Source organism: Paenibacillus konkukensis (assembly GCF_023523925.1).
GTDB classification, from domain to species: Bacteria; Bacillota; Bacilli; order Paenibacillales; family NBRC-103111; genus Paenibacillus_S; species Paenibacillus_S doosanensis.
Genome location: NZ_CP027059.1, coordinates 1,903,162 through 1,960,832 on the forward strand (window position 1 = coordinate 1,903,162; position 57,671 = coordinate 1,960,832).

Consider the following 57,671-nt stretch of genomic DNA (forward strand, 5'->3'; position numbering starts at 1 on the left):
CAATCCTCATAGTCGTCCAGGTCGCCGTCCTTGCTATGATCTTTGAAGGCAAGGCCGTCCCGGTATAGGATGCGTACCCCGGAGGCTTCGCTATAGGCGAGCAAAGGCCCCCTTCGTTTTGCACATAACGGATAGCTTCGTCGTTCTGGTTAGAACTCATCGTAATCCCCCTTCTGAACTCATCGGTCACAGGCTCCGCATCTTATGCCCGCCTAATCCCGTGAGGAATGTCCCTTCCTATTGTAGCGGGAACGCGCCCGCCGTTTCTAACGGAAAACAGACTCGTTATTGTCATTATTCGGACATTGTCGTTTCCGCAGGCTGTCCGCGTTTATCGGGGAAGCTCCGCCCGGAACTCCTGGGGCGTCATCCCGAACTTGTTTTTAAACGTTTTGGAGAAATACGAGAAGCTGGAATAGCCAACGGAGGCGGCTACGATCCCGATAGAAGCTCCGGTATGCTCCAGCATCGATTTGGCTTCCTTCATACGCTCGCTCACGACATAATCCGAAAGCGCAACGCCGGTCTGCTTTTTGAACAATTTGGCCAAGTAGTCCGGATTCAGATACACGTGATTGGCAATATCTTTACGCGTCAAGGGCTGGTCCAGATTCGCGGCGATGAAGACCTGCACCTTATCCACGATGCTCTCGCTTTCTTCCCGCTCATGCAGATTAGCCATAGCAATTTCGATGACATGCCCCGCCCATTCGTTCAGCTCGACGAAGGAACGCGTTACGACGAGCGCCTGCTCGGGCGACAAGAGGTCGGAGAATATGTCATGAGCCTTCAACCCTTTGGCATGAAGCACATAGTAGATCATTTGAATAAAGTCGTGATAAAAATAATGAAGAATGCGCGCGCTTCCCTTCTCCCTCGCTTTAATCCGGTTCAGATACGATTGTACCTCGCTCAGCAGCCGCTCCCGCTCCCCCTGCTTCAGCAGCTCGGTCCACTCGCTCACAAGCGGGTTATCCGTCAGCTTCGCGTCGCGCTCCGTTTCCTCCTGCGCAGGCTGCTCCTCCATAAAATAGGCTTGATTTACGTGAATGACGTTATTTTTATGAAATCCGCCCAAGCTTTCGACAAGCTCGCTTATTTGATGAAGATAGGCAGGTCTGCCGATATAGCAGGACAATTCGCAGTACATGCTCTGGTTGCAAAATTGAATGAACGCCCGGCACTTATCTCTCCAGTCGAGCTTCTCCCGCTCCTCCTCTCCGTCATCCAGGCAAGGCAGAAGCGCGATCATCGAACCGGCATGCCACGGAATGACTTGGCCCATGTCCTGATTCGGAATCAGACTATGGGCCGCGGCATTGCGCAGCGCATACTCCATAATTTTCTCGTCGCGCGGAGCGAGCTTTCTTCTCCATCGCTGCACGCTGATCAGAATCGGCGCGAATCGCGTCTGCCCGGTGTACGGAATGTTGCGCAATGCCAACGCTTTATCGATCTCCTGCGGATCGGAAGACAGCGTCCGGTTGAGCAGATCGAGCCAGAACCTTTCGATAATGAGCGGCTGATGCTGCTGCCATAAAGTGAAGTAGTGGGCGTAGCTTCGTTTGAATTCCGCCTCCTGCCGCCGTTTTTCCACCTTATCCAGCACTTTGCCGATAACTTCCTCCAGCTCGCTGTAGCGTACGGGCTTCAGCAAGTAATCGTGACTGCCAAGCTGAATGGCCTGCTTGGCATACGCGAAATCCCCATGGCAGGTCAGGAAGATGCACTCTTTCTCCGGATAATGCTCCCTGACCCACATCAGCAGCTCAAGTCCGCTGCCTTCGGGCATCTCGATATCGCAGATCAGAAAATCGACCGGGTAGCTGCTTATCAGCTCCTTGGCTTGACGTATATTGGAAGCGAGATGGACATGCCCGACCCGCAGGCCGTTCCAATCCACCCCCGACTGCAGCCCGTCCAGAGCGTAACGCTCATCGTCCACCAGCAGCGCTTGATACATCGTATTCCTCCTCCCTTGCCTTTCTATAAGTTATCGGCAGCCGAATTTGCACAATCGCCCCGCAATCGATCCCGTTCGAGAAATAGACGCCGGCGTCGTCTTCCTCGTACAGCAGGCGCACTCTGCGCTGAATGTTCCAAATGCCGATATGGTTCCCCAGCTCGTCGCCGATGTCGATGCCCTCGGACAGCTTGTCCAGCACATCCTCGTCGAAGCCTTTGCCCGTATCGCGAATATCGATCCACATCCAGAGCGGATCTTCCCAGTCGACATACGCCTTAACCGATATATGCAGCGGATTGTCCATTGAAACGGCATGCTTGATGGCATTCTCGACAAAGGTCTGGCAGACGAGCGGCGGTACCAGAACATCCATGCAAGGATCTTCGACCGTGATCGACGCCGTGAGCTTGTCGGGGAAGCGCAGCTCCTGGATTCGGACGTAATTGCGCGTATGCCCTATCTCGTCCTGCAGCGGCACCAAAGACATATTGCTGCGGAACATATACCGGAAATGCTGCACCAGACTGAGCGACATATCTTGAATGAGCTGGAAATTTTTTACCTGAGCCAGATGATAGACGATATTTAGCGAATTGAGAAAAAAATGCGGATTGATTTGCAGCTGAAGATGCTTAAGCTCCGTCTTCTGATTGTTCAACTGCTCCTCGTAAACGTTAATTTTTAATTCCTTAATTTGCGTCGCCATCGCATTGAACGTTTCATTGATGATCGCAAATTCGTCCGAAGAAGCTTTCGGATCGATCCGCACTTCCCAGTCGCCGGATTTAATTTTGCGCATGGCCGAAACGAGCCGCTTCATCGGAACGAGCACCGCCCGCCGCAAAAAGAAATAGACGATCGGCAGCACAATGAAGGTCGCCACAACGATCATGATCACAATCCGGCGCAGCGGCGGAATGTTCTCCATTATTTGCTTGTCGTGGATCAGGGCGACCACGCGAAAGGCCCCTTTGTTCGAGCTCTTGCTGACGACCATATAGGAGCTTCCTCTCCCCTCCATCCGATAAGAACCGGCAGGAGCGTAAAGCTTGATCCCCTCCCGGTCCAGCAGCGGATCGTCAGCAACAGGCTCGTCCTGTTCGTTGACGAGAACGAACCGGCCTCCCGTCCCCAAATCGGCCGATCCGAACGGCGCCATCATTTGATCCGTGCTCATCACCGCGCCGAGCAGCACGTTGCCGTACCGGATGATCCGGTACAAGGAGGGGGGCTGATCGCCCTCCTGACGGAGAAACCAGAGATTGCGGTCGGTATACCCGTCGAAATCTTCCGTAAACAGAAGGGACAGCGCGTTCTTCAGCCGTTCCTGCTCCGGATAGGTCATCGTTTGGCTCTGCGCGGCGATCAGATCCTCGTTCGTCTGCGAATAAACGAAGAACATCTCGATCTTATCGTAATACACGGCGTCATTCCCCAGCTTGTTGTGAACGCGGATTCGCGCCAGATTGTATGCCTCGGCATCATTGGCCTCCGGCACGTCCAGCGCCAGCAGGTCGGATTCCTTGGCGATCAAGTTATACAAATATTTGTCGATATCCTCCAGCTCCCGATCCAGCGTCCCCATATACATGCTCAGGACGTTCTCGTTGGAATGGGCGACCTGATTGCGAATCACCTCCGTGGCGTAAAAGTTGTAATAAATCAGCATCAAGCTTAATGGGAGAATAAGCAGCAGAAAGACAAATAAAATCTTGTTGCGCAGCGATTGGAACAGCTTTTGCCTCCATTCCGTCATGTACCGCCTCATGCACCCCCGCTCCTTTCGGCGCCAATCGGCTTATCAACGGACAAGCACGCTGAATTTTTTTCTATCTTATCACGATGAAGCGCTTTCAACAATTGTCTTTCCCAAATCTTCGATAAAGCCGGGTGCGAAAGGACGGTGAAAAGTAATTGATTAGGCTTAAATTAAAGGACTTATACGCAAAACTGGAAAGACGCAAAAAGAAATCGCGGAAGATATGAAAATAAGGGAAGCGACGTTAAGCGGCTTATCCAATAATCTTCGGACGTCAATTGACATACTGCAAAGGCATCCAAGCTACTTTCCAGATGCCTTCACGGTTCTGAATGAGTTGAAACGCTTTCTCCTCCTTCGGATTTCCGATGCCGTCAGTCATCCATATCACAGCGCTCTTCTCGTCGATTTCTTCTACCAACTCATGAGTTTGCTTCAGCTCAGTCCACATTTTTCGGGAACGCTCTATCGTGACCTTATCATTTGAAATATCATTTATATATGATTGGTAACTCGGTATATCGTAATCAGGGTCTTTGATAAAAAGCGCGTAGCTCACTTCGTAGTCGCCCGCTTCCGATGCCTTTACATAAAACTTGAATACGTCAAGCGGTGAAAGCTTCCGAAGCAATTCCTCGTCTTTTTTCTCAGCAAATTGTTCATACCGTTTCTCCATCTCATTTGAGAGCGTCCATTGCGCGGTTTCGTTCGGCCTTACTTGGTCTGTTTGTTGTAGAATCATGGTCCCCTCCGAATCCGCTTCCCATACCGCTTCATAATCTCCATACCATCGCAGGTCTGTTTCCTGTCCGTAACAACTTGGCGACCCCAATGGAGATACAGTTGCTTTTGTTGCAGGCCGGACTAACAACCGTCCTTCCTTTTGCATTCCAACTGCCCGGATTGAATTGTCTGCAGTCCCTTGAGTTTCCAAGTTTTCAGCACTTGCGTTCACTAGTTGTTTGTGCTGATTGGATGATTCTATAGCCTTTTCCTGTGGGTTTACCGAATTACATGAGGACAAAATAAAAATAGCCGATATGAAGCATAGAACGGCAACGGCAACATTGTTTCGCATAAGCTCCCCCCCTCAAATTTTCACTTTACGATTATGACGACACCAATACAATGAAAGTTGCGCAACACCCAGCTTTCACTTGTTCCAGCCGGGTATAATCCGCCACGCTTATGACGCGTTCCCCACGTGGCTGTACGTGTGGAACCGCCTCGACAGCGCGAAATATTGAAGAAGGCGGGTTAATCGATAGAAGCAATTAAAATAATTGGCATTTGCTTTCTGCATGAAACTGCGAATTTTGGATTGACGTTATTTCCCCAATTAATGACAAACGGCGCCTTTTGGCGCCGCCGCTATTTTCCCATGTCGCCGGGAACCCGCGTCATTACTGGTTTTTCCGAACCGCGATTATGTTACATAACAGACTCGCGTTCGTTATTCCGGCTTCTGCCGTTTATGCTTCGTCAGAGGAAGAGCCCTCGTCTAACGGCTCCATGCCGAGCCCGTCCCATTCGGAATAAAATTGCTCCAGGAACGCCTCCATATACTTATGCCGTGCGACAGCCATCCGCTTGCCCGTCTCCGTGTTCATCAAGCCGGACAGCTTCAGCAGCTTCTCGTAGAAATGATTGATTGCGGGAGATGAACCCTTGCGGTATTCCTCATGCGTCATGGTTTCCCGGTATGGCTGCATGGGGTCGTAGATGACGCTCCCTTTCCAGCCTGCATAGGCAAACGTACGGGCGATCCCGATCGCCCCGAGCGCATCGATCCGGTCCGCATCCTGGACGACCTGCGCTTCCTTCGTCCGAACCGGAGGATTATGGCCTCCTTTATAAGACATCGTTCCAATAATTTCCATAACATGAGCCGCATCGGACTCATCTACCTCATACTCGGCCAGCCTCTCCCGCACCTTGGCCATACCTGCTTCGGCGGTAGGATTCAGCTTCTCGTCGGCAATATCGTGCAGCAGCGCGGCCAGCTCGCAGACGAACGCGTCGGCTTGTTCCTGCCGGGCGATATACCGGGCTATCCGCGTCACGCGGACGATATGCCACCAGTCGTGTCCGCTCGAATCGGACTCCAGCTCGCGCCGCACATCCTCGGCGGCCTTCAGCAATATTCGTTCCTTGGTCATAACAGTCGATTCCTCCTTCGTTCCCGGCTACTATCCGAACCCGAGTATACCTGCTTCCGCCTGCCGCTTCAACCTAAAACGGGAGCTTTTCGGTACAGCCATACAAGCAAACGGTTGGCCGCATTCATATTCTACAAAACATGCGTACCGCAAACAATAAGCCGGTAACAGGGTAATGAAAGGAGTGAGGAACAATGGCTACAGGCGTCGTGGACGTATACGAATCGGAAGACTTGAAAGACAATCAGATCGTTCTGGTCGCTTGCGGGGCCGGTCTGTCGGGCGAACTGAGGACCATCCCGAACGGGGCCGGATTGACTTTGAAAAAAGCGGCCATTGAAAGCAAAATCGTCGTCCGGCATGAGAGCGGCAGCGAGTGCCCGTTTAGCTATATGGAGATCGGCCCGGCTCTGGCCAAAACCTTCGGCCTGAAGAACGGCCAGCGCGTCAGTCTGGACTTCTCCCCCGGAACCGGAGCGCTCCTGCTGTATCCGCAAACCGTCAGCAGCTCCTCCGGCCTGCTGCTTGCCGAGCTGCGCAAGGGCAGAGAAGGCGCCATCGTCATCGGCTATGCGCTGCTCAGCTGGCTGGGGATTCCGGAGAAAGCGGCCGGCACGGCCATCACGTTAACCAGAGGCGCCGCAAGCAAGAAATTGCGCCTGATCATACCGGCTAACGAATTGGACGAAACGTTCCGCTTAACGCCCGCAACGATGCGCAGCTTCGGCCTTGCGCCGCGGAGAAAGTGGCGGCTTTCATATAACCGGACGACCAGAACGCTGCAACTTTCTGCTGCAGCAGCCTTGCCGAAACGAGTGAAGAAGGTAAAGAAAATTTAATATCCATATTTTTCTATAACTGTATCTCAAATCGCTGATAACCATGTATAGTTAAACTGGGTTTATTTTTCATGCGTAGGAGGTATGGTTGTTGAACTGGCTTGTCTTGCTGCATGTATTATCCGCTATTATCGGCATCGGACCGACTTACTTCAGCCATGTGCTGTACCGCCGCAGACAGTCGGTTGCAGAGCTGAAGCAGTCGATCCGGCTGAATAAAATGCTGGATTTTTTTCCGGTTGCCGGAGGAAGCGTCGCGATCGTCACCGGCATTGCGCTCGTAGCGCTGTCGAAGCTGCATTTTCTTGATCTTTGGATCGCCGGTTCGCTAGTTATTTATATCCTCATTCAATATATTATCGTCGCCCAAGTCATTCCCGAGCGAAGGAGGCTGCGGGAAGCTCTCGCCGATCCCGCCTTAAGGGATCGGGATATGCTGTCCGCCGAGCTGCAGCAGCAGGTCGCTTCCATTAATAAGCGGCTGTATGCGGCGACGCTGCTCGGCCTTCTGCTGTTCGCCGCGATGATCGTCAAACCGGAGCTTCCTTAACCTGCCTTATTCCGGAAAAAGAAATAACAGCCTGCCTTCCGCCGAGACGGAACACGCAGGCTGTTTGTTTATATGCGGGCCAGCAAAAGCGCCAGCAGCGCGGTGCGCAGCGGAATCTCCGCCACGTTCACATATTCCCCGGGCGCATGAGCGAAATCGCCGCTCGCCCCGAGTCCGTCGAGCGTCGGCACGCCGCAGGCGGCGGTAAAATTGCCGTCGCTGACGCCGCCGGTCGCGGCCTCGCCGAGCTCGAAGCCGAGCTCCTCGCGGGCAATGACTCGGGCAAGCTCGAACAGCCGGCCGCTCTCGGCGGTGCGCTCCATCGGCGGCCGCATCATCCGGCCGCTCACCGCCACCTGCGCGAGCGGGTGGTGCGGCTTCAGCCCGAGCAGCGCCGCATGCACGCGCTCGGCCTCGGCCGTCGTCGGCACGCGAACGTCGATTTCGGCCTCGGCGAAATCGGCGACGACGTTCGTGCCGATCCCCCCGCGGACGATGCCGACGTTCACGTTCGTGCCGACGGAGGCGTCGGACATTGCATGCAGGCGCTGAATCTGCAGCGCCAGCTCATGGATCGCGGAGACGCCGCGATCCGGCGCAACCCCGGCGTGCGCGGATACCCCGCGCACTTCCAGCCTGTACCGCCCGCTCCCTTTGCGGGCGGTCTTGAGCGCGCCCATCGGAGCCATGGGCGGCTCCAATACGAGCGCCGCGTCCGCTCCGCGCGCGAGCTCTTCGATCAGCCCGCGCGAAGCCGGGCTGCCGATCTCCTCGTCGCTGTTGAGGAACAACAGCGCGCGAGTATCCGCAGGCCACGCTCCGCTGTCCTGCAGCGCCTTCATGGCGTACAAGGCCTGCAGCACGCCGGCCTTCATGTCGTACACCCCGGGGCCGTACGCCCGCCCTTCGCGGATGGCGAACGGCCGCCGGGCGGCCTCTCCTTCCGGCCATACCGTATCGTAATGGCCGACCAGCAAAATACGGCGCGATCCCGTTCCCGCTTCGATCAGAAGCCGGTCGCCCGCCTCCGGATGGGGCAGCCGGGTCGCCTTCGCCGTGAGCAGCCGCTCCGCCGTCGCGGCGAACCATTCGGCCATCCGGTCGTTATGGGCTTTGCTCTTCGAGGGCGAGTCCATGTTGACGCATGCTTCGAGCAGCGCGAGCAGCTCCGGCATATAGCTTTCTATTCTGGCAAGTAATGACATCGCTCTCCTTAACCTTTCCTGACAATGGTTCTGAGAGGACACCTGACGGTATCCCGGTTATAAGTACAATTTATAGTTTGTTCCGCGTTCGCCGTGCCGGGGACTCAAACCGCCTTAATGGGCTTGAGAGTTCGAGCCGAACAGCCGGTCCAGGCCGTAGACGAATTCGAGAATCAGAATAAAGACGAGACTGAGCAAAATGACCACCGAGGAGATCGAAGCGACCAGCGGATCGAGCGTCTCCTGCATATAGCTGAAGATGGCCAGCGGCAGCGTCGTCGTCTGCGGCGACACCAGAAATAACGAAACCGTCACGTTATCGAACGAGGTCAGAAACGAGAAAATAAATCCGGAGATCAGCGCCGGCTTCAGCAGCGGCAGCGTAATATCCCGGAACACCTGCCCCGGCTTCGCCCCGAGAATATAAGCCGCCCGCTCCAGCGTATAATCGTAGGAGCTGAGCCCGGTCAGCGTCAGCCTGACGACGAACGGCACCGAGATCAGAATATGCGTGGCGAGCAGCCCCCAGAACGTCCCGGCAATGGCGATGCGGGTGAAAAACAGCAGCGCCGCAATCCCGATAATAAGCGACGGAATCGTTAGAGGCGAAAGCATCAGCGCATGAATCAGCTTTTTGCCGCGAAAGGAATATTTGTGCAGCGCCAGCGCTCCCAAAGTGCCGGCCAGCGTAGCGAGCACCGCCGTGATCGCCGCCAGCTCCAGACTGAAGATGAAGGCGTCGATGAATTCAGGCCGGTCGGCGATTTTGGCGTACCATTTGAACGAGAACCCTTCGGGCGGGAAGGTCAGCACATTTTTCGAAGTCAACGAAACCGGAATAACGACCAGAAGCGGCGAGATGACGAATATAATAACAATCGCAGTAATGAAGCCTAGTAGAGGAAATCGCCGCATCATGATGAAAACACCTCTTTATACCGTTTCGTTTCGATGATTCTCGTAAACAGGGCAACCAGCGCGTAAGTCGAGGCCAGCAGCAGGAACGACAAGGCTGCCCCTAACGGCCAATTGAGCGTCGCCATAATTTTCTCGTACGCGATCACCGGCAGCACTTTGACCGAGGTTCCCCCCATCAATGCCGGCGTGACGAAGGCGCTCATCGACAAGCTGAACACAAGCGTAATGCCAGCGATCATCCCCGGCAGGCTGAGCGGCAGCGTGATGGTCAGGAACGACTTCAGCCGGGACGCCCCGAGAATGCCGGCCGCCTTATAGAGCGAGGCGTCGATGGCGTACAGGCTGGTGGCGATCGACAACACCATGTAGACGACGAACGAGTCGGTCAAGCCGATGACGACGCCAAGCTCGTTGTAGAGCAGCCGCAGCGGCTTATCGATCAGCCCCAGCTTGATGAGCGTCGCATTGATCCAGCCCTTCTCGCCGAGGATCACGACCCAGCCGAAGTTGCGGATAACGACGCTGATCAGATGCGGGGAAATGATCAGGAACGTCACGATACCCCGCAGCTTTCCGGTCGTTTTGGCCATGAACATCGCCACCGGATAAGCCAGAACCAAGGTCACGATAACCGTATACACGCTGAGCCGGATCGTCCGCCACAGCACTTGAAGATAGTAAGGGTCCTGCACGAACAGCGCATAATTATGCAGCGTCAACCGCTGCTGCTCATCCTGCACGCTCTGCAGGAAAATATACAGCATCGGGATCAGGAACGCGCCGAGCAGCACGATAAGACCGGGGGCGAGCAGCAGGAGCGCCGTGCGCAGCGATCCTTGGGATTTTGCCGTGGATGACGCCATCGTTTATCGCTCCTTCCCGGGGAAGACGAATACATCGTCCGGATTCCAGCACACCGTCACGGCTTGCCCCGTTTCAAGCCTTCCTTGCTGAGCCGCCGATTGCACGCGCACCGTTAAGGATTCGCTGCCGACCGCCACCTCGCATTCGACGAAGGCTCCGAGGAAGGACAGCTGCCTGACCCGCCCCTGCGCGCAGGCGTAACGGCTGCCGCTTGCCGACTCGCCGTCCGGCGCCAGCATCAGCTTCTCCGGCCGGATATAGATCGAGACGCGCTGGCCGGCGGCGAAGCTACTTCCGCGCGGGCTTGCCTGTAGCTCGAATGCGCCTCCCGCATCCCCTGCGGACAGCGCAAGCCTGGTCCCCTGTATCCCTGTCACTTTACCTTGCATCCGGTTCGACTTGCCGATGAACGTGTGAACGAACTCGCTCGCCGGTTCGTTATAAATGTCCCAAGGCGTGCCGATCTGCTCGACTTTGCCGTGATCCAGCACGACGATGCGGTCGGACAAATACAAAGCTTCCTCCTGATCGTGAGTGACGAAGATCGTCGTAACGCCCGTCTCCTGATGCAGACGCTTCAATTCATCTCTCAGCTCTTCGCGCAGCTTAGCGTCGAGATTGCTGAGCGGTTCGTCCAGCAGCAAGAGCGACGGTTCGGTGACGAGCGCCCTCGCGATAGCGATCCGCTGGCGCTGGCCGCCGGACAGCTGCTTCGGATAGCGGTCCGCCACATGCGGCAGCTTCACCAGCTCCAGCACGCGCCGCACCCTGCTCTGGATCTCCGCCTTCGGCACCTTGCGCAGCTTCAGGCCGTATGCGACATTGTTTGCCACCGTCATGTGGGGAAACAGCGAGTACGTCTGAAACACCATGCCCAAATCCCGCTTATTGGCCGCAACGCCGTTCATTCGTTTTCCTTTGATGATCAGCTCCCCCTGATCGGGATCGAGAAAGCCTGCGATCATATTCAACGTCGTTGTCTTGCCGCAGCCTGAAGGGCCGAGGAAGGAGATGCACTCTCCCTGCTCGATTTGCAAATCAAAGTTGTCCACCACCACGTTCGAACCGAACGTTTTTCGTATGCTATGCAGCTCTACATCGTATGTTTTGGCCACGTTCTCTCACCTATTTTCCTACACTGGGTGCAATCTCTTTGTTGAACCGGTCAATCCACTCCGGCGTTTTCGCGCCTACGGTCTCCAGATCGAATTTCACAACCTTGCTGCGATCGAACTCCAGCTGCTTCGCCGTATCGTCCGGCAGCTTCACATCCGTCGCTGGATTATAATACAGCTTGCCGGCATACAGCTTTTGCACTTCGTCCGATAGCAGGAATTCGACGAACAGCTTGGCGGCATTCGGATTTTTGGCTCCCTTGACGATCGTCGCTACGTTAGGCACCAGATTGGCTCCCTCTTTCGGCACGACGAATTTCAGCTCCAGCCCGGCATCCTTCTGCACCAGACTGCGGGCCATCGTCCAGGTCGTATAAACGGCGCTCTTGTTTTGCAGGTTTTGCTGGAGCTGTGCAGCGCTCTTCGCAAATGTAGGCATGTAGCCTGCGATCGTTTTCATTTTGGCGAAGCCTTGATCCATATTACTCTCGCTGCCGCCGTTGGCGTAGGCCAGCATGATCAACGTAGAGCGGCCGAAATTGCTGGAAATTTCGGACAAGGTCAGGTTGCCCTTCATCTCCGGTTTGGTCAGATCGTTCCATGAAGCCGGCACCGGGAGATTCTTCTCCTTCACGAGCGCTTCGTTATACGAAATGCCCATCGGCGTAAAATTGACCGCTACTCCGCTGTTGTCCTTCATCTTCAAGTCGCCGGACACCCTCTTCATACTAGGAATATCCGCCTCGCTCAGCGATTCCCACAATCCTTCCACGCGGCCCGCTTCCTGCTCCCCGCCTTCCACGATCGTTACGTCCATTTGCGGCGACGCCTTTTGTGCCTTCGCTTTGGCAACGATTTCAGTGGAAACGCCGGAGACGTAAGTCAATTTGACGTCGGGGTATTTCTCATTGAACTTTTTGAAAATTTCATCCTTCATCAGCTGCTCGACGGTTGCGCCGTTGCCGGCCACTACCAACTGCTTCTCCGGCTTCAAACCGTCCGCCGTTTTACCTTCAGCCGCCGGAGCCGGATCGGCCGGTTTGCCGGGCGACGAACCACAGCCCGCCAGAATGCTTCCAAACAGTAGTACGGCAGATAATGCGGAGATAGTCTTTTTCTTCATGATGATCCTCCCTTATAATTGCTGTTTATATGGTATAGGAATTCGCAGGAGCGGCAGCCGGACAGCCCGGCTTATCGCTTGCCGCAAACGCCTTGCCAAATACGTAAGAAACGGCCGTAAAAATCCGAAGAGATGAATGCCGCCACTCGGCCGGGATAAGCCGCCCTGGCCCTGTGAATGTGAAGAAAGCGGATTCAAAGACGGGAACGAGCGTTGCCGGTTCGTTTGCCGCCGGCTTCGTTACTGGGTTAAACAAGGATAAGTAAAAGTTTTTGCAATTTCGCCTTGTTCACTATGCGTGAACAATGTATACTATATGTGAACCATAAAACGATATTAGCATGAAATATCCGTTTTATCAATTGGAAATGTTCAAAATTTTATTGCTAATTGCCTTCGCTTCTTCATCGTTCCGGGCCATTGCCGGCCTCTCGGAATGAATAGGCTTCCACTAGGAAAAATGAAAGCATTGTGATAAAATACCAATATTTTCGTACTTGTCTAAGGGAGAAGGAAACCAATGGAAACGTATTTGTCCTCCGTTAAAAATAGCTGTCATCTGTTGAAGCTGTTCCTCGACTCGCCCAAAGAGCTGGGCGTTACCGATCTGAGCAAACGGTTAGGCTTGTCCAAAGGCGCCGTCCACAAGCTCCTTATTACGTTGGAGAGCGAAGGGCTTATTCGTCAAAACCCGAACAACAAGCAGTACTCGCTGGGCTATACGCTGCTTGAGCTCGGCAACAAAGTGCTCAAGGATCATAACATGGTCGAATTTGCCCGTCCCCATCTGCTCAATCTGGCTTCCGCTACGAAGGAGCTCGTCTGCCTGTGCGTTATCGACGGCAAGGATGCCATCTATGTCGACAAGATCGACTCTCAGTATCCGATCCGCTTCGATATCGAGGTGTACCGCCGCTTTCCGCTGTACGCAACGAGCGCATCGCGGTCGATTCTCGCCTTTCAGGACGAGGCATTTATCGACGCCGTCCTCGGCGAGGAGCTTCGGACTTTTACGCCGCATTCCCTTAAGGACCCGAAGGACGTCAAACTGCGATTGGCCGCTATCCGCGAACGCGGCTATGAGATGAGCTCCAATCTGCGCAACGTCGGCGTTACCGGAATCGCAGCCCCGATCTTTGACGCAGCGGGGCAGGTTATCGCATCGATCAGTACGATCGGCCCTACCGATCGGATGGTCCCGGCCCAAGAGCAGTGGACGGCGGCGGTTTTGACCGCGACCCGCACGATTTCCTCCGGCCTCGGCTATAAGGGCTGAAGCCTGCGCGATGGTTTCACATAAAAAAGCAGCTGCCCTAGGATAAGGCGGCTGCTTACTTTTTTTATCATATCAAATTTGAACTTTGGCTTAGCCAAGCTGAAAGCGTACGAACCTTACGGTCGTCGTCGACGCCGGAGCCGCCATCTCCGTATCGAGACGATATTCAGAACGAACTGGCGGTCCTGCATTTCCGCAGGCATGATATACGAGCAGCTGATCACATAGGGCGTATTCGTCATGATCTCCTGCGTTGTCGTGGTTTGGCGGTTGCCCGCATACGTCAATCCGTTCTCCGTTAGAGGCCGCACCCTATCATTTCCTGAATTTCCCTCGAATGATTTTAGGTGGCTGCCTTTTCGTAACCATGTCGCTCAAGATTTATATACAAGGAGTAGATTAGTGAAAAAGATACGATGGTTGAAACGCAGCAGACGCACAGGCAAAATCATACTAAGTTGTATCGTCGCATTTCAGGCGCTCGCCTTCTTGCCCTCTCCGCTGCCATCCAAGCTGCAGCTGACGGGAGTAGTGCAGGCTGCAGAACCTATGGTCGTCAGTACCTGGATGTGGAATCCGTATGCCATCGACGAAGGCAATACACTGGAGATGCTGACGGAGCGCCGGGTGAACCGGGTCTATTTGTTTATCGATACGGACTATCCCGAATCTTACTACAGCCGCTTTATCCGTGAAGCCAAGGCCAGAGGCATCGCCGTCCATGCGCTGAGCGGAGCGCCGAATTGGGTGCTTCCGGAGCATAATAAGAAGATGTACGATTTCATCTATTGGGTGAAGCAGTACAATAGCCGGGTTCAACCCGATGAGCGGTTCGCGGGCATTCATCTGGACGTCGAGCCGTATGTTCTGCCCGAATGGAGGAACGATCCCGATGCTGTGATGGGCTTATGGATGGATACGGTGAGCGGGTTCCGCGAAGAGGTCAAATCCGATTCGGATTTGACGGTCGGGATGGATATGCCGGTCTGGCTTGAGCATTTTCAAGTGAGGGACGGCTACGGCGGCCGGACGACACTGTCCGACTGGTTCCTTCGCCGTATGGACCAGGTGACCCTGATGGCTTATGTCGACAATGCCGACGGGATTGAAGAGTCGGTGAGGACAGAGCTTAACGAGGCGGATCAAGCCGGCGTTCCCGTGCTTGTGGCCATCGATACGGTCGACAGCGGCGAAGCCGGCGGCAGCTTTTACGATAAAGGACAGGCCGCCATGTCCGGTGAGCTGGGTTCCATGATTAGCAAAGTCAGCGGCCATGCTTCCTTCCGGGGCTACAGCATCCACGATTGGGACAGCTGGCTGAAGCTCGGTGAGTAATGCGGCCACGGCAGAAGCATAGCCTGGCGTGAGGGTCCGAAGCCTTGTTCGGAAAAAATAATACTGGCAACTTGTCAGAACGCTTGATCTGGATAACAGAGCGGCTGTAACGGACGAGATAGCAGCTCTAGCTTGAGCGAATAGGTTCAACGTCAAGGCAGCTGCAGCAGGAGGGAGAGCCTCGTAGTAGCAAGGGGCTCTCTTTTTGGATTTTGGTGGTTTTTTATGGAAAAATTTTAATATTCCCAATAAATGGTGTAAACTAAAATACACACTTATTACTTTGTTAAAATGCTTTTTATTTTTCAGCAGCTATTAGAAGTCTGGTGAAAAAAGAGCGGAGGGGCCATTTGAATCTGGAAAAGCGTAAGCGTTCGCCTTTGAAAACGGATTCTCTCCGCAGAAAAACGAAAAACAATCCAAAGAATCCGTTTTCAACAGCGATTGGAGGATCAAATGGACACCGCAGCGGACTTTTTCACCACCCTTTTAGTGTGCAAGCTAAAATCGAAAAAAATTGCAGAAAAGAGGTTGATAAGGATGATTAAAATATATGTACTGTTAATGACTATAGTTTTAATTATCACAAGTTGTAATAGTAACCACGTATCTTCTTCCACCAACATAGAAACCGAGATTAAAAAAGAAGAAATAACTTTTAAGGAACTAATTTCCACTCAAAATTCTTCAAAAGGAGTTATAGCCTTTTATGAAACTGAAAAAGGGTTAAACTCAGCATTTTTCAGCAAAAAAGAAGAAAAATTATCGTTAGAGTTAAAGGATGGTACACTTGAACGTCCTAATGAAGCGAACATAAATGTATCGTATATCGAATCGAATCGTGGCAGTGAAGATCATTTTAAAATGTTTTATGGAACTACCAATAGAAAGAATATTGAGCGTGTTACTGTGAAATATAGCGATGGAGGAAATATTCAAATAAATGATGCGAATATAATAAAAACCAACAAAGATTATATTATTTGGTATGTTATACCTGATAAGTTAAGTAATTATCATCTTGAAAAAATTGAAATTAAGGGGTATTTAAGTGACGGCAAGGAAATCACATTTTAAAGGTCCTAATTAACCAGCTATACCGTATAAAAAATAAAATACAAGCACGTTTACTCACATCGCCCAGAGTCTGTAAAGGCTTGGGTATTAGACGGGAGTTTACCACGAGCTACATCCCTATCAAATGTCTTTTCACCGGATGCTGATCGAGGTTTAAAATCTCCATAATCGTTATCTGCTTCCCAAGTTGAAAACCGGGTACTCGGAAGGGTATTTACCGCCTGTTACCCTTACATCAGCCCCTTTTGCCCCCCTCGGTGTAAACTCAAACTCAGTTTTGGGGAATTGCCTTTGTAAAGCGCTCGGAAGTTCTTGCCCCTTTGCCTCATTAGCTCATCATAATGAACTTTGTTGCCAAGTTCATGGACTGAGACCCTTCCAAACCAATCACTGTTCCATCTACTTGTTGGAATCGATGATCGATAACTGAACCTTATCGCATCAGCTTCGCTAGAAGCGTTACTTTTACGGTTGCATCGCCATGATCCAAAGCATCGGTCAGTTCAATTATTCTCTGTACATCCGCCGCCCTTGTAACATACTGATCCAAAATTTCATCATAGTGTCCCCTCGGATCAACACATCCAAGAGGTGAGTTGTGGCAGTACGTATACAAATTCAAACTCAACGGATTCGTAATATCCCCTTCATACGTATCCTCACTAATAAACCGTCCCATACTTGGATCATACCATCTGGCCCGAAGATATTCCTGTAGTAACGCTCTGTCAGGCCGTTTTCCATACGCTCGTATAACAGCCCGTCTTCCATTATACTTGTAAGTTACCGTTCTGCCGTCTTTAGTAGCGGATATTAATTGATCCCATACATCATATGTGTAATCCATGGCGTTAACTTCAGGAAGCCTGTTGCTATTCCACTGTGTATGGTTCCCGCGGCTATTGTACTCATAGTATTCACTATATTAGCTATTGAAACGGATACATTGAGCGGGCTACTACACCGAGTCCAAATCTGGATAAAACAGTATGAGTTCCTTCCAAATTTCCAGCTCCCCCGTCCATCTCCAACCCCCATTCGGAAATCCCCGACCTCCAACATGACAAAATTGAAAGATTGGCGTAAGGGAAATCAATGGTTTCTTTTTTCACGAACGGTTACTGTGTGGATAAAGATTCTTTAAAGGAGTGTTTGCTGATTATGCTGGAAGTTCGCAATGTTTCCAAGGTTTATGAAGGCAAGGTAAATTACCGGGCGTTGTCCGATCTTAACTTTACGGTGAAGAAGGGCGAATTCGTCGGAGTTATGGGCCCCTCGGGCAGCGGGAAGACGACTCTGCTCAATGTCATCTCGACGATCGACAAGCCCTCGGCCGGCGAGGTGTATATCGACGGGAAGCCCGCGTTCGGGTTGAATAAGCGGCAGCTCGCGCTGTTTCGGCGCCGGGAGCTCGGGTTCGTCTTCCAGGATTTCAACCTGCTGAGTACGCTCACCGTCAAAGAAAATATTATTTTCCCCCTTACATTGGAAAATATTAGCGTCGCCGAACAGGACGGGCGGGTGAACCGGATCGCGGACAAGCTCGGCATCTCTCATATATTGAATAAACGCACGTATGAAATATCCGGGGGACAATCCCAGCGCACGGCAATCGCCCGGGCCCTCGTCCATGATCCCAAATTGATTTTGGCCGACGAGCCTACGGGCAATCTCGATTCCAAAGCGGCCAAGGACGTGCTGGAAACGCTCCAAAAGCTGAACAAGGACGACGGCGCAACGATGATGATGGTTACGCATGACGCCCAGGCGGCCAGCTACTGCGACCGGATTATTTTTATCAAAGACGGTATGCTTTACCGGGAGCTGCAGCGGATGGACAGCCGCAAGGAATTTTTCGAGGATATTATGAATGTACTTACGTCTTTAGGGGGGGCATCCGATGAACTTTCGTCAGTTCGCCTTTAAGAACGTCATCCGCAACAAGCGGCTGTACGCCGGCTACTTTTTCAGCTGCGCGTTTTCGGTCATGATTTTCTTCGTTTACTCGATGCTCGCGTTCCACCCCGACCTCAACTTTTCCGATAAGGGCTCTTATGGCCAGGGCGCCAAGACGAGCATGGACGTATCGCAATACATTATTTATGTATTTACGTTCTTCTTTATTTTATATTCGATGAGCGCCTTCCTGAAATCGCGCAAAAAGGAATTCGGCATCGGCATGATGCTGGGGATGTCGGAGCTGCAGCTGAGACGGCTGGTGTTTCTTGAAAATGTCATGATCGGTCTGGCCTCGACTGCAGCAGGGATTGCCGCAGGATTGCTGCTGTCCAAAGGCATTCTTATGCTGGGCACCTCCCTGCTGACGCTGGAGCAGCCGCTCGCTTTCTATTGGCCGGTAAGAGCGGCTTTGCTGACTTTTGCCGCCTTCACTTTGCTGTTTCTGTTCATTTCGCTATTCACCGCGATAATCCTTCGCAGCAGCTCGCTCATCGATCTGCTGAAAGGAACGGCCAAGCCGAAACCGGAGCCGAAAGCTTCCGCGCCGCTTGCCGTACTTGCCGCTGTACTCCTTGCCGTCGGCTATGCCGCGGCCTTTATCGTCAAAGGCGTACTCGTGCTGTTTGCGCTGCTTCCTGTGGCCGTTATCGTCAGCATAGGCACCTACTTCCTGTTTACGCAGCTGAGTGTTTATGTCATCCGCAAGCTAAAGGGAAATCAGGAGTTGTACCGCAGCCGCACGAACCTGGTTACGCTGTCGGATCTTGCTTACCGCATGAAGGACAACGCGCGGATGTTTTTCCTGGTGGCCATGATATCGACAGTGTCCTTTTGCGCTATCGGCACGCTGGTCGGAATGAAGTCCATGTTTACGGGCCAGCTGTCCGAGGCACTCCCCGTCATGAAATACGAATCTTACTCCGGCAACGGCCTCGAGGCGGAGCAGACGGCGCTTATCGAGCAGTCGTTGGCAAATGCGGGGATCGATTATAAGCCGTATGTTATCCATAAAAAATCATCTGCAAATACCGCGACGAATAAAACGTATAAATTTGTATCCGTGACGGAATATAACATTTTGATGAATGACAACGCAGTGGTCGGGGATAAGGACGCCCTGTTGTTTTATCCCGACGATATGGGATTCGGCGGGCGAGCCCGCGAACAAACCGGGAAGATCGCATCGCAGGACGGCAGCGTATTCGCCGTGACGCAAAGCGGCGTCATGCCGATTCGGCTGCAGCAGCTCGGCTATGCGGACGTAGCGGTCATATCGGACGCCGCCTTTCAAGCAATGCCCGCATCGCAGGAGGATTCCGCTTCTTTCGTATACGATGTGACGGATTGGCGGAGCACCTTGGCCGTATCGAAGGAACTGAACCTGCTGCTGGAGGGCGGCGAAAAGCAATACGAGTTTATTTCCAGAGCCTATGCGGTGCATGAAAATAATCAGTCGTTCGGACAAATTTTGTTAACCGGTCTGTTCATTGGAGCCGTATTCTTCGTCGCCGCGGGCAGCTTCCTGTACTTCCGGCTGTATGCCGATCTGCCTCAGGACTGCGTGCAGTACCGCGCCATTACGAAGCTGGGCCTAACGGAGGGCGAGTTGTCGAGGATCGTATCGGTACAGATCGGGCTGCTGTTCTTCGTGCCGATTGTTGTTGCCGTTGTCCATGGCGCCGTGGCGCTGAATACGCTGCAAAATACGTTCGGCGTCAATCTGTTCAAGGAGTCGGCGCTCGTGCTGGGCGCATTCACGGTGATTCAAATCGTTTATTTCTTGTTCATTCGCGCCGGTTATGTCAAAAAATTGAAGGAAGCCGTTCAGTAGACTGGCGGGAAGGAAACGAATGTGACGCTCTGATCAAGGCGGTTCACGAAAACAAATACAAAGGCAGGCTGGAACATAATGATTCCGGCCTGCCTTTTTTCGGAAGGGCGGCGAGTTCGTCGCGTCCTGCGATTTTTCACCGGACATTTAGGAGTCTGTCCGACGAAACAGGAAAAGCATAGTTTCGTCGCGAAACTTAACTGTAATCTGTTTATCTGGTAAAAAAGGGTGTGTGGTTTATGGCAAAATTTAAATCTTACTCCACGGAACAAGGTGAATTGTTTCCGATGTATTTGAGCGATTGGATCCCTGAAGATCATTTAGTGCGGCTTGTTAGCGACATCGTGGATCAGTTGGATCTCACGGTCATGACAAATCGGTATTCCCATCGCGGAGAAGAAGCCTATCACCCCGCCATGCTTTTGAAGTTATGGTTCTATGGCTATGCTACGGGTGTGTTCACCTCCCGGACCCTTCGTCAGGCTATGGATGAAAATATTCCTTTTCGTTGGCTATGTGGCGGCCATCGACCGGATTTCCGTACGCTCAGCGATTTTCGAAAGGATCACCTCGAATCATTACCGGGACTTTTCAAACAAGTGGTACACATCGCCATACAGCTAGGGTACGTGTCCCTCGGTCATGTCAGCATCGATGGTTCGAAGCTGAAAGCCCATGCATCGAAGCATAAGTCGATGTCGCGAGATCGGATGAACCAGGAAATCGAGCGTCTGGAAAAGGAAATCCGCGAAGCTCTCGAGCAAGCCGGCCAGATAGACGACCAAGAGAACGAAGAGCCCCTTTCGCTGTTGCCGGAATCGGTGACCAATCGCCAATCCCGACTTGAAAAAATCAGAGAGGCGCTCAGACAGTTGGAAACTCGCAAACCGGTAGAGGAATCGAAGACACCGGACAAAGATCAATTCAACTTTACCGATCCAGATTCCCAAATCATGGATACGAAAACCCAAGGCGTCATCCAAGGATATAATCCGCAAATTGCCGTAGATGCGGATCAGGGATTCATCGTCGGACTGCAGATGAACCCTAGCAGCAGCGACCAACACCAATTCCAGCCGGTGCTCGGTTCCATCCGCAACATAACGGGAAAGGTGCCCGAGAAAGTGAGTGCGGACGCAGGGTACTTTAGTGCGGACAACATTCAGGCGGCGACGAAGGCCGAGACCGACGCCTACATCGCGGCAACCCGTGAAAACAAGCAGCACGGGAATCCGTACGATAAAACCAACTTTACGTATATCCCGGAAACGGATACCTATGTGTGCCCAGCGGGACAAACGCTGATCCACAAGTACACATACTATGAAAAGGATCCTCAAAAAGCGACTCAATGGGTGTATATGAGCGATGCCTGCCTGACCTGCCCGTTTCAAAAGGACTGCGTTAAGTCCGGATCCGGTAAACGAAGGGTCAAACGCAATGAAGGCGATCCGATCCGAGAAGCCATGAGAACCAAAGTGCAAAGCGATGCCGGTAAAGACATTTACCGGTTACGTAAAGCCATCGTGGAACCCGCGTGGGGGCAAATGAAAGAATGTCAGGGCTTTCGTCAGTTTCACCTCCGTGGCGAAGATAAGGTTGAGGGTGAGTTCGTCCTTTTGGCTTTAAGCTATAATTTAAGAAAGCTTCATTCTGCCAGATATCCCAAACCATCCACGGTGTATAAACGGGAGAGGTCTGCCCAAAAACGTAAAAAAGCGGCGTAACTCCCACAAAGGCAAAGAAAGACACAGTGATTATACTCAAATCGTGATGAAAAATCATTTGAAAACCGAGTCTTACTCCGAAGGGACCTACAAAAGTAACTCCGTCGGACAGACTCTTAGAAGGGTGGTGAAAAAGTCCGCTGCGGCGTCCATTTGATCCTCCAATCGCTGTTGAAAACGGATCCTTTGGATTGTTTTTTCGTTTTTCTGTGGAGAGAATCCGTTTTCAAAGGCGAACGCTTACGCTTTTCCAGATTCAAATGGCCCCTCCGCTCTTTTTTCACCACGCTTTTAGAAGTGTGGTGAAAAACAAGCAGCCTATTCGTCTACATAAGTCCTGTTAAGCCGCCCCAACAGCTCGGCGAACGTATCCAGCTCTTCCGGCGTCCAATCCTTCAGCAAGCGCGAGTAGCGTTCGACGCGAGCCTGCCCGATCAGCTCCAGCTCCTGAAGCCCCGCTTCATTAATCTGAAACGAGCTGGCCCGGCCGTCCGTAGGGTCGGCAATTCTGCGGACGTAGCCTTTCTTCTCAATGACGGCCATCTGCCGGCTGACCGTGGATACATCGAGCCGGAATTCCTGCGCCAGCGCCTTCACTCCGGCCGGCCCGTGCTCCTTCAGCTGAAGCAGCAGCAAATAAGTCGAACGGTCCACAATCCGCTGATCTTTGCCGGGACTGACGAAATTGGCGCGCCGGACGAGCTTCGCCAGCTCTACTTCGATTTCCGTCAGCTTGTTCCTATCAAGCACCAAGCTTACTCCCCCTGTTCCATCATCCTTCCATTTTACCATATTGACAGTTTCAAAAAAAAGTCCGTATAATACCAAAGTAGTTGATTGTATCATGCAACTATATGCATAATTTATTAGCACTGCCATTTGAGGAGGCCCCTAGCCCATGAGTACCGCAGCAAAACCGGATTCGTTTTGGCCGATTATTTACGCCGTCTTTTTCGGCAATTTCCTGGCCATTTTAAGCACGACTACGATTAATGTAGCCTTTCCCCTCTTTATCGACAACTTCCATACGAGCTTGAACACGGTGCAATGGATTATGTCCGGCTTCGTGTTGGCTACAGGAGTCATCGCCCCGGCCGTCGGCTACCTCGGCGACCAGCTCAGCTACAAACGGCTGTATATGATCGCCATGGGAGGCTTCACCCTATCCTCCGCGCTGTGCATCTCCGCCTGGAACATCGAATCGCTCATTACGTTCCGGGTCATCCAAGGTCTGTTCAGCGGCATGATCATGCCGACCACGATGACGATCATTTACCAAGTCGTGCAAAAGGATAAGCAGCCGTTCGCCATGAGCTTATGGAGCCTATCGTCGATGCTGGCGCCCGCCTTCGGCCCGACGCTCGGCGGCTGGATGGTCGAATATTTCGGCTGGAGATCGATATTCGTCATCAATCTGCCCATCGGCGTCGCCGCCGTGATCGCAATCATCAAGTATATCCCGTACTACCGCTTGAGCGAAAAGAAATCGTTCGACAAGATCGGCCTTGCCGCCGTAACGATCAGCAGCACCGCTCTTCTAATGGCTTTCAGCCAAGGCAGCGTATGGGGCTGGACTTCCGGCAAGCTGCTTACGGTTATGCTGGGAGGCTTCGCTTTTTTGGCGTTTTTTATCAAATGGGAGCTCACCGTATCCAGTCCACTGCTCCAATTAAGGTTGTTTAAAAACGTCCGGTTTACGCTAAGCTTGGTCATCAACTGTGTCATTACCATTTCGCTTTATGCCGTCAGCATCCTGATCCCGCTATTTTTGCAAAATGTCAAGCATATGTCCGTTCTTCATACCGGGCTCATATTGCTGCCGGGCTCGCTCGCCCTCGCCGCCTGCTCGCCTATTACCGGCAAGCTGTATACCAAGATCGGTCCGCTTCGGCTGATCGCCTCCGGAATCGCGCTGATCGGAATCGCTACGCTTGCGCTGACGAATATGGGACTGCAAACGACGGCGGCCTACATTATCCTATGGCTCGTCATCCGCTATATCGGAGTCGCTTTATGCAATATGCCGGTGACGAACCTGGGAATGAGCTCGATTCCGCGGGAAAACTCCGGGCACGGCTCCGCCATCACCAACTGGGTGCGCCAAGGCATCGCTTCCCTGTCTATCGGCATATTCAGCTCGCTGCTCGTGACGCGGACGAATGTTCATTTGCAGCAGCTTGGCCAAACCGGCTCGGCAGGAGATCAAGAGCTGCTTCGCGAGCAGGCATCCGCTCTCGGAGTGAACGATGTATTTATGATCGGCACGATCGTCGCCGCGGCGGCGCTTCCGTTAGTGTGGCTGCTGCGCAAGCCGAAGCCTCAGACCGCGGCCGCAAGCGCCGCGCAGGCAAGGAACTGACCTTATCGGCGCTCCGACGTATAGCTTAAGTGAGGGAATCGTGGGGCGGGAAATTCCGGCCTCTGCCCCTTCACGCGGCGAACCCGAACTTCCTCAGCCGTATCGGCTGATCTCCAAGTCCCCTCCGCTCACCGCTAACGTGCACCTCCCCCATACAAGAACAAATCCCCCAAAAGCCATCCATGCCGCCGACGCGGCACCACAGACAATGGAAATGGGGTACCAAGAGTAATTTCCAGGGTAGTGACGTGATGCTCTGAAGCTTATTCCGTCCGCATCCAGCTTCAGCTGGATCGGCGTCTAACCATTCCTCTGGGTTCGTTCTATGGTTAGACATTACTTTCGGGGGAGCCCCCGGATATCCACAGGATATGGCTGCGCATCATTTCCTAAACAACAAAAAAAGCCCGGAGCCGCATCAACTGCAGCCCCCAAGCCTCTTATTCAAGCCTCTTATCCAAGCTTTCGTTCAAAAGCATTTTATTTCAAAATATGAATCGGATGACCCATCGCCACTTCAGCGGCTTCCATCGTGATTTCACCGAGCGTCGGATGCGCATGAATCGTCAGAGCGATGTCTTCCAAGGTTGCTCCCATCTCGATGGCAAGACCCATCTCAGCGATCAGGTTGGACGCTTCCGCGCCGACGATTTGCGCGCCGAGGAGCAGACCGGAATCTTTGTCGCCAACCAGCTTCACGAAGCCTTCCTTCAAATTCATCGATTGCGCGCGGCCGTTGGCTCCGTAAGGGAACTTGCCTACCGCTACGTTGATGCCTTTGGCTTTTGCTTCGGTCTCGTTCAAGCCGACGCTTGCGATCTCCGGATCGGAGAATACGACGGCAGGGATGCATTTGTAATCGACGACGCTAGGCATTCCGGCAATTGCTTCGGCAGCCACTTTGCCTTCGTACGAAGCTTTATGGGCCAAGGCCAGACCGGATACGATATCGCCGATCGCATAGATATGCGGAACGTTCGTTTGACACTGCTCGTTCACTTTGATCAAGCCGCGCTCGCCGACTTCAATGCCAGCCAGCTCCAGAGACAGATCTCCGTCCGTATTCGGACGGCGTCCTACCGTAACCAGCACATAATCGGCCGTTACTTTCTTCTCTTCGCCTTTGACCGTGAATGTCACGGTAACGTCTTTATCGGTTTGCTCGCAGCCTTGAGCCATCGCTTCGGTGAACACTTCCACGTCCAGCTTCTTCAGGTTGCGCGCCACAAGCTGCGACATTTCTTTCTCGAAGCCCGGCAGAACCGCGTCGGAGCCTTCGAGCACCGTCACTTTCGTGCCGAACTTCGCATAGGTTTGTCCGAGCTCGATGCCGATGTAGCCGCCGCCGATAACGATCAGGCTTTGCGGAATTTCTTGCAGCTCCAACGCTTCGGTGGACGACAAAATGCGGCCGCCGTAAGGGAACGCCTTAAGCTCGATCGGACGGGAGCCCGTCGCGATAATGCAGTGGTTGAAACGGTAACGCGCCGTTTCGTTATCGTTAAATACGCGGGCTTCTTGATCGTTGATGAACAAAGCCTCGCCGTTAAATACTTGAATTTTGTTGCCTTTCAGCAGCTGGGTAACGCCGCCGGTTTGCTTTTTGATAATGCCGCTTTTCCATTCCTGGACTTTGGCAAAATCGACTTTCACGTTTTCCGCCGTAATGCCGATGGCGGAGCTGTGCGCTGCCGCTTCATAATGATGCGCAGCGGAGATCAAAGCTTTGGAAGGGATACATCCGCGGTTCAAGCATACGCCGCCCAGCTCGGATTTATCGACTACCAATACGCTTTTGCCCAGCTGGGCGGCGCGAATGGCCGCCACATATCCGCCGGGTCCTGCACCGATGACCAGAACGTCAATCTCAACGGAAGCGTCTCCTACTACCATATCTTACACCTCCAAAATGAGCAGCTCTGGATCAGCCAGCAGCTGTTTAATGTAGTTCATAAAGTTTTGACCCGTTGCGCCGTCGATAATACGATGGTCAAAGCTCAAGGACAATGCCATAACCGGAGCAATGACGATTTCACCGTTTCTAACAACCGGTTTTTCTGTAATACGACCTGTTCCGAGAATAGCAACTTCCGGGAAGTTGAGGAGCGGAGTGAAGAACATACCGCCCGCGGAACCGATGTTCGTAATGGAGATCGTGCTGCCTCTCATCTCGGCAGCGCTCAGCTTGCCTTCGCGTCCGCGTGCCGCCAAGTCTTTGATGGCTTCCGCGATCGTCCAAATATTTTTACGGTCCGCGTCCTGGATCACAGGAACGATCAAGCCGTTATCCGTGTCCGTAGCGATACCGATGTTGTAGTACTTCTTGTAGACGATCTCGTTCTTCTCTTCGTCGATCATCGCGTTCATAGCAGGGAATTGGCGCGCTGCCGCTACCAATGCTTTGACGATGAACGGCAAGTAAGTCAATTTTACGCCTTTTTTCTCTGCCGCCGCTTTCGCTCTGCCGCGCAAAGCAACCAGTTGAGTTACGTCGACTTCGTCCATCAGCGTTACATGAGGAGCGGTGAACGCGGATTTAACCATTGCGTTCGCGATCGCTTTGCGAATGCCTTTGAGCGGAACGCGCTCTTCGACGCGTTCGCCGGACAATGCCGCCGCAGCGCTCGATGCTGCCGCAGCCGGAGCCGCCGTTGCTGCAGGCGCTGCGCTTGCAGCTTCAGGTGCTGCCGCTGCAGGCTGCGCTCCGCCTGCGGCGAAGGCCAGAACATCTTCCTTCGTCACACGGCCGTTGCGGCCTGTTGCTGTGACTTGCGCGATGTTCACGCCTTTCTCGCGAGCGAGCCTGCGCACGCTCGGCGTAGCCAGCACTTGGCCTGCGGATGCGCCCGCAGCCGCAGCCGGTGCCGCCGCTGGGGATGCCATCGGCGTGTCCAGCTTGGAGCTGGCGACGTTAGCCGCCACCGCTCCGCCTACAGAGCATTCGGCTGCAGGCGCTGCCGCCGGAGCCGCGGCTGGAGCTGCGCTCTCGCCGTGTCCGCCGTGGCTCGCTTGCTGAGGCACCTCGCCGGATACTTCGATCGTCGCGATCAAATCGCCGATCGTACATACCGTACCTTCGCCTACTTTGATCTCTACGATCTTCCCTTCGACCGGAGAAGGAACTTCTACCGTCGATTTGTCGTTTTGCACTTCCATGATGATCGTTTCATCATTGACTGCGTCGCCCGGCTTTACAAGCCATTTGACGATCTCGCCTTCGTGAATCCCCTCGCCGAGCTCAGGGAATTTATATTCAAATATCGCCACGATTCCGAACCCTCCTAAATGGTGGCGCAAGCGGGAGTATGTAGGTTGGAAGTGAAATAATGCGCTTCGTTAACACTCGCCGGCTGCCGGTTCCGCCATATGCCAACTGCCTCCGGCCGCTGTTGAAACCAGGTTTCTCACATTATATTTGTATCAGATGAAACCCGGTTTCAAAGGCGGCGCGTAAACTCTCCGGCAGTTACATATGGCTCCACCTTCTGCCCGCTCGAAGCCTCGCACATTCATTTTCTTCCAAAAGCAGCTCCCGCTGCGCTTTAAAGTATATTCCCCGTTTGCGTCCCTTCCGCAAACGGATGTTACCGCTCCAACGCTCCTTGGCGGAGCGTTTTTGTCAATTCGGCCGCGAAATGTGAAGAGGAAGGTAAGGGTGTGTACCGGAGGAGCCTGCGTCCGCCTTTGAAACTGGGATATCTACATCTGCCCTATAATTCATAAGAATATCCCATTTCAACAGCGGTCGGAGGTATACACCCTCCTTCCTGAAACCTATTCGCGAATCCGCTTGACAACCGGCAGCTCCCTAACAGGAGCGTCCTACTTAAAAGTCAAGAACTTTATTCAAACCTGCTACGATACGAGCAGGGTTAGGTAGCCATTGATCCTCGATTTGAGCGAACGGATACACCGTATCCGGAGGCGTTACGCGAAGCACCGGAGCTTCCAGGTGAAGAATCGCTTTTTCGTTGATTTGCGCGATCACTTCAGCCGCTACGCCGGATGTTTTTTGCGCTTCTTGAACGACGATAGCGCGGTTCGTTTTCTTGATCGATTCTACGATTGTATCGATGTCCAAAGGAACCAATGTACGAAGGTCGATCACTTCCACTTTTGCGCCGCGAGTTTTTTCAATCTCTTCGGCAGCTTTCAAGGAAGTGTGAACCATTGCGCCGTAAGTGATGATCGTTACATCGGAGCCTTCGCGAACGACGTTAGCTTTACCAAGAGGCACTGTGTACTCGCCTTCTGGAACTTCCGCACGGAACGAACGGTACAGGTTCAAGTGCTCCATGAAGAAGACAGGATCGTTATCGCGGATCGCCGAGATCAGCAGGCCCTTGGCGTCGTACGGGTTCGAAGGAACAACGACTTTAATACCTGGAGTTTGAGCCAGCAAGCCTTCCAACGGGTCCGTGTGAAGCTCGGCCGCTTTAACGCCGCCGCCGAAAGGCGTACGGAACGTAATCGGCGCATTGTAGCGGCCGCCGGAACGGTAGCGCATGCGAGCCGCTTGGACGCAGATTTGGTCCATCGCTTCATAGATGAAACCGACAAACTGAATTTCGGCTATCGGACGAAAGCCTTGAATCCCCATCCCTACAGCCAGACCGCCGATAGCGGATTCCGCCAGCGGAGTATCGAATACGCGCTCTTCGCCGAATTCCGCCTGCAGTCCTTCCGTCGCACGGAACACACCGCCTACTTTACCTACGTCTTCCCCGAATATAACAACGTTAGGATCGCGCTGCAGCTCTACGCGCATTGCATCCTTAATCGCTTGAATCATTGTCATTTGTGCCATGGTATGCTTCTCTCTCCTTTACGCGTTATATTCCGCTTTTTGCTCTTCCAAGTGAGCCGGCGTCGTTTCGAACATGCTGTCGATCAGGCCGGTAACGGTCATTTTTTCCGTTTCTTCCGCCTTCTTGATTTGCTCGGCTACGGTAGCCTTCGCTTCTTCGACAACCTTGTTCTCTTCCTCTTCCGTCCAAAGGCCTTTGCCGACCAGATACTTGCGGAAACGGATCAACGGATCTTTCGTTGCTTCCCATTCAGCCGTTTCTTCTTTCGTACGGTATTTGGAAGGATCGTCGCCGGACATGGAGTGCGGGAGGAAACGATAGGTGATCGCTTCGATCAGCGTCGCGCCTTCGCCGTTGCGTCCGCGTTCTGCCGCGTCCTGAACCGCTTTGACGACGGCCAGCACGTCCATACCGTCAACTTGCACGCCCTTGATACCGGCAGCTACCGCTTTATGAGCTACGGATTCTGCAGCCGTTTGCTTGGCGAATGGTGTCGTAATGGCATAGCCGTTGTTTTGCACGACGAAGATCGCCGGCAGTTTGAACGCGCCTGCGAAGTTCATGCCTTCGTAGAAATCGCCTTCGGACGAACCGCCGTCACCGGTATACGTAATCGTGACGCGTTTTTCGCCGCGTTTTTTGAATGCCATGGCAACGCCCATCGCGTGCAAAATTTGCGCGCCGATGATAATTTGCGGCATCAGTACATGCACATCGGCCGGAATTTGTCCGCCGTGCTGGTGACCGCGGGAATATAAGAACGCTTGGTACATCGGAAGACCGTGCCATACGATTTGCGGCATGTCGCGGTATCCCGGACAGATGAAATCGTCTTTATTTAAAGCGAACTCGCTGCCGACCATCGACGCTTCTTGGCCGGATACCGGAGCATAGAAGCCGAGACGTCCTTGGCGGGTCAAGTTAACGGCCCGTTGGTCCCAAGTACGGGTAAACACCATGCGTCTCATCAGTTCTTTCAATTGATCGTCAGTCAAATTCGGCATTTCTTGCTCGTTAACCACAGTACCGTCTGGCCCTAAAACAGACAAAGGCTGCACCTTTGACACTGCCACTTCATATGGCTTACTCATGTACATTCACCTCAGCGATAGATTTTGATGCCTTGAAACCGGAGTTTCTGTTATAGTAGTATTATAAACCTGTTTTCTCTAATAACACAACTACTTACTTGCAAAATATGCGATCTAGTCTTTTCCATGACTATAACAGTGACATGAAATATATAATACAGATGGAAAAACTAGCGTAAACTATTATAATACACTTGGAGGAATTGCCATGGACGATACCATATATTACAAGCGGACAATCGTTAAGGAGCTCGTGCCCTCCGTCTCCCTCGGTGAAGAACGGCCGGTTCGCGTCTTTTTGCCGCCCGGGTATCAGGAGCTGCTGACGTATCCTGTCATTTATTGTCAGGACGGAGAGCAGTTTTTCAACTTCGGACGCATCGTCACGCATATGAACCGTCTGATCTTCGACGAGGGCGTAGAACCGGCCATCATTGTCGGCGTGGATGTGAACACGGCCGTCAGAACGAGCGAATATGCGCCGGAGGGAGAACGTTTTGAGGCGTACACTCATTTTTTCGCCCGGGAGCTGCTTCCGTTCATCGAGTCCAAATATCCGGTGAGAACGACGCCCGCCGAACGGATATTGGCCGGCGATTCTTTGGGAGGAACGGTTTCCTTGCATCTTGCCTTAGATTATCGTAGCCTATTTTGCAACGTTATATCCTTATCGGGGGCATTTTTGCGGGAGAGCCGGGAGCGGATCGAGAGGGAAATCGATCTGTCGTGGCTGCGGCTGTATATGCTGATCGGATTGGATGAGCAGGAGGTCGTTACGGAGAGAGGCACCTTCGATTTTCTCGAAGCGAACCGCAGCGCCAAAAAGCTCCTCGAAGAGAGGAGCTGCCGCATGACCTATGAAGAAAAGCCGGGGAAGCATCTGTGGGGCTTCTGGCAAAATGAGCTGCCCGCGGCGATGAAGCTATTTCTCAAATGAACGGGAACGCGCTACGGCGTCGGTTCGCCGATTCCGTAACGCTGCTTTAACGAAGCGATCATATCGCTGATCTCGCTGTCGCCGGGCAGCCGCAGCGTGCGCGCGCCTTCCTCAGCCGGAGCGGTACGGGCGCGCACCGTCCGTTTGACCGCGTCGATAAACCGCTGCGGGTCATCCAGACCGGCCAGCTCTTGCAGGCTAGCCATTCGATCCTCATGCACATCGGGATAACTGCTCCCGTCCTCCCCTGCCGCGGCGATTCGGTAAAATTCCCGGGCCAGCTCCGCCTTGGCCGCGCCGCTTCCCGTAACGACGACAAACGCCTGAACGACGAAGGCATGCGCCTGTCTGCGCTGTGCAATGCCGCAAAATTTGCGTCCGGCGATACTAAGGTCGTAATCGCCGGGACAATAGGACCCGATCACTTCCCCTTTGGCTACATCCGGCGTTACAGCCTGCAGCGCGTCCTTGACGAGCATGTACATCGTTTCGAAATCTTGGCGAAAATCGATCTGCCCTTGCCGTTTGGGAAGCACCAGCGAGACGTTGACGACTCCCGTATCGAGCGGCACCGCGGCGCCGCCCGAATTTCTGACCGCAACCGAGTACCCTTGCCGCTCCAGCCAGCGCTTCGCTTCGACCGCCCCGGGAAGCCTGCTGTCCCTCAGCCCCATCACGAAAGCGCGGGGATGCCGCCATAGATGTACGATAGGCGGTCCGCCTTCCCCGACGCTCCTGCACAACAGCTCCTCCAGCGCGAACGGATACAATACGTCCGGCGGAGCGGTCTGCTGCGAACGGTCCCATATTAACGCCCCTTCCGGCAAGCGCCAATCATCTTGCTGCATGTTTATTCCTTCTTCCGAATATGGTTATAAGATTTACGCCTTTTTCTCCGAATGGGCGAGTATCTCTTTATATATACGAATCAAATGGTGAACGTCTTCATCGCTTAAATTTCCGAAGAACGTCTTGATATTCGTTTTGCGCTGCTCCCGGATCGTGCCGAGCATCTTGCGGCCTTCCTCCGTAATGCGCAAATAAACGACCCGGCGGTCTTCATCGTCCCGTTCCCGTTCGACATAGCCGGCCGAAAGCAGCTTGTCCGCCAGAGAGGTAATAGCGCCCGCCGTATAGCACATCGCTTCCGCCATCTGCGATACTTTCAGCGGCCCTTCGCTTTCGAGCTTCTCCAGGACGAAGCCTTGAGCCGAAGTCATTCCTTTCTCGTCAAACTTGTTCCAGGCAACGGACATCTTGCGATACAGCTGCCTCGATACCTCCTCCAATTCAAAGAGGTCGCGGTGATCCTTCATCGATTTGCTCCTTTTTCAACAAATGTCGTATTTATTTTAACATTAATACGAACGAGTCGTCGTAATGTTTCAAGAGAGTTCGGAAAAAAAAGTGTTGACGACTCCTTGGGCATCATGATATTTTTTCCATGAATAGTTTTACCATCAAAATATATTTCAAAAAACAATTTTATCAGCAATCCATTTAGCTATTAATTATTTTCATGCGGAAATGTTTTTTGAAAAAAAGGAGGGGGAATTTGAGTGGTCGATTTGGATGATACCTTAAATGAATTTGAGCAACTCATCCATATAGCCATCCGGCAGTCGAATAAATGGACCCCGTGTCCGGCGGTGTCCAAACAGCAGTTCCTGCTTCTGCACACGCTGCTTCATCAGGGACGAATGAGCGTAAGCGAGCTGGCCGACGAGCTGTGTCTTTCAGCCAGCGCCACGACGATCGCCATCAACCGTCTTGTCCGGGACGGTCATATTGCGCGCAGCCGCGACGTTACGGATCGTAGAGTGGTATGGATCGAATTATCGGACGCGGGACGCACCATGATCAGAGAGCTGAGGGAGCGGCGCAAAAGCATTCTGCAAAAGATGCTGGCCGACTTGCCCTCGGACGAAACTCGGCAGTTTATGTCCACACTCCGCAAGATGCTGACCAGCGTCACGGATATGGGCTGAATTTATTTTCCCTATTTATGAAAGGAGCTTAATCAGCAATGAAGAAAAAGGTCATTATTTTGGTAGTGATTGCTTTGATTCTTCTCGGCGGAGGAGCTGGCGGGACTTATTATTATGCGATCGCCAGCAAATATATCAACACGGAAGATGCGAGAATTCAAGGCGACTTGCGGGCTATCGGCGCCCCCGGAGCAGGCAAGCTGATCGAATGGAATTATAAAGAGGGCGATTCGTTCAACAAAGGCGACGTGCTGGGACTCGTCGAAACGACTCCGGCCCACGGCAATACGCCGGCCGTCACGCAGGAAATTATCGCCGCCGAAGAAGGCACCATCATTCAGTTTAACGGCATCAAGGATCAGATGGTTTCCCCTTCCAGCGCCATCGCGATGAGCGCGAACCTCGATCAATTGTACGTATCCGCCAATCTGCAGGAAACCGAAATCGCCGACGTGAAGGTGGGCAGCAAGGTGACGATTAAAATCGACGCCTACCCGAACACAACGATAACCGGTCATGTGGAGCGTCTCGGCCTCGGCACGAACTCCTCCTTCTCCCTGCTTCCCACTTCCAATACGACGGGCAATTTCACCAAGGTGATCCAACGTATTCCCGTAAAAATTTCGCTTGACGATCACAAGGGATTACGCCTTGTTCCGGGTCTGAACGTAACGGTGAAAATTGAGAAATAACCCGCCCGGCTTCTACATAAGAGAGGAGGAACTATAGGTGTCATCCATAGATGCGTCTTCCGGCAAAGAACAGCCAGCCGGTACGACGGACAAAGCGGGCGGCCCCGGCGCACCCTCCAAAGGTTCCGGCCTGGCCATGCTGGCCGTCATCATCGCCGTGTTCATGGCCATATTGGATACGAGTATCGTCAATGTCGCTTTGCCCAAAATGATGTCCGTCTTCGGCGTCAACCAATCCGATATCGAATGGGTCGTCACCGCTTATTCGCTGGTCAGCGGAGCTTTGATTCCCGTCACCGGCTTCTTGGGCGACCGGTTCGGCTACAAGCGGGTCTTCCTGATCGCCACCGCCATATTTACGATCGGCTCCGGCCTGTGCGGCGTCGCCTGGAGCAATAACAGCATGATTTTTTTCCGCATCATTCAAGCGGTCGGAGGAGGCGCGTTAATGCCGATCAGCATGGCGATGATCTTCCGCATGTTTCCTCCGGAAAAACGCGGAATGGCCATGGGCTTATTCGGTATCGCGATCATGTTCGCTCCCGCCACCGGCCCTACGCTGAGCGGATACATAGTGGAATATTTGGACTGGCGTCTTATTTTTACGATCAACGTGCCGATCGGCATTATCGACTTTTTCCTTGCGATGGCCGTCCTGAAGGAATTTAAAGCCCCCGTGTCGCAAAGATTCGATTTCTGGGGATTCGTTACTTCTTGTACGGGACTCGCCACCCTGCTCTACGGCGTCGGCAAAGTGTCGGAGAAAGGCTGGGGCGATTCCGAGGTGATTACTTTTGTTACGATCGGCATCGTTTGCCTCATCATCTTCGTCGCCATCGAGCTCTTGATCGATCAGCCGATGCTGGACTTGTCGCTGTTGAAAAACGCCACGTTCACGCTATCTCTCATCATATCGAGTATCGCCACGCTGATCATGATGGGCGTACTGTTTTTGCTTCCGATCTTTTTGCAGACCTTATCCGGGCTTTCCGCCGTGCAAACCGGTCTGATTCTGCTTCCGCAGGCCATCGTATCCGGCATTATGATGCCGATTGCCGGCGCCCTGTTCGATAAAATTGGAGCCCGCGTCATTGCCGTTATCGGGCTTTCCTTCACGGCGCTGTCGCTGTACTTGTCGGCCGCTCTCGATCTGAACACGATGTTCTCGACGCTGATCACCTGGCTCGTGCTCCGGGCTATCGGCATGGGTCTTATGATGATGCCTATACAAACGGCCGGCATGAACACCGTCCCGATGCACAAGATGGGTCAGGGCACCGCATTGTCGAACACGATCCGGCAGATCAGCGCCTCCTTCGGTATTGCCTGGCTTGCGCTGTTATACTCCGACAGACGGTCGTTTCACGTGGCGGACTTGTCGGAGCAGCTGAATATGTTTTCGACGAATGTCGCATCCCATTTTAACCAGCTGCAGAATCAGTATATGGGCATGGGCCAGTCGGCCATTCAGGCCAAAGCGAACGCGCTCGGCTATTTGAGCGGGCAGGTGCAGATTCAGGCGACCGTCATGGGGCTTGACGACGTGTTTATCGTGACGGCCGTCTTGTCGGTCATCGCCGCGGTGCTCTCCCTGTTTTTGAAAAATACGAAAGCCAAAGGCGGTCCGAAAGCCCATGTGATGGGCGAATAGAACCTTCCACTATTTTCATAGCAAAGGGGCAAGAATCCATATGACAAGTAGTAAGATCGACAAACCAATCCGATTCAAGCGTATTCTGATGACCGGTCTGGTCGTGGCGCTAAGCGGCATCTTGGCCGCCGGGTGCTCAGTCACCAGCGCCAGCGGCAGCCAGACGAAGCTCGTAACGACGGCTCCGGCCGCCAAGCAAAAAATGGACGACAAGCTGGAGGTCGACGCCGATGTAGTATCCTCCTCCCAAGTGAACGTCATCACGAAGGTCGGCGGCGACGTACTGGAGATGAAGAAGAAGCGCGGCGACTATGTGCAGCAGGGAGAAGTTATTTTTACACTCGACTCTACCGATGCAGCCAGAAACCGCGAGAAGACCGAGCTGTCCCGCCAAAATCTGCAAGCCCAGCTCGATAAAACGAGCGAAGACATCGTCACCAACCGCGCCGTGCTCAAAAATACGATTGAGAAGCTGCAGCTTTCGATCGCCGACTTGGAGAAAAGCTATAATAACATTCATAACGACTACGACGAGGGGCTTGTGCCCAAAGCCCAGCTCGACAAGGCGGAAACGCAGTTGAAGACGGCGCGGCTCGATCTGGATACGGCGCAGAAGCAACTGGCCAATATCGAAGCTACCGACCCGCTGGCCTCGTTGAAAATCCAAATCGAGTCCACGAACGTGGCCTTGCAGGACATCGACAAGACATTGTCCGATTTCGAGGTAAAAGCTCCGATCAGCGGCGTGCTGACCGATCTGAATCCCGAGAAAGGCGTGACGGTTCAGGCAGGCTATGTCGCCGGCGTTATCCAACAGCAAAATCCGATCAAAATTCATGCGGATTTGACCGAAAGCGCGGTGAAGCTGGCGCGCGGCAAACAGGCGATTCCGTTTACGCTTCAAGGCAGCGACGAGAAGCTGACGGGTTCCGTAAGCTACTTGGCGGATGTGATGAGCCCGCAGAGCAAATCGTTCGTACTGGAGCTGACCGCTCCCAACGCGGATATGAAGCTGAAGTCCGGCATGCGGGTGAAACTGCAGCTTGGCGGCGATTCCACGCAGGATGTCGTCACCGTCCCTGCCGCTTCCATCGTCAAGGAAGGCAATGACAGCTATGTCTTCGTCGTCTCCGGCGACCAGGCCGAACGCAGAAAGGTCACGCTCGGACGGACGGCGGATACGAACCGCGAAGTCGTCTCCGGCGTTAAGGAAGGCGAGCAGATCGTCGTCTCCGGCGTTCAGGAGCTGAAAGATAAAGACCAGGTTGAACTGAGAAAATAGACCGCTGCGGCTAACCCAAACGATATATTTTAACTACTCAAATGGAGGATTTACGATGAAAAACAATCTGAAAAAAGCAATATCGGCCGTCGTCATCTCATCCTTAGCGTTATCCTTCGGGTCCGGCTCGATTTTTGCCGACGAAGCGGCCCCGGCGGCAATCGATACCCGCTATCCGGTCGCGCTGGACGGACCGCTCCAGGTGAAAGTGAACGGCCTGCTAAGCGAGCATACGCTGAACGGAACCCGCATCGGCGTCAAGCTCAAAATGTACAACGTTTCGAACGATACCGTCCGCGTGCCGGATTATGAGCTTCGCGCGGTGACCCAGAACGGAGCGAAATATGTGCTGAAGGGCAGCGCCGATAACGCGGTCGCCGTTCCCCCGATGTCGAGCATCGACCTCAGCTTTATGACCCAGATCGATCTGGGCGAAAATGTGCAGCCTACCGATCTTGTATGGATCGATGTGAACAAGGACGTCTATCCGAAAACGGAAACGACGATGCTGGACCTGCCCGTAGCGAATCTTGTCTGGTACGGCGATCACTCCAGCATTGCCGATCCTTCGGCGGTCAAGAATTGGGGAGAAACCTTCCAGATTCCTTCCCTAGATTCCGCATTAACCTATACGCCGGTCAATCTGTCGACCAATTTCAAAGACCAGACGCCGGTTCAATTCATCAAGCTGCTCGTGCAAAATCCCGGCTCCAAGTCCGAGACCGTTCCGAGCTTCTCCCTGGACGGCAAATCGGCTACGCTGACCTATAAGGGGTCTAGGGTCGATCAAGCCGTAACATCGCTCGATCCGGGCGATAAGAAATACATTTATTATGCCGTTCCTACCGATCTGGATACGCAGCTTAGCAGCTTCACCGTCTCGACGACGGAAGCCTACAAAGTTCCTAATCGTACGGATGCGGCCGCTAACGTGACATTCAACATCGGCCGCCTGAGCATTCTGACGCCGGAGGCAGACCAAGCCGGTCAGGATACGACTCAGCCCGTTGCGTATACGATGAATACGCCGCTTCCGGTCGATCCGATCAATAACTCGATCAATCCTGACATCTCCGTCAGCGTAGTAGATATGCAAACGTATGAGAATGAGGGCATGGGCTATCAAACCGGTATCGTGAAGCTCAAATTCAGCAACCGCAGCGATAAGCCGTTGCCGGTTCCGCAATTCGCGGCGGAATTGGTCGGCGGAGGCTTTACTTATGCGGGAAGCCGGTTGAACAGCGACGCTTCGCTGGTTGTGCCGGGAACGGATTATGTCGTGAACTATTCCTTCGTCCTGCCGCTTAACGGGGCCAAAGCGCAGTATACGCTGAAGCTGATCGACGACAAGACGGCCGCTCCTTATAAAGTTACGCTGTCCCAGGCGGTTACGTATATGAACAATCCGGTCAATGACAACGAGACCTTGAAGGCTTATCCTTACCAGGTGACGATCCGCGATTGGGCACTCAGCAATCTGGCCGGTATGAATCAAGCGACGCAAACCTATAACTACAGCTACAAGCTGCGTATTAATTGGGATTTGAAAAGCACCGATTCGGTGATGGTCGACTCTGCCTACAACAAGCTGCTCATGGTTCTGGAGACGAAGGACGGACGCAAAATCGCCTCGACGACCAAAAGCTTAAGCGGCGATAACAGGCTGACCAGCGGCGAACAGCTGATTTATTTCAGCGACACGTCTTCCGATCAGCTGGAAAATAATTTGACGCTGAAAATGTATGAAACGATAGATACTCCTGCCGGGCAGGCGAGAAGGCTCATCGCTACTTTGCAGCAATAAGCCGGACCGGATCGCCGGTAAGCTTCGCGGCTCAATGAAAACGAGCGCATGGACGACAAGTTCCCATGCGCTCGTTTTTATTTCTAAATTAAGAAACCGGCTGAAATACAGCTGATTTTCTGCTATTTTAGCTTGTAAAGCAAACGGTTATCCGTTGCCGGCAGTCAATTCGACGGTTTGGCCGATGCATCGTCATGCAGCGGTTGAACGGGGCTGTTTACTGCGGCCTGTTGCGCGGACACAGCCTGATTCCATTCATACAAGGCTACCGTTCCGCCGAACATAATTACGGCAGCCAGCACAAGGCTGATCGTTCTACGATTCGTCATGTTCGTTCCTCCAGGGTTCAGGATTGTTCTCCTTATTATCACACCCTATTATGAACCGAACCTGAACGCCAACTGAAAGTTTGCTGAATAGTCTGGCGTTATTTTCCGGGTTCCAGCGCCATAATTCGCGCAGCTCCCCAAGACGCCGCCTTGACGGTGACGATCATATTTCCGGCCTGCTTCTCCAGCTCCTGTCCCGTCCCTTCGGGCACGTAATATCTCTCCAGACCGTACGTCAATCCAAGCGAGTCTCCCCATACGGAACTGACCGTCCCAATAAGCACCGCTTCTCCCGGCTGAACGGCCGGCTTGGCGGAATATACGCCCGCGGCGTCGAAGAGTCCGTCCTGCTGCCGTTTCAGCAGCACATAGACCTTCTCCCCCTCGTCCGGAAGGTTGCCGCTATGCCATAAGCTCTTATCCACTCTGCTGATTTGATAGCCGAGCGTCACGTAATCTCCGTATAACAGGTCTCTCGGATCGACCGGTTCGGTCTGCAGCTTGATTTCATTGCCGAACCAGCCGACCGCATAATAAGAGACGGCAATGCCGCCAAGAAACAGCACTTGCAGCGCCACGAGGATGCTGAGCAGCCACGACCGCTTGGCAATCATTCGGTTACCGATCATGATGCTTCCCCTCCCCCTCGTCGATGTTCCGAAGAAACCGCTTGTTGCGGCGGTTCAAGAACCAGCTCAAGGCAAGCAGCAGCAGTCCCCCGATGATAAAAAATAGCGATTTATCCATGAAATCCCATGTCAGCTTGCCGTAGGCAATCATGCTGCTGCAAATAAACAGCACGGTCCCGAAATTGATTTTAAACCGCCATTCTTCCATATAGCCCCGCCACAGCACATAGAACGAGAAGAAGAATAGCGTCAGCAAGTAGATCGCGCTCACTCCGACGGTTAAGTAAAGGAATGGAATGCACATGATCCATTCCAAGACGCTGGACAACCGCTTCTGCTTCCATTTGCCCGCCGCGGATACGGCGAACAGCAGCAGCAAAGCCGGCAAATAGTAGAGCGGCTTCGGCAGCAGCTCCGACAAATCGCCCAGGCCGCCGTACGGAGCCTCCCAGACCAGCACCATGAACGTGCCGAATACGAAATTCGCGGCGAGCGGAATCGACTGAAGCGCGTAGCCTGCGCCGCGGTCCTTATACCAGTCCCCCAGCGCGTAGAGCGCCATGACCGGAAGGAAGAAACACAAGAAGGGCAAGTCTTTGACCATCGTAAACATAAGCGCATGCAGCGCAAAGCTTAAACTGAAGCACCATGTGAGCAGCGCGCTCTGTCTTACCCATGCATATCCTCCGAGCCCCGCGGCCATAAAAATGAAACCGACGTAGCTAAACTGATGAAAGTGGAGTGCGCTGTATAACTCAGCCGCCGTAAACACCAGCAAGCTAAGCAAATACAAAAAACGGCTGCGGTATAAAAACGTCAGCAGGACGCCTGCCGTTCCCCAGACGATAAAGGATGTGATGTCGTAAGAGGTCAGATGGAACATTTGGGCTACCAGCACGATGCCCGCACCGAAACTGATATAGCCCAAAGCGGTCAAAGCGATGCCCAGCTTGTCATGCCCCTTCTTCATCATCAGTTCCCCGGAGACGTAGCAGCCGACCATCACGATGACGACCAGCATAAACCGCGCCAGCTGCGGGATGTCCTGCCAATTGGCGGCCACAAAGCTGAGGATGCCGAGACCCACCAGAATGCTCCCGAGAATCGGGAGGATACCTATCGCATGCCGTTTCTCCTCATATAAACCGAGAATCCGTTCATACTGTTCCCGGGTGACGATATTGCTTTCAACCCAGCGCAAACCTTCCTTCTCCACCCATTTGCGGCTCATACCGCCACCTCTCTTTCCATTCGTTTCTCCATACTTTAAGTATAGCCGACACCAAGGCAAAAAAAAGTACTATTTTTCCCTAGTACCCACTCCTTAGCCTTCTGGCCTGTATAGAAACAATCCCTCGTTCCGCGGCAAAAAGCCTCCGGCTTCTTCCAGCCGAAGGCTTTGGCCCCATCCTCTATCCAATTATTCGCCTGCCGATTAAAACAATACGTAAGCGCCCGGACCGATCAATGCTATACCTAGGGCTACGGCAATAAGAATCAAGTTGTATTCGATCCCTCCGGATGTAACCCAAAACCCATTTCGGCCATGCACCTTAAGTATCGCTACCAGCATCGTAATGATGATCAGTGCCGCGCCTACAGGCGTCCATACGCCGGCTGCAAAGAGCAGCCCGCCGATAAGCTCGCCGATTCCTGCAAGAAATGCCATCAGCATCCCCGGCTTCATTCCGATCGAATCAAGCCACCCTCCCGTGCCTTTTAGCCCGTGCCCTCCGAACCACCCGAACAGCTTCTGCGTACCGTGCCCGGCAAAGATCAATCCCACAATGATACGAATAATAAGAAGTCCTGCGTTGACCATTTCAATCACTCCCCATTAAAATTAATAACTTATTTTATGTTAGTATATTACTTTAATGTATTTACTTTTGTCAAGCTACTAACTAAAAATAACTTCATATCATAAATGTATGCTCTCTCTCCGCCGCTCATGACATCGCGCAAGTATAGAATTTTCCTATTCCAGTAGTGTGGATTACTGACGGCACGACGATGAACGGGGTAAGCGATTCCGCTTGGAACCTGAATGTTTTTTCTTGCGAGATGTAGGAAAAAAGAAAAATTTGTCGAATACCCATAAACACGTGTAATTTCTGCATTCCATATTATTTTGCTTAAGGTGATCTCATTGGACGTAATTAAACAACTGCTGTTCAACATGTTAATTATCATTACTCCCGTGATGGCGTATCATGTGTTTTGGGCCGAACGCAACTACAGCATGAACCAGTCCGCCAAATATCGCAACGTCGCTGTGCCGGCGGCCGTAACGGCGCTGTTATGCATGCTCTATCCGTTTCAATTCGCGAACGGCTTCCTGTACGATTTCCGGTTCATTCCGCTGTCGATCTGTATTCTGTATGCCGGTTTGCTCCCCGCCTTGGGGGTTGCAGCGGTCATTATCGTCTACCGATTTTATTTGGGGGGAAGTCCTGAGGCGCTTATCCTGAGCGTGGTGCTTATCGGCTTGCTGATCCTTCTCGTACATCTGGCCAAACCGTACATCATCGGCCGGGATCGGATACGCGGCACGGCGGCGGCTTGTATCGTAGGCCTTATTACCGGCATTTTCTCCACCGTATTTTCCTGTGCGGCGTTCCTGCTCGTAGGCATTCCCTTGAATGCTTCGTTCTGGATGTACTTTGGCTTGTACAGCTTATTGTACGCCTGTACATTCGCCTTTGCCGTCTACGTGATCGAACAAATGATTATCAATGCCAACAAGCGAAACCATAACCAGCAGGTCGATAAAATGAATGTGTTAAGCGATCTTGCCGCATCGTTCGCCCATGAAATCAGGAATCCGATGACCGTCGCCAGAGGCTTTATGCAAATCTTGAAGCAGCCCGACATTTCCGAAGACAAGCGTAATCTGTACACCTCCATGGTCGTGGAAGAGATCGATAAAGCCCAGTCTATCGTTAACGATTATTTGGCGTTCGCCAAGCCGCAGCTGGAAGCCATCGAGCTGGTGGACGCCAAAGCGCTCATCCAGCAGGCGCTGCAATCGATCGAGCCTTATGCCAAGCTATGCCGTGTGGAGGTGGAGACGGAGCTGGAAGATAAAATGATCATCAGCGCGAATAAGGAGAAATTCGTGCAGTGCATGGTTCATTTATTCAAGAACGGGATTGAAGCGATGCCGGGCGGCGGCCGTTTGCGGATTATCGGCACCGTGCAAAGCCGCAGCGTCTGCATCGATATTATAGACCATGGCGTCGGAATGACGCCGGAAGAAATTCGCCGTTTGGGCACCCCTTTCTACTCTACGAGGGATAAAGGAACCGGCCTTGGGATGATGGTCACCTTCCGCGTCATTCAAACGATCCGCGGCAAAATCGACGTTACCAGCGAGGTCGGCAAAGGAACCTGTTTCTCTCTGATGATTCCGACGCTGCATACGACCTCTTATCATTAATCATTCGCTCCTTTAGCAGGCTGCTCAGCAAGCACATCCATCACTTGGCGAAACAAGGGAACGGATATGCTTTTTTCGTCCGGCGTCGCATTCTGAACTAATACGGCTACCGCGTATCGGGGCATTTCGGCAGGCCCGTACCCGATAAACCATTGATTGACTTTATCCCTGCCCTGCTTGTCCCGGACCTGAGCGGTCCCGGATTTGCCGGCAACCTTCCAATGCGCGGATTGCAGCCCGCTGCCGGTGCCGTGATCGACGACTTCCTCCATCCATGACAGCAATGTCTTGGAAGTGCCTGGAGATAAGGAGGCCGGCAGCCCCTCTACCCGATGAGCCGGCAGCTCCTCCATTAACCGGCCGTTGCCAAATCGTATCTCCTTGACGATTCTGGGAGATGCAACCTCTCCGCCGGAGAGCAGCGTGACGATCATGTTCGCGGCTTGCAGCGGAGTGACCAGAACGTCCCTCTGGCCGATCGAAGTCTGCGCCTTGACACCGCCGTCCTGCTTCGGTGTTGCGCCGGCGTAAACTTGACCCTTATCCTCGCTGTCCCATTGCCGAAAGCTTTCCTCCTGCATGAAGCGCCCGCTCCAGCCGACCCGCACGTCCAAGCCCAGCTTATGCGCATACTCCTCCAGTTTGACGCCGTCAAGCCGCTCGGCGATTTCGGCGAACACGATATTGCAAGACTGCGCATAGCCTTCCTCGAAGGTGATATGCCCGTGGCCGCCCTGCTTCCAGCAGCTCAGACCGTATTTACCCAATTCCCCCCGGCAATCGAATGTTTCGCCCGGCCGAACCAGACCTTCCTCAAGCGCCGCCGCCGCAGTGACCGTTTTGAAGATAGACCCTGGCGCAGTTCCCTTCACAGCTTTGTTGCTCCAGCTTCCCTGCTTCAGATCGACATGCTCCGGATGAAACTCCGGGCGGCTCGCCATCGCGATGACATCGGCATTGGCGGCATCCATAACGACAACCGCTCCTTCTTGAATGTGCAGCTTGTCCATAACCAGCTCGACCCGCCGCTGAATGGAGGCGTCTAACGTTGTGATCACCTTGAGCGGATAGTACGAATTGTCGGGGAAGACGGTCCTTGCAGCCAACCCGGCAAGCGGCCGTTTGAGACCGTCCGTAAACAAAGATAAGGAAGTCGGCCCGAGCCCCTGAAGCCACGGCTCGAACGTCTTCTCCAGTCCGGCGCCGCCGATCTTGCTCGTCAACTGCAGCTCGCCCTTATGAATCTGATCGGTAAATTGCCGGGTAATCCGCTGCGGGTCCTGGCTTATAAAACCGATAACCTGGCTGGCAAGCTGTTCCGCATCATACCGCTGCTTGTATCGCGTAACGGCAAGCTGCGGCAGCCCCAGAGCCTCGATTTGCCCGATTTGGGCCTCCGTCAGCTGAACGGGCTTCCCGTTCGCAGTCCAGACGGCAGGGCTCTTGAGCGACTCGACGAATGTCTGCCATTGCCGCTCGGATACATGAAGAATCTGGGCGATTTGCTGCCTCAATTGCAAATTATTTTCCGGGAAATGTTCCTTTACGGGAAAAACCGTCAGCACCGTCTTGACGCTGCCGGTTAGAGCGACTCCGTTTCTGTCGTAGAAGTCTCCGCGGCCGCTATCGAGCACAATTCCCTGCTCCCGCTGAATGACGGAATTTTCGACCAAATCGATGCTCCTGTCCGTAAAATTGCGGCTCGCAGCAACCTGTATCCAGAACAGTCTCACGTTCAACCCGATCAATAAAACGGTCATCAATAGCAATATATAGAATAAACGATGCTTCTTTAACGGAGACCGGTTTGCCATACGCTTGTGTCTCTCCTCGCAGTAGGTTACTTAGCAGTATGGGCTTCTTCTTCCGTTTACATAACAAAAAAAATGCCCTTTTCACGGCAAACTATCCCATGAAAAAGGCATCCGGTTACGAAACATATAATACAAAATACAATCATAGTGAACCTGCGGGTTATACCTCGAATTTGCTGAGCGATTCCTGCAGCGAATTGGAGAGCTGCTCCAGCTTGTCCGACAAGCGTACGAGGCCCGAGCTGATGTTCAGCTGCTCGGCGCTCAGCGAAGCGACCTCCTGGGACGTAGCCGAAGATTCTTCCGCTACGGCGCTGACGTTGGACATGGCATCGGACAATACGATTTGCGAAGCGTTCAGATTTTCGATCGAGTCCGTCACTTCAGACAATCTGCCGGAAAATCCTTCCATGTGAGTCTGAACTTCCTTGAAGATCGAGTCCGCTTCCTTAACCGAAGAAATTTGCTCTTGGAACATCGGATAGGCGTTGGACAATACTTTGACGGTTTCATCGATTTCCTTCTGAATCGTTTCGGTGAACTGACCGACAATAGCGATCGATTGACGGGACTGATCCGCAAGCTTCCGTATTTCATCGGCTACGACCATAAACCCTTTGCCGGCCGTTCCTGCGCGTGCCGCTTCGATCGTAGCGTTCAAGGACAAGATGTTCGTTTGCTTCGAAATATTGCTAAGCACATCCAAAATTTTGCGGATAGAGCTCGTACTTTCTTTAAGCTTATCGACTTTCTCAACCATTTCCCGGGTCATCGCTTCCGTAGCGTTGGTCTTGCCGATCAGCTCGGACATGTATTGAATTCCCTGTTCGCTGGCCTGCTGCACCGTTGCGGCGGCACTGCCCATCTCGATGTTGGCGTCGACGACCGATTTCATTTGAATGCTGATATTATGCGTAAGCTCGTTGCCGCGTTCCGACTCGACAGCCAGGCTCGAAGCGCCGCCGGCGATTTCTTCGGTAGCTACGGCAATCTCTTTGGCCGATAATGCCGTTTTCTTCGACGCGTCGGACAATTCGGCCGCCGTTGCCAGCACTTCCTGGGCGGAATGGTTCGTCTGCTGAACCAGCTGAGTGATCTTCTCCATCATTTGGTTGAAGCTTTGCCCCAGCTGCCCGATCTCATCCTGGGAATTTACTTTCATGCGTACCGTCAAATTCCCCTGCTCGCCTTCTTTCATCAAATTGCGCAGCGTGACTACGGGAGTGCCGATCATCCGCGCGACGAAGAAGCCGATGATTACCGCAATGACTGCCGCAATGCCGGCCATCACCCATGTAACGTTGAAGATCGCTGTGGCATCCTTCACCAGCTCGGCGATCGGCATGGCGCCAACGAGGTACCAACCGGTTTTTTCGGAATGATAATACACGATCTGCATATCTTTGTTGCCGGACATCGTATTGTTACGGTCGTCGACCATCGTTTCCTTAGCAATATCGATCGGCGTTTTTTGCCCGATAACGTTCGTGTCCTTGGCGAAAATGACGTTCAAATCGTCGGTAAGGATCATCGTTTGGCCGCCGTCGCCCATGCGGATGTCGCCCAATTCGCGATCGATCGCATCGACGCTGATTTCAAGCAGAAGAACCGCCTGCTGCGTGTTCGTCGTCGTATTCTTCAGCACTCTGCCCACGGCAAACGTCGGCGAAGTCGTGCCCTGAGAATATCCTTTGGGCTTCGCTTCCAGCCATGTCGCCTTGCCGTTGTTGTCCATAATCTTCTTGTACCATTCCTCAGAAGACAAGTTCTCGCTGCCCAAGGAGCTTCCCGAAGAGCTTAGCGGTTCCCCGTTGGCGCGCAGCAGATGAATCGCCTTGATCGTCTTGTTGGAATATGAATATACGTTCAGCTTATCACCGATTTTTTGTCTCAGCTGCAGAAAATCGTAGCTGCCCGGGTTGACCGTTCCGATATCGGAAAGCAGCTTTTTCATATCTTCATCCAGCAAAATTTGCATCGATAAATCTTCGTAGACTCCGTACAGCAAATCCATTTTTTGGCCGGCTTGAATAATCGTTTGTTCCGAAGCGTCGACGACCTTCTTCTGAAGCACGCCGCTGGAAATATTAAACGATGTGAAGCCTACAACCAGCACGAACGCCAAAATGCTGACCAGAAAAATAAGAAATAATTTCATGCCGACAGACTTGACCGGATTCTCAATCCGGATGCTGCCTACCGAGCCGGAAGCCCTTCCCAGAAACGATGTTCCGTTATTCGATCCTTCAACCCCCGATTTTTTTGCTGCAAATAAACTGCTGATTTTCTCCGTCCACTGCTTGAAATTGGACAATCTTTCCTTCAAAGGACCCACCACCCTGCTCTGAAATAGGTTATTCTGCGTATGTAGGGATGACGCTTAGCATATCTTGGTATACCAAATGTTATTCGACATGTTTTTCCAATATCCTTTTACTTAATCGCTTTCATGTCAAAAAAATAGTTCCATCGCCTCAAACCCCTATTATTGCAGCACACATTGTTTATTTTCTATGCAACACGTAGGATAATATTCCTTTTTACCAGATTTGTCCATGGGTCTTAGTTCCCAGAAAAAAAGAAGCCCTTTAATTAAAGGACTTCCTTGCACAGCTTCGCCTTCTGCGACGGTTTTTCTTAAGCCTTGCCCATCCGCTTGCGCATCATATCGAAAGGTTTGACAGGCTGATCGACCTTCATCCGGATTCTTTGCAGCGGATGGCGCGCGGCGTCCAGCGCTTGCCCCTCTTCATTCTCGATAGCCGGCACCGTTTGCTTGAAGAACGTGCCTTTGGGGCCGAAAAATTCGACCTCCTGACCCGGCTTGAAATGATTCCGCTGCTGAATCGTCGCAACGCCGCTAGCCTCGTCGTATTCCATGACGACGCCGACAAAATCGTAAGGAGACGCTTTATCCTCCGGCTCGAAGATATGATCCTCATGCCCCGGTTCATCGTAGAAAAATCCGGTATTCAGCGGGCGGTTGGCCGCCTTCTGAATTTCGTAGACCGAATCGGGATTCAGCTTGTAGTTCGCCGGATCGGCGAAATAAGCGTCGATCGCCTGACGGTAGGCATTTACGACGGTGGCTACGTAATGGACGCTCTTCATCCGTCCCTCGATCTTAAAGCTGTCCACGCCGGATCTCACCAGATCGGGAATATGCTCGATCATGCACAAATCTTTGGAGCTCATGGAGAACGGGTTATCTCCCTCGTTGAAGAGAGGAAGCTCCTTCAGCCCTTCCGCCTGGTCTTCCTCGCTGGTGAACAAATCGTACTTCCAGCGACAGGACTGACAGCAGCCGCCGCGGTTCGAGTCGCGGTCCGTGAAATGGTTCGACAGCACGCAGCGGCCCGAATAAGAGCTGCACATCGCACCGTGGACGAACACTTCAATCTCGATATCGACGTTGCGCTTAATGTCGACAATTTCCTGCATGCTCGCTTCGCGCGCCAGCACGACGCGGTCGACGCCTTCTTCCTTCCAGAATTGCACCGCTTGCCAGTTCATCGTCGATTGCTGCGTGCTCAAGTGAATTTCCAGCTTGGGCGCCACCCGTTTGCATGTCTCGATAATGACCGGGTCCGCAACGATAATGGCCGCGACGCCCGCATCCTGAATGCCGCGCAAATAATCCTCAATGCCGGACAAATCTTCGTTATGGGCATAAATATTCGTGGCTACGAATACTTTGGCACCGTATTTCGCCGCGAATTCCACGCCTTCGCGCATCTCTTCGAACGTAAAGTTGTCCGCGTTGGAGCGCAAACCGTATTGCTGCCCGCCGATATATACCGCATCCGCTCCGTAATGGACGGCAAACTTCAATTTTTCCAGGCTTCCCGCGGGAGCAAGCAGTTCCGGTTTATCCAGACGCACCCGCTTGCCGAGCAGCTCTTGCTGTAACATGGTCATCGATTCCACCCCTTTGACAGTTGTTGGTGCGGCATCGCCGCATTATTAATACACTTGTTCTTTATAGAAAAATCCGAAGGACAGCTCCCGGCGCGGGTCCTGCAGCCGCCGAATCGCCTCGATCCACTCTTCTTGGAATTCATATCCTTCCGGGTCGGCGCAATAAGCGTCGATCGCTTGACGGTAGCCTTGGATCACGGTCACATTATACGCTTCCGGTTTAAGCAGGCTTTCGATGCGGAAGCTGTCGATATTCCCCGCCATCAGCTCATGCAGGTCTTCCAGCATGCAAATATCGTCCGAGCTCATAATATGCGTGCCGTTGACGTCTTCGTAGACCGGGTATCGCTCGTCCTGGCGCTCCTGCTCGATGAGGAACAGCCCTTCTTCGATGCCGCTGCCGCGGAGCTCCGCCCGTCCTTGATGCTCTTGGTAATTCTTAAGCAGGCTTCGCTTGGAATGATAAATATTCGTAATGCCGTGCACCTGCACCTCGACCTCCATCGAAGGCAAATTGCGCTTGATGCCGAGCGTCTCCTCCAGATTCAGCTCCCGGGCCAGCACAACCCGTACGGCGCCTTTGCTGCGCCAATATCCCGCCGTCTCGTAGTTCGTCGAAGTCATCTCCGCGTTCCAGTGCAGCGGCAATCCTTGCGCCGATGCTTGGCGAAGCGCAATCAGCACCGCCGGATCTCCGAAGACGACGGCGTCCGCCTGCAGCTCCTTCAGCCGCCGCAAATAGGCGGGAAGCTCCGGCAGCAGATCGTTGTCCATAATTTTGTTGACCACGACATAGACTCTAGCTCCGCGCTCATGAGCCCAAGGGATCAGACCGGCCAGATCGTCCAGCTTTACTTCTCCCGGCATGCGCATGGCGTAGCGATGCTCTCCTACGGCAACCGCATCCGCCCCGGCTTCGATATAGGCGCGGGCCTGCTCTGCCGATCCGGCCGATATATACAGCTCCGGTTTTTTCATGGCTTCATTCTCCCCTGCTATAATTTCTATTGATTTTTCTTGCTGGCCGCAATATTTTGCTGATGCTGTTCATAGGTTTCGGCGAACAAATGGCCTTTGCCGCCGTCCTTTTTCGTCACATAGAACAAATACTTCGTGTCGGCGGGTTCAATCGCCGCCTTGATCGAAGACAGGCTGGGGCTCGCGATAGGCCCCGGCGGCAATCCGGCATGCAAATACGTATTATAAGGGCTTTCGATTTGCAAATCCTTCTCATAAAGCCGTTCCTTCGGTTTATCGAACAAATACTGTACGGTCGCGTCGATCTGCAGCGGCATTCCTTTCTGAAGACGGTTATAAATAACGCTGCCGACCAGAGGACGTTCTTCGTCCAGTACGACTTCCCTTTCGATCAGCGAAGCGACCGTCATCATCTGATGAAAGCTCTGGCCTCGCTCCGCAAGCTTCCGCTCCCAATCCGCCGGAAGTCCCGACAGCTTCTTGTCCAGCTCCAGCATCATTTGATCGAGCATGTCCTGCGGCTCTATCTCTTTCTTCCATTCGTAGGTTTCAGGGAACAGGTAGCCTTCCAGACGGTTTGACAGCTGCGGATTATCCGGAATCGCCGCGTACACCTTGGCGCTGAATCCTTTGTACTCCTGGGCCGTCTTCAGCAGTACCTCGGGGTCCGTCCCGAATTGCTGGCCGATTTTGTCCGCGATTTGTTTGATCGTGTAGCCTTCGGGAACCGTAAGCTTGATCCCCTGTTCCTTGATCGTCAATCCTTTATTCAGCGTATCGATGATGGCGTCAATCGTCATTCCGGGAACCATTTCATATTCGCCCGCTTGGAATTTGGCCCCTTCTCCTTTGTATTTCAAGTAATACGTAAACAGGGAAGCGCTGCGGATCAGTCCCGCGTTCTCAAGCTTTGCGGCGATCTGAACGGAACCCGTGCCGGGAGGAATGTCCACACGGACCGCTCCTTCCTTGGCCGGGGCCGGAGTCAGCATATGCCGCACGTATTGCCCCAAACTTAATACGGCGGCTAATCCGATGATGATAACAGTCCATAAGACCCGCTTTCCCGCCGATTTCATTGCTGCAGACACTGGCGATCTTGCTCTCCTTCCAAATCTGTATCGACCAACAACGAAAACGAGCGGATGATGTTCTCCGCTCGCCATTTATGAAAAATAACAAATTGTAGTCTTCTACATTTCGTCCTGCGGGAACGTCATCTCGTCATACAGCTCGGAGACGTTTTCCCACTCCTCATCATCATCTATGGTTTCCAATTCAAGCTCACCGCCAGCGGTGGAAGTTACCCGGAATAGCTCCGGCTCTTCATTCTTGGCGTTCTCCCGCTGAAGTACCGCATAGCCGCGGTCGCCCAGCAGAAACTCGGCCAGAAGCTTGTAAGTCATGGATCGTTCGCGGTCGTCATACAAAATAATATCATCTCCGTATGCGTCGCGCAACTGATTCGTTTCTTTCATATCTTGTAAATCGTACAAAGGAATGCCTCCTGTGCCTGGCTTATCGGGAGTCTTCTTCGTCTTCAGCCGCTTCGTCCATCAGCGTATTGAAGGTTTCCTCCACAATGTTCCACTCTTCCTCGTCTTCGATGGTGTACAATTGCAGATCGTCTCCGTCTTCCTCGTAGCGGAATGCGTACACCTCGTCGGATTCCTCATCGGCGTCGACCGGAACAACCATCAAATACTTTTTGTCCGAGCCGTCAACTTCAAATCTGGCAACCACTTCAAACTCCTCTTCATTGCCGTCGTCATCCGGAATAACAATGATATCCAGCTCTTCTTCCTGCAGTTGTTCCTCTTTAGACATGCCAATCACCTCTTCTTATTGGAATCCATATATCCTTGCAAAATAAGCGCAGCGGCCATTTTGTCGATGACCAGCTTTCGTTTCTTGCGACTTACGTCGGCTTCAAGCAAAGTTCGCTGCGCGGATGCCGTTGTCAGCCGTTCGTCGTACATATGAACGGGCATTTGCAGCGCGCTCCGCAATGCGTCGGCGAAGGCGATACATAGCTCGCCACGCGGCCCGATCGTGTTGTTCATATTTTTCGGTAATCCGACAACAAGCTCGCGAACGTCGTACTGCGCGATCAATTCGCGAATTCTGGCCAGATCGCGCTCCCCGGTCGAACGCCGGATCGTTTCCACCCCTTGCGCCGTCCAGCCGAGCTCATCGCTTACCGCGATGCCGATCGTCTTATCGCCGTAATCCAAACCCATTAACCTTTCCATGCTTTTCGTACTCCCAATCCGAGAAAAGCAAGCGCGAGCGTGTCAGACGCCCGCGCCTGGATGTCTGCTTATGATTTATGCTGGTGCAAGTACGAACGAACGAGCTCCTCGATCAACTCATCCCGCTCCCGCTTGCGGATTATGCTCCTTGCATTGTTATGGCGGGGAATATAAGCCGGGTCTCCAGACAAAAGGTATCCGACGATCTGGTTGATCGGATTATAGCCTTTCTCCTGAAGCGCGTCATATACCGCCAGCATGACTTCCTTGGGCGATGTTTCGATTTCTTCCGCTTTTACGTTGAACTTCATCGTTTTATCCATCGAACTCATCTGGGCACCCCCTTAGACACAGAAATGTGAAACCTCCGCTGTCGAACGAAGCATACAACAGCCAATACCTTCTTATATTCGCTGTTTGTCGAATAATTCCTCTTGACAGAACAAATTTATTTCAACAAATGTCAGCTACACGTTCACTTGCGCGGCAATCAGCTTCTCGACGTTGCTCAAAGCCTCCTGAAGCTTGGAAGCGTCCTTGCCTCCGGCCTGAGCCATGTCCGGACGGCCTCCGCCGCTGCCGCCGACGATAGCGGCCGTTTCTTTGATCAGCTTCCCGGCATGGTAGCCTTTGGCCGTCAAATCCGGCGTTACTGCGGCGACGAGATTGACTTTATCTTCGGTCGCGGCGCCGAGGACGATGACGGCCGAGTTCAGCTTGCCCTTCATCTGGTCGACGATGCCGCGCAGCGACTCCATATCGCCCGCGCTCACTTGAGCGGCCAGCAGGCTGACGCCTTGCACCTGTTTCACCTGCTCGGCGAGCGAGCCGGCTTCGATCTTGCCGAGCTTCGCCTTGAGCGACTCGTTCTCGCGGGAGAGCTCCTTCATTTGCGCGAACAAACCGTCGATCCGCTTCGGCACGTCCTGGATATTCGCCTTCAGCAGTCCCGCCGCGTCGCGAAGCAGCTCCAGCTGTCCGTCCAAATATTCGTAGGCGTTGCGGCCCGTTACCGCCTCAATCCGGCGTACGCCGGAGCCGATACCCGATTCGCTGACGATTTTAAATAAGCCGATCTGGCTCGTATTGCCGACATGGCATCCTCCGCACAGCTCAAGGCTGTAGTCGCCGACTTGCACGACGCGGACGATGTCGCCGTATTTTTCGCCGAACAGCGCCATCGCTCCCATCGCCTTCGCTTCGGCAATCGGCTTCAGCGCAATGTTCAGCGGAGTGCTCTTCCAGATTTGGCGGTTGACGCGCCGTTCGATATCCTGAAGCTCTTCCGCGCTGATGCCGCCGAAATGGGAGAAGTCGAACCGCAAACGTTCCGGCGCAACGAGCGATCCGGCCTGATTGACATGCTCGCCCAGCACCTCTTTGAGCGCTTTGTGCAGCAAATGCGTAGCCGTATGGTTTTTAACAATATCTTCGCGCAGCTCCTGATTCACGGCAGCTTCGACCGTATCGCCTTTGCGCAGTACGCCCGATTGTACGCTAACCGTCATGACATGCTGTCCGTGAGGCGCCTTGGCGACATCCTCGACGTTCAGACGCAGATCGCCTGCGGTGATCGTTCCGTGGTCGCTCACTTGACCGCCGCTCTCCGCATAGAATGGCGTGCGGTCCAAAATCACCTGGCACGTCTCGCCTACGCCGACCAAGTCGACGAACTGGTTCTCGTGCACGATGGCGATGACCTTAGCAGTAGTTACCAATTCATTATACCCAACAAATTCGCTTTTAACCGTAAAATCGGCCAGCGGCCCGCCTTGGACCTTCATGCTCTCGGCATCCTGCCGGGCCGCTCTGGCGCGGTCGCGCTGCTCCTGCATCGCTGCGTCGAAGCCTTCGCGGTCGACCGTCATGCCTTTTTCCGCAGCGAAGTCTTCGGTCAAATCGAACGGGAAGCCGTACGTATCGTATAGCTTGAACGCATCTGGCCCGCTGATTTGCGTGCTGCCTTCCTTGCGGGCTTTCTCCGCCATTTCCGCCAAAATCGCCAAACCGTCGGACAACGTTTCGTGGAAGCGTTCCTCCTCGGTGCGAATTACCTTTTCGATAAATTCGCGCTTGTCGACGACTTCCGGATAGTAGACGCCCATGACTTCCCCGACGACCGGAGTGAGCGTGTGCAGGAACGGCTTATCCAGACCGATCACTTTGCCGTAGCGCACGGCGCGGCGCAGCAGACGGCGAATAATGTAGCCGCGGCCTTCGTTGGACGGAAGCACGCCGTCTCCGACGGAGAATACGACGGTACGGATATGGTCGGCGATCACTTTCAGCGCGACATCGGTCTCTTCGTTCTCGTTATAGGTGACGCCGGCCAGCTTGCATGTCTCTTGAATGATCGGCTGGAACAAATCGGTGTCGAAGTTCGAATCGACATCCTGCAGCACGCTGGCGAAGCGTTCAAGACCTGCGCCGGTATCGATGTTTTTATTCGGAAGCGGCGTGTAGCTGCCGTCCTTATTATGGTTGAACTGGGAGAAGACGAGGTTCCACACTTCGAGGAAGCGCTCGTTTTCCCCGCCGGGCCAGCATTCCGGATCGTTCAAATCGCCGTAAGCTTCGCCGCGGTCGTAGAAAATTTCCGTACAAGGTCCGCACGGGCCTTCGCCGATATCCCAGAAGTTATCCTCGAGCTTGTAAATTCGCTCTTCCGGCAGACCGATCTTTTTATTCCAAAATTCAAACGCTTCCGTATCCTCAGGATATACCGTAACCGACAGCCGCTCCGGATCGAGAGCGAGCCATTCCTTGCCTGTCAAGAATTCCCACGCCCAAGTAATCACTTCCTCTTTGAAATAGTCGCCGATGGAGAAGTTGCCCAGCATCTCGAAGAACGTATGGTGACGGCGGGTTTTGCCGACATTTTCAATGTCGTTGGTGCGGATGCACTTCTGCGAGTTCGCAATCCGCGGATTGTCCGGGACGACCCGGCCGTCGAAATAAGGCTTCAGAGGAGCCATGCCCGCATTGATCCACAACAGGGACGGATCGTTATGCGGCACGAGCGGAGCGCTCGGCTCGATCTTATGCCCTTTGCTTTCAAAAAAAGCTAACCATTTGGAACGAATTTCACTGGCTTTCATGATGGATTGACCTCCTAAAATTCTTGGCTTGAACAAAATAAAAAATCGCCCCTGCAAACAGGGACGAATTGATCGCGGTACCACCCTGGTTATCATACAGCCGCCTTGCCGATCGGCAGACCGACAGCCGTATAATCTCCTTAATTAGACGTATAACGAGTCCATCCGGCGGATTTGTTCCGCACTCCGAAATGAGCTTTCAGCCATCCTTCATGTAAAGGCTCTCGCAGCCGGCGCAGCACCGAGTGCACGCTCCGGAACCTTCTCTCTGAACAAGGTCTACGGCTTACTTGATTTCATCAACGCTTTCGTTCTATCCATTATTTTGCACTATATTAAGGAGATTATATACGTTCCGCCGCCGGACTGTCAACTGAGCGGCCAAGACCGGGCAGGGCGGACTCCGTCAACGGAAAATGCCCGGCCGAACCGTCACGCCAAGTAGCGGAAGTACACATATATGTTGGCGATGGCGACCGACAAAAGCATAAGCGGGAAAGCGATCTTGAAATACTTCATGAACGAAATCGGATGCCCTTCTCTGCCCGATATTCCGGCGACAATCAGATTGGCGCTGGCTCCGATCAGCGATCCGTTGCCTCCCAGACATGCGCCGAGCGCAAGACTCCACCACAGCGGCTCCAGATCGGAGACGCCCATCGCTCCCATCTCCTGTATGAGGGGAATCATCGTCGCTACGAACGGAATATTATCCAGAAACGCCGAGGCGACGGCACTAAGCCATAAAATCAGAACGGCCGATTTGGTTACATCCCCTCCGGTTATTTCCATCGCATAGGTCGCCAGCTTGGCAATGACTCCGGTCTCTACCAATCCGCCTACAAGCACGAACAGTCCGACAAAGAAGAAAATGGTCGTCCATTCCACCCTGTGGAACGCTTCCTCAAGATAATGCTCTCCGGTCAGCAGCAGAAGCAAAAACGCTCCGGCCAGCGCAACCGTCGCCGATTCCAGGTGAACCAGCTGATGCACGAAGAAACCGATGATCGTCAGGCCAAGCACTACAATGCATTTTTTGAGCAGAACGGGATCTTTAATCTCCGCTCTTTCATCCATGTCCATCATGCCAAGCCGCAGTTCGTCGGTCGTCTTGATTTGTTTGCGGTAAATCAGCACAAAGAAAGGAAGCGTCACCAGTAAGATAAGAAGTGAAATCAAGCTCAAATTGTTAATGAACGACATGAAAGTCAGTTCCTCTACCGCGCTGCCGATCATAATGTTAGGCGGATCGCCGATGAGCGTCGCCGTGCCGCCGATATTGGAGGACATAATTTGCGTGATCAAGAACGGGACGGGGTTTACTTGCAGCTGCCGAGTAATGCTTAACGTGACCGGCACCATGAGCAGCACCGTCGTTACATTGTCCAGGAAGGCGGAGCCGACGGCCGTCACGATGCAGAGCACAATAAGAATGCGAACCGGGTGGCCCTGAACCTTCTTGGCGGACCATACGGCGATATACCGAAACAGCCCCGTCTCCGCGGTGATGCCGACGATGATCATCATTCCGATCAGCAGCCCCAGCGTGTTGAAGTCGATATGATGCAAAGCTGCGCCCTGATCGACGATGCCCATAACGATCATCAATATGCCGCCGATCATCGCAACGATCGTGCGATGAATTTTTTCCGTAATAATGAGCGCGTAAATAACCAAAAAAATGCCGATTGCTATCCAAGCTTGTTGTTCCATAGAGACCCTCCTAAACATATTCCCGGTACCTGAAAAAGGCAAAAAGGAGCCCTTGGTGACAGGCTCCTCCAAAACAGTTTGCGTATTCGTTTGTTTGCTTATCCGTTCATTCGCCGGCTCGTCTTCACAGGTTTGTAGACGCTCCATTTAATACGATGAACGTTAACCAATGGTTTCACTTTTTTCATATCTCGTCCGCAAATAGATCAGCTAAGTCGTGCGCCTATGCACATAGTACATAAACACATGCTGCAGGATAACCTTCATCACCGCGAAAAAGGGTACGGCCAAAATCAGCCCCACGACCCCGGCCAGCTCGCCGCCGACGAGCAAAGCGAAAATAATAAGCAGCGGATGCATTTTGAGCGAGCGCCCGACGACCTGCGGCGAAATGACGTTGCCTTCGAGTATTTGGCAGATCGTATTGACCAGCGCCACCATCAGCACCATTTTCAGCGAAATCGTCGAAGCCATAACGATTGCGGGAGCCGCGCCGAAAAACGGACCGAGGTAAGGGATGATGTTAAAAACCGCTACAAGACACGCCAGCAGCAGCGCATAAGGCATCCCTATCGCCCAATATCCCAAATAAGCCAAAATGCCGATAATCATGCAAACGAGAAACTGCCCGCGAATGTAGTTGCCGAGCGCCGTATCCATATCCACGAGTAGCGTGATGACCTGCTTGCGCTTCGCTTTGGGCACGATGGCGAGCACCGTCTTCTCGATCAACTGGAAATCTTTCAATATATAAAAGGCCAGAAACGGAATAATAAACGCAATAAACAGCATATTGATCGTACTGCCGATTCCGTCGATATATTCGGAAATCGCCAAGGAGATCCCGTTTTCCAGCTTATTGAGCGACTGATTGATCCCGGTGCGGACGCTGTCCGGCAAAAACTGCACCCGGTTCATGTCGTCGACGATGCCCTGCGCCTTCATCGCCAGCTGCGGCAAATGGTTGTTCAGCTGTGCCAGCTGCGTCATAAACATCGGAATGATGTTCATCAGCACGACGGTCGTAGACAAAATAAATACGGCGTAGATCAGCAGCACCGCCACGGTGCGGGGCACCTTCCTCGCATTGAGCAAAGAAACGACCGGATTGAGCACGTACGATATAATCATCGCTATAATAAACGGAGCCAATATTTCCTTGAAAAAACCGTAGATGGCCGTGATC

General features: G+C 53.0%; 51 protein-coding genes and 1 pseudogene (2 of these 52 only partly in view). 17 read left to right on the forward strand and 35 right to left on the reverse strand.

The features are described 5' to 3' along the window. The 5 genes and pseudogenes from SK3146_RS08250 to SK3146_RS08270 form a co-directional block, all read right to left on the reverse strand. A pseudogene (locus tag SK3146_RS08250) lies at positions 1-160 on the reverse strand (glycoside hydrolase family 3 N-terminal domain-containing protein); it reaches 2,098 nt to the left of the window's first position. 171 nt (positions 161-331) lie between these two features. Further along, the gene (locus SK3146_RS08255) at positions 332-1,963 is read right to left on the reverse strand and encodes a response regulator (RefSeq protein WP_249864629.1); all 1,632 of its coding nucleotides are present in this window, start codon (positions 1,961-1,963) and stop codon (positions 332-334) included. Further along, on the reverse strand, positions 1,935-3,734 hold the full coding sequence (locus SK3146_RS08260) for a sensor histidine kinase (protein ID WP_249864630.1): 1,800 nt from the start codon (positions 3,732-3,734) through the stop codon (positions 1,935-1,937). The genes SK3146_RS08255 and SK3146_RS08260 overlap by 29 nt, the downstream gene beginning before the upstream one ends. Before the next feature lie 265 nt (positions 3,735-3,999). Further along, positions 4,000-4,803 carry a hypothetical protein gene (locus tag SK3146_RS08265; protein WP_249864631.1) on the reverse strand — a complete coding sequence of 268 codons (804 nt, stop codon included), beginning with the start codon at positions 4,801-4,803 and terminating at the stop codon, positions 4,000-4,002. A gap of 394 nt (positions 4,804-5,197) precedes the next feature. After that, positions 5,198-5,884 carry an HD domain-containing protein gene (locus SK3146_RS08270; protein WP_249864632.1) on the reverse strand — a complete coding sequence of 229 codons (687 nt, stop codon included), beginning with the start codon at positions 5,882-5,884 and terminating at the stop codon, positions 5,198-5,200. 194 nt (positions 5,885-6,078) lie between these two features. Here SK3146_RS08270 and SK3146_RS08275 point away from each other — a divergent pair, with 194 nt between their 5' ends. Both SK3146_RS08275 and SK3146_RS08280 read left to right on the forward strand, forming a co-directional pair. Beyond that, complete coding sequence (locus SK3146_RS08275; RefSeq protein ID WP_249864633.1) at positions 6,079-6,723, forward strand: hypothetical protein; 645 nt, start codon at positions 6,079-6,081, stop codon at positions 6,721-6,723. A gap of 91 nt (positions 6,724-6,814) precedes the next feature. After that, the gene (locus SK3146_RS08280; RefSeq protein WP_249864634.1) at positions 6,815-7,273 is read left to right on the forward strand and encodes a DUF2269 family protein; all 459 of its coding nucleotides are present in this window, start codon (positions 6,815-6,817) and stop codon (positions 7,271-7,273) included. A gap of 68 nt (positions 7,274-7,341) precedes the next feature. Here the strand turns inward: SK3146_RS08280 and SK3146_RS08285 are convergent, their stop codons facing one another. The 5 genes from SK3146_RS08285 to SK3146_RS08305 form a co-directional block, all read right to left on the reverse strand. Further along, positions 7,342-8,478 (reverse strand): M20 family metallopeptidase, encoded by a 1,137-nt coding sequence (locus SK3146_RS08285; RefSeq protein WP_249866226.1) that lies wholly within the window; start codon positions 8,476-8,478, stop codon positions 7,342-7,344. Positions 8,479-8,592: 114 nt separating this feature from the next. After that, positions 8,593-9,396 carry an ABC transporter permease gene (locus SK3146_RS08290; RefSeq protein WP_375295562.1) on the reverse strand — a complete coding sequence of 268 codons (804 nt, stop codon included), beginning with the start codon at positions 9,394-9,396 and terminating at the stop codon, positions 8,593-8,595. Next, entirely contained in the window at positions 9,393-10,259 is an 867-nt protein-coding gene (locus tag SK3146_RS08295; RefSeq protein ID WP_249864635.1) for an ABC transporter permease, read from the reverse strand. The genes SK3146_RS08290 and SK3146_RS08295 overlap by 4 nt, the downstream gene beginning before the upstream one ends. A 3-nt stretch (positions 10,260-10,262) precedes the next feature. After that, complete coding sequence (locus SK3146_RS08300; RefSeq protein ID WP_249864636.1) at positions 10,263-11,375, reverse strand: ABC transporter ATP-binding protein; 1,113 nt, start codon at positions 11,373-11,375, stop codon at positions 10,263-10,265. Between the two features lie 10 nt (positions 11,376-11,385). Continuing rightward, positions 11,386-12,498, reverse strand: coding sequence for an ABC transporter substrate-binding protein (locus SK3146_RS08305; RefSeq protein ID WP_249864637.1), 1,113 nt, complete (start codon positions 12,496-12,498; stop codon positions 11,386-11,388). Positions 12,499-13,018: 520 nt separating this feature from the next. Here SK3146_RS08305 and SK3146_RS08310 point away from each other — a divergent pair. Beyond that, positions 13,019-13,774, forward strand: coding sequence for an IclR family transcriptional regulator (locus tag SK3146_RS08310; RefSeq protein ID WP_249864638.1), 756 nt, complete (start codon positions 13,019-13,021; stop codon positions 13,772-13,774). Positions 13,775-13,890: 116 nt separating this feature from the next. Here SK3146_RS08310 and SK3146_RS08315 read toward each other — a convergent pair whose 3' ends face one another. Continuing rightward, a complete protein-coding gene (locus SK3146_RS08315; protein ID WP_249864639.1) occupies positions 13,891-14,085 on the reverse strand; it encodes a hypothetical protein in 195 nt (64 codons plus the stop codon). Positions 14,086-14,176: 91 nt separating this feature from the next. Between SK3146_RS08315 and SK3146_RS08320 the strand changes: the two genes are divergently transcribed. The 3 genes from SK3146_RS08320 to SK3146_RS08330 all read left to right on the forward strand — a co-directional run bounded on the left by SK3146_RS08320 (position 14,177) and on the right by SK3146_RS08330 (position 16,186). Continuing rightward, complete coding sequence (locus SK3146_RS08320) at positions 14,177-15,109, forward strand: hypothetical protein (protein ID WP_249864640.1); 933 nt, start codon at positions 14,177-14,179, stop codon at positions 15,107-15,109. A 350-nt stretch (positions 15,110-15,459) separates the two neighbouring features. Next, the gene (locus tag SK3146_RS08325; protein ID WP_249864641.1) at positions 15,460-15,657 is read left to right on the forward strand and encodes a hypothetical protein; all 198 of its coding nucleotides are present in this window, start codon (positions 15,460-15,462) and stop codon (positions 15,655-15,657) included. A 16-nt stretch (positions 15,658-15,673) separates the two neighbouring features. Beyond that, on the forward strand, positions 15,674-16,186 hold the full coding sequence (locus SK3146_RS08330; protein ID WP_249864642.1) for a hypothetical protein: 513 nt from the start codon (positions 15,674-15,676) through the stop codon (positions 16,184-16,186). 433 nt (positions 16,187-16,619) lie between these two features. Here SK3146_RS08330 and SK3146_RS08335 read toward each other — a convergent pair whose 3' ends face one another. Continuing rightward, entirely contained in the window at positions 16,620-17,033 is a 414-nt protein-coding gene (locus SK3146_RS08335) for an RHS repeat-associated core domain-containing protein (RefSeq protein WP_249864643.1), read from the reverse strand. 314 nt (positions 17,034-17,347) lie between these two features. On the opposite strand from SK3146_RS08335, the gene SK3146_RS08340 reads away from it, so the two are divergent. The 3 genes from SK3146_RS08340 (at position 17,348) to SK3146_RS08350 (ending at position 21,703) form a co-directional block, all read left to right on the forward strand. Next, positions 17,348-18,112, forward strand: coding sequence for an ABC transporter ATP-binding protein (locus SK3146_RS08340; protein WP_249866228.1), 765 nt, complete (start codon positions 17,348-17,350; stop codon positions 18,110-18,112). After that, the gene (locus SK3146_RS08345) at positions 18,087-19,976 is read left to right on the forward strand and encodes an FtsX-like permease family protein (RefSeq protein WP_249864644.1); all 1,890 of its coding nucleotides are present in this window, start codon (positions 18,087-18,089) and stop codon (positions 19,974-19,976) included. Before SK3146_RS08340 ends, SK3146_RS08345 begins: the two co-directional genes overlap by 26 nt. A 239-nt stretch (positions 19,977-20,215) precedes the next feature. Continuing rightward, positions 20,216-21,703 (forward strand): IS1182 family transposase, encoded by a 1,488-nt coding sequence (locus SK3146_RS08350; RefSeq protein ID WP_249861330.1) that lies wholly within the window; start codon positions 20,216-20,218, stop codon positions 21,701-21,703. Positions 21,704-22,021: 318 nt separating this feature from the next. On the opposite strand, the gene SK3146_RS08355 is transcribed toward SK3146_RS08350, so the two are convergent. Continuing rightward, positions 22,022-22,453: a MarR family winged helix-turn-helix transcriptional regulator gene (locus SK3146_RS08355; protein ID WP_249866229.1), complete on the reverse strand. Its 432-nt coding sequence runs from the start codon at positions 22,451-22,453 to the stop codon at positions 22,022-22,024. Positions 22,454-22,601: 148 nt separating this feature from the next. Between SK3146_RS08355 and SK3146_RS08360 the strand changes: the two genes are divergently transcribed. Next, positions 22,602-24,062 (forward strand): MDR family MFS transporter, encoded by a 1,461-nt coding sequence (locus SK3146_RS08360; RefSeq protein ID WP_249864645.1) that lies wholly within the window; start codon positions 22,602-22,604, stop codon positions 24,060-24,062. Positions 24,063-24,542: 480 nt separating this feature from the next. On the opposite strand, the gene lpdA is transcribed toward SK3146_RS08360, so the two are convergent. The 4 genes from lpdA to pdhA form a co-directional block, all read right to left on the reverse strand. Continuing rightward, positions 24,543-25,955 carry a dihydrolipoyl dehydrogenase gene (gene lpdA, locus SK3146_RS08365; protein WP_249864646.1) on the reverse strand — a complete coding sequence of 471 codons (1,413 nt, stop codon included), beginning with the start codon at positions 25,953-25,955 and terminating at the stop codon, positions 24,543-24,545. Positions 25,956-25,958: 3 nt separating this feature from the next. After that, complete coding sequence (locus tag SK3146_RS08370; protein ID WP_249864647.1) at positions 25,959-27,329, reverse strand: dihydrolipoamide acetyltransferase family protein; 1,371 nt, start codon at positions 27,327-27,329, stop codon at positions 25,959-25,961. 559 nt (positions 27,330-27,888) lie between these two features. Further along, entirely contained in the window at positions 27,889-28,869 is a 981-nt protein-coding gene (locus tag SK3146_RS08375; RefSeq protein WP_249864648.1) for an alpha-ketoacid dehydrogenase subunit beta, read from the reverse strand. Positions 28,870-28,887: 18 nt separating this feature from the next. Then, on the reverse strand, positions 28,888-29,961 hold the full coding sequence (gene pdhA, locus SK3146_RS08380; protein WP_249864649.1) for a pyruvate dehydrogenase (acetyl-transferring) E1 component subunit alpha: 1,074 nt from the start codon (positions 29,959-29,961) through the stop codon (positions 28,888-28,890). A 208-nt stretch (positions 29,962-30,169) separates the two neighbouring features. Here pdhA and SK3146_RS08385 point away from each other — a divergent pair, with 208 nt between their 5' ends. Further along, positions 30,170-30,898 (forward strand): alpha/beta hydrolase, encoded by a 729-nt coding sequence (locus SK3146_RS08385; RefSeq protein WP_249864650.1) that lies wholly within the window; start codon positions 30,170-30,172, stop codon positions 30,896-30,898. Positions 30,899-30,909: 11 nt separating this feature from the next. Here the strand turns inward: SK3146_RS08385 and SK3146_RS08390 are convergent, their stop codons facing one another. Both SK3146_RS08390 and SK3146_RS08395 read right to left on the reverse strand, forming a co-directional pair. Beyond that, positions 30,910-31,746, reverse strand: a complete 837-nt coding sequence (locus SK3146_RS08390; RefSeq protein WP_249864651.1) for a lipoate--protein ligase family protein — start codon at positions 31,744-31,746, stop codon at positions 30,910-30,912. 33 nt (positions 31,747-31,779) lie between these two features. Further along, positions 31,780-32,214 (reverse strand): MarR family winged helix-turn-helix transcriptional regulator, encoded by a 435-nt coding sequence (locus tag SK3146_RS08395; protein WP_249864652.1) that lies wholly within the window; start codon positions 32,212-32,214, stop codon positions 31,780-31,782. A gap of 243 nt (positions 32,215-32,457) precedes the next feature. Here SK3146_RS08395 and SK3146_RS08400 point away from each other — a divergent pair, with 243 nt between their 5' ends. From SK3146_RS08400 to SK3146_RS08420, 5 genes are read left to right on the forward strand one after another with little or no spacing between them, the layout of a single operon-like run. Then, positions 32,458-32,886 carry a MarR family winged helix-turn-helix transcriptional regulator gene (locus SK3146_RS08400; RefSeq protein WP_249864653.1) on the forward strand — a complete coding sequence of 143 codons (429 nt, stop codon included), beginning with the start codon at positions 32,458-32,460 and terminating at the stop codon, positions 32,884-32,886. Between the two features lie 38 nt (positions 32,887-32,924). After that, on the forward strand, positions 32,925-33,578 hold the full coding sequence (locus tag SK3146_RS08405; RefSeq protein ID WP_249864654.1) for an efflux RND transporter periplasmic adaptor subunit: 654 nt from the start codon (positions 32,925-32,927) through the stop codon (positions 33,576-33,578). A 37-nt stretch (positions 33,579-33,615) separates the two neighbouring features. Then, positions 33,616-35,229, forward strand: a complete 1,614-nt coding sequence (locus SK3146_RS08410; protein WP_249864655.1) for a DHA2 family efflux MFS transporter permease subunit — start codon at positions 33,616-33,618, stop codon at positions 35,227-35,229. 40 nt (positions 35,230-35,269) lie between these two features. Continuing rightward, the gene (locus SK3146_RS08415; protein ID WP_249864656.1) at positions 35,270-36,511 is read left to right on the forward strand and encodes an efflux RND transporter periplasmic adaptor subunit; all 1,242 of its coding nucleotides are present in this window, start codon (positions 35,270-35,272) and stop codon (positions 36,509-36,511) included. Positions 36,512-36,566: 55 nt separating this feature from the next. After that, the gene (locus SK3146_RS08420; protein ID WP_249864657.1) at positions 36,567-38,315 is read left to right on the forward strand and encodes a hypothetical protein; all 1,749 of its coding nucleotides are present in this window, start codon (positions 36,567-36,569) and stop codon (positions 38,313-38,315) included. A gap of 164 nt (positions 38,316-38,479) precedes the next feature. Here SK3146_RS08420 and SK3146_RS08425 read toward each other — a convergent pair whose 3' ends face one another. The 4 genes from SK3146_RS08425 to SK3146_RS08440 all read right to left on the reverse strand — a co-directional run bounded on the left by SK3146_RS08425 (position 38,480) and on the right by SK3146_RS08440 (position 41,095). Next, complete coding sequence (locus SK3146_RS08425; RefSeq protein ID WP_249864658.1) at positions 38,480-38,644, reverse strand: hypothetical protein; 165 nt, start codon at positions 38,642-38,644, stop codon at positions 38,480-38,482. Between the two features lie 98 nt (positions 38,645-38,742). Beyond that, positions 38,743-39,273, reverse strand: a complete 531-nt coding sequence (locus SK3146_RS08430) for a GDYXXLXY domain-containing protein (protein ID WP_249864659.1) — start codon at positions 39,271-39,273, stop codon at positions 38,743-38,745. Next, positions 39,263-40,504, reverse strand: a complete 1,242-nt coding sequence (locus SK3146_RS08435) for a DUF2157 domain-containing protein (RefSeq protein ID WP_249864660.1) — start codon at positions 40,502-40,504, stop codon at positions 39,263-39,265. The genes SK3146_RS08430 and SK3146_RS08435 overlap by 11 nt, the downstream gene beginning before the upstream one ends. A 204-nt stretch (positions 40,505-40,708) precedes the next feature. Then, entirely contained in the window at positions 40,709-41,095 is a 387-nt protein-coding gene (locus SK3146_RS08440) for a DoxX family protein (protein WP_249864661.1), read from the reverse strand. Between the two features lie 318 nt (positions 41,096-41,413). Here SK3146_RS08440 and SK3146_RS08445 point away from each other — a divergent pair, with 318 nt between their 5' ends. Further along, positions 41,414-42,712, forward strand: a complete 1,299-nt coding sequence (locus SK3146_RS08445; RefSeq protein ID WP_249866230.1) for an ATP-binding protein — start codon at positions 41,414-41,416, stop codon at positions 42,710-42,712. Here SK3146_RS08445 and SK3146_RS08450 read toward each other — a convergent pair. The 12 genes from SK3146_RS08450 to SK3146_RS08505 form a co-directional block, all read right to left on the reverse strand. After that, entirely contained in the window at positions 42,709-44,526 is a 1,818-nt protein-coding gene (locus tag SK3146_RS08450) for a peptidoglycan D,D-transpeptidase FtsI family protein (RefSeq protein ID WP_249864662.1), read from the reverse strand. The two genes, SK3146_RS08445 and SK3146_RS08450, sit on opposite strands and share 4 nt — an antisense overlap. 160 nt (positions 44,527-44,686) lie before the next feature. Next, a complete protein-coding gene (locus SK3146_RS08455) occupies positions 44,687-46,684 on the reverse strand; it encodes a methyl-accepting chemotaxis protein (protein WP_375295520.1) in 1,998 nt (665 codons plus the stop codon). A 479-nt stretch (positions 46,685-47,163) separates the two neighbouring features. Next, positions 47,164-48,444, reverse strand: a complete 1,281-nt coding sequence (locus SK3146_RS08460; RefSeq protein ID WP_249864664.1) for a peptidase U32 family protein — start codon at positions 48,442-48,444, stop codon at positions 47,164-47,166. Between the two features lie 45 nt (positions 48,445-48,489). Beyond that, positions 48,490-49,422 carry a peptidase U32 family protein gene (locus SK3146_RS08465; RefSeq protein WP_249864665.1) on the reverse strand — a complete coding sequence of 311 codons (933 nt, stop codon included), beginning with the start codon at positions 49,420-49,422 and terminating at the stop codon, positions 48,490-48,492. Positions 49,423-49,448: 26 nt separating this feature from the next. Beyond that, the gene (mltG, locus tag SK3146_RS08470) at positions 49,449-50,501 is read right to left on the reverse strand and encodes an endolytic transglycosylase MltG (protein WP_249864666.1); all 1,053 of its coding nucleotides are present in this window, start codon (positions 50,499-50,501) and stop codon (positions 49,449-49,451) included. 114 nt (positions 50,502-50,615) lie between these two features. Further along, positions 50,616-50,918, reverse strand: coding sequence for a DUF1292 domain-containing protein (locus SK3146_RS08475; protein ID WP_249864667.1), 303 nt, complete (start codon positions 50,916-50,918; stop codon positions 50,616-50,618). 22 nt (positions 50,919-50,940) lie between these two features. Next, positions 50,941-51,249 (reverse strand): DUF1292 domain-containing protein, encoded by a 309-nt coding sequence (locus SK3146_RS08480; RefSeq protein ID WP_249864668.1) that lies wholly within the window; start codon positions 51,247-51,249, stop codon positions 50,941-50,943. A 5-nt stretch (positions 51,250-51,254) separates the two neighbouring features. Continuing rightward, positions 51,255-51,674: a Holliday junction resolvase RuvX gene (gene ruvX, locus SK3146_RS08485; RefSeq protein WP_249864669.1), complete on the reverse strand. Its 420-nt coding sequence runs from the start codon at positions 51,672-51,674 to the stop codon at positions 51,255-51,257. Between the two features lie 68 nt (positions 51,675-51,742). After that, positions 51,743-52,006, reverse strand: coding sequence for an IreB family regulatory phosphoprotein (locus SK3146_RS08490; RefSeq protein ID WP_249864670.1), 264 nt, complete (start codon positions 52,004-52,006; stop codon positions 51,743-51,745). A 135-nt stretch (positions 52,007-52,141) separates the two neighbouring features. Further along, a complete protein-coding gene (gene alaS, locus SK3146_RS08495) occupies positions 52,142-54,772 on the reverse strand; it encodes an alanine--tRNA ligase (protein ID WP_249864671.1) in 2,631 nt (876 codons plus the stop codon). 432 nt (positions 54,773-55,204) lie between these two features. After that, entirely contained in the window at positions 55,205-56,485 is a 1,281-nt protein-coding gene (locus SK3146_RS08500) for an ArsB/NhaD family transporter (protein WP_249864672.1), read from the reverse strand. 210 nt (positions 56,486-56,695) lie between these two features. Then, positions 56,696-57,671 carry the 3' portion of an AI-2E family transporter gene (locus tag SK3146_RS08505; RefSeq protein ID WP_249866231.1) on the reverse strand. The gene runs 95 nt beyond the window's last position, so the window shows 976 of its 1,071 coding nt (coding positions 96-1,071); the start codon falls outside the window, past its right edge — the gene reads right to left on this strand; it ends in the stop codon at positions 56,696-56,698.

What these genes read in the sequence shown, in the direction of transcription:
- SK3146_RS08255 (WP_249864629.1), bottom strand. Translation starts at nt 1,963, where the DNA reads ATGTATCAAGCGCTGCTGGTGGACGATGAGCGTTACGCTCTGGACGGG.
- SK3146_RS08260 (WP_249864630.1), bottom strand. Translation starts at nt 3,734, where the DNA reads ATGAGGCGGTACATGACGGAATGGAGGCAAAAGCTGTTCCAATCGCTG.
- SK3146_RS08265 (WP_249864631.1), bottom strand. Translation starts at nt 4,803, where the DNA reads ATGCGAAACAATGTTGCCGTTGCCGTTCTATGCTTCATATCGGCTATT.
- SK3146_RS08270 (WP_249864632.1), bottom strand. Translation starts at nt 5,884, where the DNA reads ATGACCAAGGAACGAATATTGCTGAAGGCCGCCGAGGATGTGCGGCGC.
- SK3146_RS08275 (WP_249864633.1), top strand. Translation starts at nt 6,079, where the DNA reads ATGGCTACAGGCGTCGTGGACGTATACGAATCGGAAGACTTGAAAGAC.
- SK3146_RS08285 (WP_249866226.1), bottom strand. Translation starts at nt 8,478, where the DNA reads ATGTCATTACTTGCCAGAATAGAAAGCTATATGCCGGAGCTGCTCGCG.
- SK3146_RS08290 (WP_375295562.1), bottom strand. Translation starts at nt 9,396, where the DNA reads ATGATGCGGCGATTTCCTCTACTAGGCTTCATTACTGCGATTGTTATT.
- SK3146_RS08295 (WP_249864635.1), bottom strand. Translation starts at nt 10,259, where the DNA reads ATGGCGTCATCCACGGCAAAATCCCAAGGATCGCTGCGCACGGCGCTC.
- SK3146_RS08305 (WP_249864637.1), bottom strand. Translation starts at nt 12,498, where the DNA reads ATGAAGAAAAAGACTATCTCCGCATTATCTGCCGTACTACTGTTTGGA.
- SK3146_RS08310 (WP_249864638.1), top strand. Translation starts at nt 13,019, where the DNA reads ATGGAAACGTATTTGTCCTCCGTTAAAAATAGCTGTCATCTGTTGAAG.
- SK3146_RS08330 (WP_249864642.1), top strand. Translation starts at nt 15,674, where the DNA reads ATGACTATAGTTTTAATTATCACAAGTTGTAATAGTAACCACGTATCT.
- SK3146_RS08335 (WP_249864643.1), bottom strand. Translation starts at nt 17,033, where the DNA reads ATGGATTACACATATGATGTATGGGATCAATTAATATCCGCTACTAAA.
- SK3146_RS08340 (WP_249866228.1), top strand. Translation starts at nt 17,348, where the DNA reads ATGCTGGAAGTTCGCAATGTTTCCAAGGTTTATGAAGGCAAGGTAAAT.
- SK3146_RS08345 (WP_249864644.1), top strand. Translation starts at nt 18,087, where the DNA reads ATGAACTTTCGTCAGTTCGCCTTTAAGAACGTCATCCGCAACAAGCGG.
- SK3146_RS08350 (WP_249861330.1), top strand. Translation starts at nt 20,216, where the DNA reads ATGGCAAAATTTAAATCTTACTCCACGGAACAAGGTGAATTGTTTCCG.
- SK3146_RS08360 (WP_249864645.1), top strand. Translation starts at nt 22,602, where the DNA reads ATGAGTACCGCAGCAAAACCGGATTCGTTTTGGCCGATTATTTACGCC.
- lpdA (WP_249864646.1), bottom strand. Translation starts at nt 25,955, where the DNA reads ATGGTAGTAGGAGACGCTTCCGTTGAGATTGACGTTCTGGTCATCGGT.
- SK3146_RS08375 (WP_249864648.1), bottom strand. Translation starts at nt 28,869, where the DNA reads ATGGCACAAATGACAATGATTCAAGCGATTAAGGATGCAATGCGCGTA.
- pdhA (WP_249864649.1), bottom strand. Translation starts at nt 29,961, where the DNA reads ATGAGTAAGCCATATGAAGTGGCAGTGTCAAAGGTGCAGCCTTTGTCT.
- SK3146_RS08385 (WP_249864650.1), top strand. Translation starts at nt 30,170, where the DNA reads ATGGACGATACCATATATTACAAGCGGACAATCGTTAAGGAGCTCGTG.
- SK3146_RS08390 (WP_249864651.1), bottom strand. Translation starts at nt 31,746, where the DNA reads ATGCAGCAAGATGATTGGCGCTTGCCGGAAGGGGCGTTAATATGGGAC.
- SK3146_RS08395 (WP_249864652.1), bottom strand. Translation starts at nt 32,214, where the DNA reads ATGAAGGATCACCGCGACCTCTTTGAATTGGAGGAGGTATCGAGGCAG.
- SK3146_RS08405 (WP_249864654.1), top strand. Translation starts at nt 32,925, where the DNA reads ATGAAGAAAAAGGTCATTATTTTGGTAGTGATTGCTTTGATTCTTCTC.
- SK3146_RS08415 (WP_249864656.1), top strand. Translation starts at nt 35,270, where the DNA reads ATGACAAGTAGTAAGATCGACAAACCAATCCGATTCAAGCGTATTCTG.
- SK3146_RS08420 (WP_249864657.1), top strand. Translation starts at nt 36,567, where the DNA reads ATGAAAAACAATCTGAAAAAAGCAATATCGGCCGTCGTCATCTCATCC.
- SK3146_RS08425 (WP_249864658.1), bottom strand. Translation starts at nt 38,644, where the DNA reads ATGACGAATCGTAGAACGATCAGCCTTGTGCTGGCTGCCGTAATTATG.
- SK3146_RS08430 (WP_249864659.1), bottom strand. Translation starts at nt 39,273, where the DNA reads ATGATCGGTAACCGAATGATTGCCAAGCGGTCGTGGCTGCTCAGCATC.
- SK3146_RS08435 (WP_249864660.1), bottom strand. Translation starts at nt 40,504, where the DNA reads ATGAGCCGCAAATGGGTGGAGAAGGAAGGTTTGCGCTGGGTTGAAAGC.
- SK3146_RS08440 (WP_249864661.1), bottom strand. Translation starts at nt 41,095, where the DNA reads ATGGTCAACGCAGGACTTCTTATTATTCGTATCATTGTGGGATTGATC.
- SK3146_RS08450 (WP_249864662.1), bottom strand. Translation starts at nt 44,526, where the DNA reads ATGGCAAACCGGTCTCCGTTAAAGAAGCATCGTTTATTCTATATATTG.
- SK3146_RS08455 (WP_375295520.1), bottom strand. Translation starts at nt 46,684, where the DNA reads ATGAAATTATTTCTTATTTTTCTGGTCAGCATTTTGGCGTTCGTGCTG.
- SK3146_RS08460 (WP_249864664.1), bottom strand. Translation starts at nt 48,444, where the DNA reads ATGACCATGTTACAGCAAGAGCTGCTCGGCAAGCGGGTGCGTCTGGAT.
- SK3146_RS08465 (WP_249864665.1), bottom strand. Translation starts at nt 49,422, where the DNA reads ATGAAAAAACCGGAGCTGTATATATCGGCCGGATCGGCAGAGCAGGCC.
- mltG (WP_249864666.1), bottom strand. Translation starts at nt 50,501, where the DNA reads ATGAAATCGGCGGGAAAGCGGGTCTTATGGACTGTTATCATCATCGGA.
- SK3146_RS08480 (WP_249864668.1), bottom strand. Translation starts at nt 51,249, where the DNA reads ATGTCTAAAGAGGAACAACTGCAGGAAGAAGAGCTGGATATCATTGTT.
- ruvX (WP_249864669.1), bottom strand. Translation starts at nt 51,674, where the DNA reads ATGGAAAGGTTAATGGGTTTGGATTACGGCGATAAGACGATCGGCATC.
- SK3146_RS08490 (WP_249864670.1), bottom strand. Translation starts at nt 52,006, where the DNA reads ATGAGTTCGATGGATAAAACGATGAAGTTCAACGTAAAAGCGGAAGAA.
- alaS (WP_249864671.1), bottom strand. Translation starts at nt 54,772, where the DNA reads ATGAAAGCCAGTGAAATTCGTTCCAAATGGTTAGCTTTTTTTGAAAGC.
- SK3146_RS08500 (WP_249864672.1), bottom strand. Translation starts at nt 56,485, where the DNA reads ATGGAACAACAAGCTTGGATAGCAATCGGCATTTTTTTGGTTATTTAC.